Annotated in this window: 49 protein-coding genes and 2 pseudogenes; 16 read left to right on the forward strand and 35 right to left on the reverse strand. The window is 71.7% G+C overall.

From position 1 onward, the window contains the following. From KME75_RS13350 to KME75_RS13360, 3 genes are all read right to left on the reverse strand, one after another. Nucleotides 1-585: helix-turn-helix domain-containing protein (locus tag KME75_RS13350; RefSeq protein WP_246632021.1), on the reverse strand; the 585-nt coding region annotated here is incomplete at its 3' end. A gap of 257 nt (nucleotides 586-842) precedes the next feature. Then, nucleotides 843-1,091: a helix-turn-helix domain-containing protein gene (locus tag KME75_RS13355; RefSeq protein ID WP_219414948.1), complete on the reverse strand. Its 249-nt coding sequence runs from the start codon at nucleotides 1,089-1,091 to the stop codon at nucleotides 843-845. Then, nucleotides 1,091-1,555, reverse strand: coding sequence for a DUF2975 domain-containing protein (locus KME75_RS13360; protein ID WP_219414949.1), 465 nt, complete (start codon nucleotides 1,553-1,555; stop codon nucleotides 1,091-1,093). The genes KME75_RS13355 and KME75_RS13360 overlap by 1 nt, the downstream gene beginning before the upstream one ends. A 537-nt stretch (nucleotides 1,556-2,092) precedes the next feature. On the opposite strand from KME75_RS13360, the gene KME75_RS45845 reads away from it, so the two are divergent. Next, the gene (locus KME75_RS45845) at nucleotides 2,093-2,377 is read left to right on the forward strand and encodes a dihydrofolate reductase family protein (RefSeq protein WP_308282743.1); all 285 of its coding nucleotides are present in this window, start codon (nucleotides 2,093-2,095) and stop codon (nucleotides 2,375-2,377) included. 138 nt (nucleotides 2,378-2,515) lie between these two features. Here the strand turns inward: KME75_RS45845 and KME75_RS13370 are convergent, their stop codons facing one another. From KME75_RS13370 to KME75_RS13425, 12 genes and pseudogenes are all read right to left on the reverse strand, one after another. After that, nucleotides 2,516-2,950, reverse strand: coding sequence for a DUF5313 family protein (locus KME75_RS13370; protein ID WP_308282744.1), 435 nt, complete (start codon nucleotides 2,948-2,950; stop codon nucleotides 2,516-2,518). A 145-nt stretch (nucleotides 2,951-3,095) separates the two neighbouring features. After that, nucleotides 3,096-4,133, reverse strand: a complete 1,038-nt coding sequence (locus tag KME75_RS13375) for a FecCD family ABC transporter permease (protein ID WP_219414950.1) — start codon at nucleotides 4,131-4,133, stop codon at nucleotides 3,096-3,098. Continuing rightward, entirely contained in the window at nucleotides 4,130-5,161 is a 1,032-nt protein-coding gene (locus tag KME75_RS13380) for a FecCD family ABC transporter permease (RefSeq protein ID WP_219414951.1), read from the reverse strand. The genes KME75_RS13375 and KME75_RS13380 overlap by 4 nt, the downstream gene beginning before the upstream one ends. Next, complete coding sequence (locus KME75_RS13385; protein ID WP_219414952.1) at nucleotides 5,158-6,183, reverse strand: ABC transporter substrate-binding protein; 1,026 nt, start codon at nucleotides 6,181-6,183, stop codon at nucleotides 5,158-5,160. The genes KME75_RS13380 and KME75_RS13385 overlap by 4 nt, the downstream gene beginning before the upstream one ends. A 171-nt stretch (nucleotides 6,184-6,354) precedes the next feature. After that, on the reverse strand, nucleotides 6,355-7,374 hold the full coding sequence (locus KME75_RS13390) for a LacI family DNA-binding transcriptional regulator (RefSeq protein WP_219414953.1): 1,020 nt from the start codon (nucleotides 7,372-7,374) through the stop codon (nucleotides 6,355-6,357). A gap of 61 nt (nucleotides 7,375-7,435) precedes the next feature. Then, nucleotides 7,436-8,191, reverse strand: a complete 756-nt coding sequence (locus KME75_RS13395) for a cupin domain-containing protein (protein ID WP_219414954.1) — start codon at nucleotides 8,189-8,191, stop codon at nucleotides 7,436-7,438. Nucleotides 8,192-8,273: 82 nt separating this feature from the next. Next, nucleotides 8,274-9,020 (reverse strand): DUF6807 domain-containing protein, encoded by a 747-nt coding sequence (locus KME75_RS13400; protein WP_308282745.1) that lies wholly within the window; start codon nucleotides 9,018-9,020, stop codon nucleotides 8,274-8,276. Then, nucleotides 8,963-9,619 (reverse strand): ATP-binding cassette domain-containing protein, encoded by a 657-nt coding sequence (locus KME75_RS13405; protein ID WP_219414956.1) that lies wholly within the window; start codon nucleotides 9,617-9,619, stop codon nucleotides 8,963-8,965. Before KME75_RS13405 ends, KME75_RS13400 begins: the two co-directional genes overlap by 58 nt. Nucleotides 9,620-9,631: 12 nt before the next feature. Beyond that, nucleotides 9,632-10,762: an ABC transporter permease gene (locus tag KME75_RS13410; protein ID WP_219414957.1), complete on the reverse strand. Its 1,131-nt coding sequence runs from the start codon at nucleotides 10,760-10,762 to the stop codon at nucleotides 9,632-9,634. A gap of 25 nt (nucleotides 10,763-10,787) precedes the next feature. Then, nucleotides 10,788-11,780 carry an ABC transporter permease gene (locus KME75_RS13415; protein ID WP_219414958.1) on the reverse strand — a complete coding sequence of 331 codons (993 nt, stop codon included), beginning with the start codon at nucleotides 11,778-11,780 and terminating at the stop codon, nucleotides 10,788-10,790. Between the two features lie 31 nt (nucleotides 11,781-11,811). Beyond that, the gene (locus tag KME75_RS13420) at nucleotides 11,812-12,993 is read right to left on the reverse strand and encodes a Gfo/Idh/MocA family protein (protein WP_219414959.1); all 1,182 of its coding nucleotides are present in this window, start codon (nucleotides 12,991-12,993) and stop codon (nucleotides 11,812-11,814) included. A 257-nt stretch (nucleotides 12,994-13,250) separates the two neighbouring features. Then, nucleotides 13,251-13,532: pseudogene (locus KME75_RS13425) on the reverse strand (DUF1707 SHOCT-like domain-containing protein); the annotation flags it as partial. Between the two features lie 202 nt (nucleotides 13,533-13,734). On the opposite strand from KME75_RS13425, the gene KME75_RS13430 reads away from it, so the two are divergent. Next, nucleotides 13,735-14,664 carry a cation diffusion facilitator family transporter gene (locus KME75_RS13430; protein ID WP_219414960.1) on the forward strand — a complete coding sequence of 310 codons (930 nt, stop codon included), beginning with the start codon at nucleotides 13,735-13,737 and terminating at the stop codon, nucleotides 14,662-14,664. 22 nt (nucleotides 14,665-14,686) lie between these two features. Next, the gene (locus KME75_RS13435) at nucleotides 14,687-16,519 is read left to right on the forward strand and encodes a S9 family peptidase (protein ID WP_219414961.1); all 1,833 of its coding nucleotides are present in this window, start codon (nucleotides 14,687-14,689) and stop codon (nucleotides 16,517-16,519) included. Between the two features lie 100 nt (nucleotides 16,520-16,619). On the opposite strand, the gene KME75_RS13440 is transcribed toward KME75_RS13435, so the two are convergent. Beyond that, entirely contained in the window at nucleotides 16,620-17,702 is a 1,083-nt protein-coding gene (locus KME75_RS13440) for an ABC transporter ATP-binding protein (protein WP_219414962.1), read from the reverse strand. Between the two features lie 254 nt (nucleotides 17,703-17,956). On the opposite strand from KME75_RS13440, the gene KME75_RS13445 reads away from it, so the two are divergent. The 4 genes from KME75_RS13445 (at nucleotide 17,957) to KME75_RS13460 (ending at nucleotide 22,441) form a co-directional block, all read left to right on the forward strand. Then, nucleotides 17,957-19,348: an ABC transporter substrate-binding protein gene (locus KME75_RS13445; protein WP_219414963.1), complete on the forward strand. Its 1,392-nt coding sequence runs from the start codon at nucleotides 17,957-17,959 to the stop codon at nucleotides 19,346-19,348. Nucleotides 19,349-19,509: 161 nt separating this feature from the next. After that, nucleotides 19,510-20,478: a carbohydrate ABC transporter permease gene (locus KME75_RS13450; RefSeq protein WP_219414964.1), complete on the forward strand. Its 969-nt coding sequence runs from the start codon at nucleotides 19,510-19,512 to the stop codon at nucleotides 20,476-20,478. Nucleotides 20,479-20,509: 31 nt separating this feature from the next. Next, entirely contained in the window at nucleotides 20,510-21,424 is a 915-nt protein-coding gene (locus KME75_RS13455; RefSeq protein WP_219414965.1) for a carbohydrate ABC transporter permease, read from the forward strand. Between the two features lie 12 nt (nucleotides 21,425-21,436). Then, a complete protein-coding gene (locus KME75_RS13460; RefSeq protein ID WP_219414966.1) occupies nucleotides 21,437-22,441 on the forward strand; it encodes a LacI family DNA-binding transcriptional regulator in 1,005 nt (334 codons plus the stop codon). Between the two features lie 343 nt (nucleotides 22,442-22,784). Here the strand turns inward: KME75_RS13460 and KME75_RS13465 are convergent, their stop codons facing one another. Together KME75_RS13465 and KME75_RS13470 are read right to left on the reverse strand one after the other, a co-directional pair. After that, nucleotides 22,785-22,994: a DUF397 domain-containing protein gene (locus KME75_RS13465; protein ID WP_219414967.1), complete on the reverse strand. Its 210-nt coding sequence runs from the start codon at nucleotides 22,992-22,994 to the stop codon at nucleotides 22,785-22,787. Between the two features lie 18 nt (nucleotides 22,995-23,012). Continuing rightward, nucleotides 23,013-23,873 carry a helix-turn-helix domain-containing protein gene (locus tag KME75_RS13470; protein ID WP_219414968.1) on the reverse strand — a complete coding sequence of 287 codons (861 nt, stop codon included), beginning with the start codon at nucleotides 23,871-23,873 and terminating at the stop codon, nucleotides 23,013-23,015. Between the two features lie 189 nt (nucleotides 23,874-24,062). Between KME75_RS13470 and KME75_RS13475 the strand changes: the two genes are divergently transcribed. Further along, a complete protein-coding gene (locus KME75_RS13475) occupies nucleotides 24,063-24,320 on the forward strand; it encodes a galactokinase family protein (RefSeq protein ID WP_219414969.1) in 258 nt (85 codons plus the stop codon). Between the two features lie 379 nt (nucleotides 24,321-24,699). On the opposite strand, the gene arsC is transcribed toward KME75_RS13475, so the two are convergent. The 3 genes from arsC to KME75_RS13490 form a co-directional block, all read right to left on the reverse strand. Continuing rightward, nucleotides 24,700-25,059 (reverse strand): arsenate reductase (glutaredoxin), encoded by a 360-nt coding sequence (gene arsC / locus KME75_RS13480; protein WP_308282746.1) that lies wholly within the window; start codon nucleotides 25,057-25,059, stop codon nucleotides 24,700-24,702. Between the two features lie 97 nt (nucleotides 25,060-25,156). Further along, nucleotides 25,157-26,653, reverse strand: coding sequence for a catalase (locus tag KME75_RS13485; RefSeq protein WP_219414970.1), 1,497 nt, complete (start codon nucleotides 26,651-26,653; stop codon nucleotides 25,157-25,159). Beyond that, a complete protein-coding gene (locus KME75_RS13490; protein ID WP_219414971.1) occupies nucleotides 26,650-27,111 on the reverse strand; it encodes a Fur family transcriptional regulator in 462 nt (153 codons plus the stop codon). Before KME75_RS13490 ends, KME75_RS13485 begins: the two co-directional genes overlap by 4 nt. 90 nt (nucleotides 27,112-27,201) lie before the next feature. Here KME75_RS13490 and KME75_RS13495 point away from each other — a divergent pair, with 90 nt between their 5' ends. Next, nucleotides 27,202-28,410, forward strand: a complete 1,209-nt coding sequence (locus KME75_RS13495; RefSeq protein ID WP_219414972.1) for an MFS transporter — start codon at nucleotides 27,202-27,204, stop codon at nucleotides 28,408-28,410. A 125-nt stretch (nucleotides 28,411-28,535) separates the two neighbouring features. Beyond that, nucleotides 28,536-29,561: an endonuclease/exonuclease/phosphatase family protein gene (locus KME75_RS13500; RefSeq protein WP_219414973.1), complete on the forward strand. Its 1,026-nt coding sequence runs from the start codon at nucleotides 28,536-28,538 to the stop codon at nucleotides 29,559-29,561. On the opposite strand, the gene KME75_RS13505 is transcribed toward KME75_RS13500, so the two are convergent. From KME75_RS13505 to KME75_RS13520, 4 genes are all read right to left on the reverse strand, one after another. Beyond that, a complete protein-coding gene (locus KME75_RS13505; protein ID WP_219414974.1) occupies nucleotides 29,536-30,051 on the reverse strand; it encodes a beta-class carbonic anhydrase in 516 nt (171 codons plus the stop codon). The two genes, KME75_RS13500 and KME75_RS13505, sit on opposite strands and share 26 nt — an antisense overlap. 86 nt (nucleotides 30,052-30,137) lie before the next feature. Beyond that, on the reverse strand, nucleotides 30,138-31,217 hold the full coding sequence (locus tag KME75_RS13510) for an aspartate-semialdehyde dehydrogenase (protein ID WP_219414975.1): 1,080 nt from the start codon (nucleotides 31,215-31,217) through the stop codon (nucleotides 30,138-30,140). Further along, the gene (locus KME75_RS13515) at nucleotides 31,214-32,479 is read right to left on the reverse strand and encodes an aspartate kinase (protein ID WP_219414976.1); all 1,266 of its coding nucleotides are present in this window, start codon (nucleotides 32,477-32,479) and stop codon (nucleotides 31,214-31,216) included. The genes KME75_RS13510 and KME75_RS13515 overlap by 4 nt, the downstream gene beginning before the upstream one ends. Before the next feature lie 214 nt (nucleotides 32,480-32,693). Next, the gene (locus KME75_RS13520; protein ID WP_219414977.1) at nucleotides 32,694-32,996 is read right to left on the reverse strand and encodes a hypothetical protein; all 303 of its coding nucleotides are present in this window, start codon (nucleotides 32,994-32,996) and stop codon (nucleotides 32,694-32,696) included. A gap of 256 nt (nucleotides 32,997-33,252) precedes the next feature. Here KME75_RS13520 and leuA point away from each other — a divergent pair, with 256 nt between their 5' ends. The 4 genes from leuA (at nucleotide 33,253) to KME75_RS13540 (ending at nucleotide 36,539) form a co-directional block, all read left to right on the forward strand. After that, entirely contained in the window at nucleotides 33,253-35,049 is a 1,797-nt protein-coding gene (gene leuA / locus KME75_RS13525; protein ID WP_219414978.1) for a 2-isopropylmalate synthase, read from the forward strand. Between the two features lie 137 nt (nucleotides 35,050-35,186). After that, complete coding sequence (locus tag KME75_RS13530; RefSeq protein ID WP_219414979.1) at nucleotides 35,187-35,903, forward strand: DedA family protein; 717 nt, start codon at nucleotides 35,187-35,189, stop codon at nucleotides 35,901-35,903. Beyond that, nucleotides 35,869-36,147, forward strand: a complete 279-nt coding sequence (locus tag KME75_RS13535) for a type II toxin-antitoxin system Phd/YefM family antitoxin (RefSeq protein WP_219414980.1) — start codon at nucleotides 35,869-35,871, stop codon at nucleotides 36,145-36,147. The genes KME75_RS13530 and KME75_RS13535 overlap by 35 nt, the downstream gene beginning before the upstream one ends. Next, a complete protein-coding gene (locus KME75_RS13540; RefSeq protein WP_281424514.1) occupies nucleotides 36,060-36,539 on the forward strand; it encodes a type II toxin-antitoxin system VapC family toxin in 480 nt (159 codons plus the stop codon). Before KME75_RS13535 ends, KME75_RS13540 begins: the two co-directional genes overlap by 88 nt. Before the next feature lie 9 nt (nucleotides 36,540-36,548). On the opposite strand, the gene KME75_RS13545 is transcribed toward KME75_RS13540, so the two are convergent. The 7 genes from KME75_RS13545 to KME75_RS13575 form a co-directional block, all read right to left on the reverse strand. Beyond that, a complete protein-coding gene (locus KME75_RS13545; protein WP_219414982.1) occupies nucleotides 36,549-37,676 on the reverse strand; it encodes an ABC transporter ATP-binding protein in 1,128 nt (375 codons plus the stop codon). Between the two features lie 5 nt (nucleotides 37,677-37,681). Continuing rightward, nucleotides 37,682-38,671: an ABC transporter ATP-binding protein gene (locus KME75_RS13550; protein WP_219414983.1), complete on the reverse strand. Its 990-nt coding sequence runs from the start codon at nucleotides 38,669-38,671 to the stop codon at nucleotides 37,682-37,684. Beyond that, a complete protein-coding gene (locus KME75_RS13555) occupies nucleotides 38,668-39,594 on the reverse strand; it encodes an ABC transporter permease (protein ID WP_219414984.1) in 927 nt (308 codons plus the stop codon). Before KME75_RS13555 ends, KME75_RS13550 begins: the two co-directional genes overlap by 4 nt. A gap of 31 nt (nucleotides 39,595-39,625) precedes the next feature. After that, on the reverse strand, nucleotides 39,626-40,630 hold the full coding sequence (locus KME75_RS13560) for an ABC transporter permease (RefSeq protein ID WP_219414985.1): 1,005 nt from the start codon (nucleotides 40,628-40,630) through the stop codon (nucleotides 39,626-39,628). Between the two features lie 75 nt (nucleotides 40,631-40,705). After that, complete coding sequence (locus KME75_RS13565) at nucleotides 40,706-42,376, reverse strand: ABC transporter substrate-binding protein (protein ID WP_219414986.1); 1,671 nt, start codon at nucleotides 42,374-42,376, stop codon at nucleotides 40,706-40,708. Nucleotides 42,377-42,523: 147 nt separating this feature from the next. Continuing rightward, the gene (locus KME75_RS13570) at nucleotides 42,524-42,712 is read right to left on the reverse strand and encodes a DUF397 domain-containing protein (protein ID WP_219414987.1); all 189 of its coding nucleotides are present in this window, start codon (nucleotides 42,710-42,712) and stop codon (nucleotides 42,524-42,526) included. Next, the gene (locus KME75_RS13575) at nucleotides 42,709-43,725 is read right to left on the reverse strand and encodes a helix-turn-helix domain-containing protein (protein WP_308282747.1); all 1,017 of its coding nucleotides are present in this window, start codon (nucleotides 43,723-43,725) and stop codon (nucleotides 42,709-42,711) included. Before KME75_RS13575 ends, KME75_RS13570 begins: the two co-directional genes overlap by 4 nt. Nucleotides 43,726-44,022: 297 nt before the next feature. Here KME75_RS13575 and KME75_RS13580 point away from each other — a divergent pair, with 297 nt between their 5' ends. Continuing rightward, on the forward strand, nucleotides 44,023-44,211 hold the full coding sequence (locus KME75_RS13580; RefSeq protein ID WP_219414989.1) for a hypothetical protein: 189 nt from the start codon (nucleotides 44,023-44,025) through the stop codon (nucleotides 44,209-44,211). A 65-nt stretch (nucleotides 44,212-44,276) separates the two neighbouring features. Here KME75_RS13580 and recR read toward each other — a convergent pair whose 3' ends face one another. Both recR and KME75_RS13590 read right to left on the reverse strand, forming a co-directional pair. Beyond that, the gene (gene recR / locus KME75_RS13585) at nucleotides 44,277-44,894 is read right to left on the reverse strand and encodes a recombination mediator RecR (protein WP_219414990.1); all 618 of its coding nucleotides are present in this window, start codon (nucleotides 44,892-44,894) and stop codon (nucleotides 44,277-44,279) included. A 3-nt stretch (nucleotides 44,895-44,897) separates the two neighbouring features. Next, nucleotides 44,898-45,242: a YbaB/EbfC family nucleoid-associated protein gene (locus KME75_RS13590; protein ID WP_308282748.1), complete on the reverse strand. Its 345-nt coding sequence runs from the start codon at nucleotides 45,240-45,242 to the stop codon at nucleotides 44,898-44,900. Between the two features lie 136 nt (nucleotides 45,243-45,378). Here KME75_RS13590 and KME75_RS13595 point away from each other — a divergent pair, with 136 nt between their 5' ends. Further along, a complete protein-coding gene (locus KME75_RS13595) occupies nucleotides 45,379-46,149 on the forward strand; it encodes an N-acetylmuramoyl-L-alanine amidase (RefSeq protein ID WP_308282749.1) in 771 nt (256 codons plus the stop codon). 3 nt (nucleotides 46,150-46,152) lie between these two features. Here the strand turns inward: KME75_RS13595 and KME75_RS13600 are convergent. Then, nucleotides 46,153-46,441 (reverse strand): annotated as a pseudogene (locus KME75_RS13600) (hypothetical protein); the annotation flags it as partial.

Genomic DNA, 46,441 nt, shown 5'->3' on the forward strand with positions numbered 1-46,441 from the left:
GTTCGCGGAGGAGGTCGCCGGTGGCGGCGTTGATGACGCGGACGTGGAGGTCGGAGTCCAGGAGGAGGACGTGGGTTCCGGCGTGGGGTCGGCCGATGCCGATGTGGCGGAGTTTCCCGGCGACGCGGGGGGTGACGCACCCGGTTTTGTCGATCTTGTCGTGCGGACGCGGTCGTGGCTGGCTTCGAACCGGATGTAGGAGCTCTTGGGGCGTTTCGCGGGCTCGGGGGTGACCGCGCCGTGCCGGGCCAGGACCCGGTTGATCGTCGCCTGGGACAGAGTGGCGTCGTGGTGATGGGTCAGGTACCAGGCGATGGTGTCCGCGCCCGCGTCCAGGCCCTGCTCGGCCAGTTGCTTGCGCAGCCGCAGCACCGCCTCCACCGTCTCCGGCGCGGTGGCCCGCGGTGAGGTCTTGGGCCGGCGCGAGCGTGGTGTGAGCGCCGCTTCGCCCTCGGCCTCGTCACGGGCCTTGAGCCGGTACACCCACGAGCGGTGAACCCCGTACCGGCGTGCGACCGCAGCGGGAGACTGCTCTCGACCACCAGCGCTGTGATGACCAGGCGAGCCTTCGACATTGCTGATCATCACGGGCCCACCCGGCTTTCGACCATGACCTGAGACAGCGTGTCGCCGATGTCGTGAGACACCTGTCGCCGATGTGTTGAGTCAGGACACTGTCACCCCGACACTGTCACCCCGACAGCAGTCAGAGGCCCTGTCCGAGACGATCGGACAGGGCCTCTGGCGTTGGTACAGCTGCCAGACCATCCTGGCTCCCGCTGTCGGGCCGACTGTTCGAGCTCGAGCCGCGCACGTCTATCCGCGTGCGAGCCGGGTGACCGTCAGGCCGAGCGAGGCACCCGTTCGTCCACCGGTTGCTGTTCGTCGTCGGGCACCCATCGGAGCACGTCGCCGGGCTGGCAGTCGAGTACACGGCACACGGCGTCGAGGGTCGTGAAGCGCACGGCCTTGGCGCGCCCGTTCTTGAGCACGGCGACGTTCGCGGGGGTGATGCCGACCGCCTCCGCGAACTCGGCGACCGACATCTTGCGGCGCGCGAGCATGACGTCGATGTCGACGATGATCGCCATCACACGACCTCGTCGAGCTCGCGCCGGAAAACCGTCGCGCTGCGCAGCAGGCCGCGCATGACGACCATCAGCAACGCGAACGCGGCCCCGCCGATGGCCACGCCTCCACCGATCAGGACGAGTCCGGGCGCGTCGTCGATCTCGCCCACGTGCGCACACAGGCCGGCAACGACGACCGCGGCGACGAGTCCGGCGACGGTGATGACATCGACCCACCGGAACGCGCGCTCATCGAAGATCGCGTCACGTCGCACCATGGAGAGCAGCACCCACAGGGCGACGAGCGCGACCTCCACGCAGGCGATGGCCGCGACGCCGAGCGCCGCGTAGGCCACGGCGCGGTCCGCCAGATCGGATTCCGGGTGCGTGGCGACCACGAAAACGATCACGGTCTGGGCGCCGAGGGCACCGAGCGCGATCAGGATGAGGAGCACCCGGAGGGCGCGAATGACGAGCTGACTCATCGCTCGATGATCGATGGATAGCTATCGAAAGTCAATAGCTCGGCCGTGCCGGGAAGAGCACCCGACCAGTCCCCTTGCGGAAGATCATGCGACGGGACCCGCGGTCACGCGCGTCGGCTTCGGTGCAGCGACGAGTTCCGGCGCAGGTGCCGGTCTGTACGCCGAGGCGTGGCCTCGCCCCACCGGAGGATCGGAGACCGACCGTGAAGCTGACGCTGACGCAGTTCCTGTCGCTGGACGGCGTGTCGCAGGGGCCGGGCGCCCCGGACGAGGACACGAGCGACGGGTTCACGCGCGCTGGCTGGCTGGTACCGCACATGGACGAGGAGTTCGTCCAGCTCGCCGCGACGTGGCTGCGCGAGGCCGACGCGTTCCTGTTCGGCGCCCGGACCTACGCCAACTTCTCGCGGGACTGGCCCAAGGTCACCGACCCCGACGATCCGTTCGCCGGGAGGCTGAACGGGCTCCCGAAGTACGTGGCGTCCCAGACCCTGCGCACGGCCGCCTGGGCGCCGACCACGAATCCTCTCGGGCGACGTGCCGGCGCGGGTTGCGGAGCTGAAGCGGCAACCCGGCCGGGAGCTGCAGATCCACGGCAGCGCGCAGCTGGCCCAGTCACTGCTGGCCGCGGGACTGATCGACACTATGCGGCTGCTGATCGCGCCCGTCGTGGTGGGCACCGGTAGGCGACTGTTTCCGGAGGGCGGGGCCCCGGTCGGGCTGCGGCTGGTGAGCAGCGGGGCGACCCCGGGCGGGATCGCGGTTCACGTCTACGAGTCGACCGGGCAGCCCGAGTACGGCACGTACCGGGCCGAGGGGTAGCCGGCGGCCAGGCGTGGGCCCTCAGGACAGCCCGTCGACCAGCCGCACCCCTCGCCCTCGCCCTCCCGCTCCTCGTCGCCCTCGTGCTGGTCGCGCCGGGCGCGCGGGCGCCGACGAGGAGCGCCCTCGTGGGCCCGCTCAGCCGGCGTCGGGCCCCGAGCGCCACCGCTCGGCGTAGCGCTGCTCCTGCGCGGCCCGCTCCCCCGCCGTCGCCCGGCCCCGGACCTCACCCGCGGTGCCCCGCGGGTAGCCGGCCTTCATCGCGCGGTGCTCGGTCGTCTCGTACATGTACGCCACCGAGTAGAAGTAGCCGAGCGACAGCCCGGCGAGAACGGCGCATCCGCGAACCCAGGCCGGCCCGGGGATCAGCACGTAGAGCAGCACCGCGATCGGGAGCAGCTGGACGGTCGTGCGCACCAGGTGGCGCAGGGCCCAGGTCCGTACCGTGACGTCGTAGAGCACCCACTCGTGGTAGCGGGACGGGAGGCTGTTGCCGAAGGCGTACAACACCCAGCGGACCGGCCCCGGCCTCCGCCTCGTGTCACCCACCACGCCCCCAACATTCGTGTCCACTGCGGTACCCACGGTACGTCGGCCGGTCGTGCTCCGGGTGTGGGAGCCATCCCCCGCTCGGTCGAGGACTCGAGCGCGGTGCTCGACCCGGGACCTTCACGCCGCTCACCCGGGTCATCCGCGTCTGCACAGTGACCGGCGGCGCTCACCCGGCCGCCCCGAGCCTGTTGGCCCGTACGAGCAGGTACAGCAGCACCGGGGCCCCCACCAGCGCCGTGACCACCCCGACCGGCACCTCCAGCGGGCTGAACAGCCGCCGGGCCAGCAGATCGGCGGCGACGACGACGAGCGCGCCCACTCCGGACGTCGCCGTCAGCGCGACCGACCGCATCGGCAGCAGCCTCCGCACGATCTGCGGCGCCACCAGCGCCACGAAGCCGACCGGGCCGGCCGACGCCGTCGCCAGCGCGGCGAGCGTCACCGCCGCGACGATCAAGACAGCACGGGCCTGCTCCACACGTGCCGCCAGGCCGCGGGCCACGTCGTCCCCCAGCTCGAGGAGGCGCAGCTGCCGCGCCGCCACGAGCACGACCGGCACGCACACGGTCAGGGCCGTCCCGACCATGGCGACGTGCGAGTGGTCGCGGCCCGCCACGCTGCCGACGAGCCAGATCGCCGCCTGCATCGCGACGTTGCGCTCCGAGCGGGTGAGCAGGAACGACGCCGCCGAGCTCAGCAGCGCCGTCACGCCGATCCCGACGAGCACCAGCCGGTACGGGCTGAAGCGGTGGCGCGAGGCGAGCCCGTACACGAGCGTGGCGGCGAACACGGCGCCGGCGAGCGCGCCGCCCACCACCGTGCCCGACCCCGCACCGGCGACCGTGATCGCCACGACCGCACCGGCCGACGCGCCGGCGTTGATCCCGATGACGTCCGGGCTCACCAGCGGGTTGCGCGCCAGCCGCTGGAAGATCGCGCCCGAGATCGCCAGGGCCGCCCCGACCAGGAGCGCGACGAGCACCCGCGGCAGCCGGTTGCGCACCACCACGTCGTAGGCGACGAGGGTGCCGTCGCCCGCCAGCGTGGCCAGCACCTGCGGCAGCGGCATCGGGTACTCGCCCAGCGTGAGCGACAGCGCGCCCACGGCGAGCGCGAGCACCCACGCCGCGCTGCCGAGCACCACGGCGGCCGCGTCGACGCGGAACGACACCGCACCCCGCCGGACGACCACCGCGCGGTTCACAGCTGCGGCAGCTTCCGCCGCCGCACGAGGTACAGGAAGACCGGAGCCCCGAGCACGGCGGCGGTCACCCCGATCTGGACCTCCTCGGGCCGCAGGACCACCCGCCCGGCGACGTCCGCGAGCAGCAGCACGGTCGGGGCGAGCACGGCCGACCACGGCAGCACCCAGCGGTGGTCCGCGCCGGCGATCGCGCGCGCGAGATGCGGAGCCGTCAGCCCGACGAACCCGATGGGGCCCGCGACCGCGGTGGCCGTGCCCGACAGCACGACCACAGCGGCCACGCCGAGCCCGCGGACGCGGTGCAGCCCGGCGCCCAGCGCGCTCGCGGTGTCGTCGCCGAGCGCGACCGCGTCGAGCGCCCGGCCCAGCGCGAGCGCGAGCACGGCCCCGGCCGCGACGAACGGCACGGCCTGCCCGACCGTCGCGAGGTCCGCCCTCGCCAGGGACCCGATCACCCAGAACCGGAAGCGCTCGAACGCGTCGACGTCGAGCAGCGTGAACGCCGAGGTCACCGAGCCGAGGAGGGCCGACAGCGCGGCGCCGGCGAGCGCGAGCTTCACCGGCGTCGCCCCGCCCCGGCCCGCCGAGGCCACCGCGTGGACGGCCACGGCCGCCGCGGCCGCCCCGGCGAACGCGAACCAGGCGTAGCCGGCGAGGGTCCCCACTCCGAGGACCGCGATGGCGACGACCACCCCCAGCGCCGCGCCGGCGTTGACCCCCAGCAGCCCGGGGTCGGCGAGCGGGTTGCGGGTGAGCCCCTGTGCCACAGCGCCGGCCAGCCCCAGCGCGACACCGGCCAGCAGGCCCGCGACCGTGCGCGGGATCCGCAGGTGCCACACGATCAGGTCGCTGTCCCGCCCGGCGAAGTCGGTCAGCGCGGCCAGCAGCTCGCCGAACCTGAGCGGCTGGTTGCCGACCAGCAGCGACAGCAGGGCCGCCCCGGCCAGCCCGGCCAGCGCCAGAGCGAGCGGTGCGGCCCTCCGTCGCACGCGCGGGCGCGGCGCGGGCGGCGCGAGGACGGACGTCACGCCCGGTCGGGGTGCACGATCGAGACGACCAGCTCGGCTGCGTGCGGCACCCGCACCCCGGCGGCCCGGTCGGCGAACAGGAACGGCTCGACGCGGTCAGCACGGACCGCGGCGACGTTGGCCAGCGCCGGGTCGGCCATGATCCGTTCGACGTCCGGCGCGGCGTCGGCGAGCGTGTAGGACGCGTCGCAGCAGGTGCTGGTGAGGATGACGTCGGGGTCCCGCGCGATGATCTCCTCGGCACCGACGCTCACGTTGCGCCGGTCGATGAGGTCGGCGAAGACGTTGTCGGCGCCGGCGATGTCGAGGATGCGCGTCACGAAGTCCAGTCCGCTCGCGATGCGGAACGTCCCGTCCCCCTGCGGCGCCACCACCGCCACGCTGGGCCGCGGCACGCCCTCCACCCGCTCGCGCACCGCGGCGATGCGGTCCTGCATGTCGGCGATCACCTGCTCCGCCCGCTCCTCGACGCCGAACAGGGTGCCGAGGCCGCGCAGGTCCGCGTAGACGGTGTCCATCGTGACCGATGCCGGGTCGATCGCCTCGTCGCTGCGCCCGTCCGCGCTCGGGCACAGCGGCCCGAACACCCAGGTGCGCACGCCGAGCTCGTGCAGGCTCGCCCGGGTGCCGACGCTCTCGCCGCCGCCGTCGGCGAACGTGTCGTTGAACCCCGAGAGCACGAAGTCCGGCGTGGCCGCGAGCAGGGCCTCGCGGCTGGGCATCTGCGGCAGGTACGGAGCCCGCGCCTGCGCCTGCGCGTACTCGGGCAGCACTGCGGCGTCGAGGAACGCCGTGCCGACGAGCCGGTCGCCCAGCCCGAGCGCGTGCGCCATCTCGATCGCCGGCTGGTAGGCGGCGTAGATGCGCTGCGGCGGCGCCGGGACGGTCACGTCGATCCCGCAGTTGCGCACCGTCGTGCCCTCCCCCGTGGCCGCGGCCGACGGTGGCGGGCCGCCACAGGCCGTGCCGAGGAGCAGCGCGGCGGCCGGCAGGACGGCCGCGAGGCGACGGGTGCGGGGCATCGGCGACGGCCTCTCGACGGGCGGGCGGATCACCGGAGCGTACGCAACACCTGAGCACCTCTTCAATCGGGACGGGGTCTCGGTGTCAGAAAGCCACGTTCCCGACGTTGAATGACAGGAACGTGGCTTTCCTGACAGTCGGAGAGGGGCCCTGTCCGCCGGTGCCCGCCCTCAGCCGCGCGGCGACGCGGTGCTGTGCCGGACGACCAGGTCCGTGGCGAGCTCCACGCGCGGGCTCTCGATCTCCTCGCCGTTCATCAGACGCAGCACCGTGCGGGCCGCGAGCAGGCCCATCTCCACGAGCGGCTGCCGGACCGTCGTCAGCGGTGGGGACGCCCAGCGGGCGCCCGGCAGGTCGTCGAAGCCGACGACGGACAGGTCGTCGGGCACCCGCAGGTGCCGCACCCGGGCGGCCTCGTACACGCCGAACGCCATCTCGTCGCTCGAGGCCACGATCGCGGTGGGCGGCTCGGCCAGGTCGAGCAGCGAGCACGCCGCGGAGTAGCCGGACTCGTGCTTGAAGTCCCCCTGCTCGATCAGGGCGTCGTCGACCGCGATCCCGGCCGACTGCAGCGCGGCGCGGTAGCCGTCGAGCCGCGCCCGGCTGCACAGCAGTCGCGGGTGTCCCGCCACGATCCCGATCCGGCGGTGGCCGAGTCCGAGCAGGTGCTCGGTGGCGCTCATGCCGCCGGACCAGTTCGTGGCCCCGATCGTGGGCACGTCCAGCGCGGGGATCCCCGCCGGGTCGACGACCACGGTGGGAACGTGCAGCCTGCGCAGCTCGGCGTGCAGCGTGGGCTCGAGGTCGGAGGTGACGAAGATGACCCCGTCGGACGCGCGGGCGCGCACGTTCTCCAGCCACTGGCGGGCAACGGTGGATCGGCGGTGGATGGCGGAGACGACGGTGCCCGCGCCCGCACCGTGGGCCACCTCCTCGACCCCGCGGATGATCTCCAGCGCCCACGGGCTGTCGATGTCGTTGAAGACGAGGTCGATGAGGTTGGCCCTGGTCTCCTGCCGCCGGGTCGGCCGCTGGTAGCCGTGCTGCTGCAGCAGCTCCTCGATCCGCTTGCGGGTCTCGGGCGCGACGTCGGCGCGACCGTTCACCACGCGGGAGACGGTGGGCAGCGAGACACCCGCCTCCTGCGCGATGGCGGTGATGGTGACGCGGCCTCCCGCGTGGTCGGCCACTGGCCCTCCTCGTGCTCCGGAACAACCCGAGTCTAGTTCCGGAAACCGTCCGGCCCCCGGATCAGGCCACTGTGTGCGCCCCGTCCAGATCCCACACCTGCAGCCGGCCGCACATCCCGTGCCCCTGCGGTCCCGGGGCCGGTGTCGCCACGTGGACGGAGGCGTCCGCAAGGTGTCGCCCGCGCCCGGCGGCGATGTCGTCGAGGTGCTGCCCTGTCGCGTCTGCCTGCGCCTTCGGCCCGCGTTCCCACGCGTGTCGCCAGCCGGCTGCCTTGCCTCCGACCAGCGCCACCGCCGCCGCGTGCAGTTCCGCCAGCGCCGCAGGGCCCTCGGACCCGACGCGCTCGCGCAGCGCGAGGTAGCCCTCGACGGCGAGATCGCGGCGCCGGCGGGCCGCCGTGCCCAGCACGACGTCGGCGGCGGTGGGGTCGGTCGGTCCGGCGGCCGACGACAGCTCGGTGGCCGTCCGGTACGCCCGCGGGTCGGCGAGCACGTCGGGCGGGTAGGTGAGCACGGCGTCGCCCGCCTCGGGCAGGCCGGCGTTCTGCATCACCACGACCAGCTCGAGGTCACCGCTGGTGTTGACGAGGCGGTGCACCGTGCCGGGGGTGAACCACAGCAGCGTGCCGGCCGACAGCGGGGTCTCGCGGAACCCGGCGCTGCTCAGCGTCTCGAGCACGCCGGCGCCTCGCAGCACCACGTATCCCTCGGCGGAGGCCGTGTGCAGGTGCGGCGACCCACCGGCGAGCCCGTCGGCCGCGGGCCAGTCGTACACCCGCAGGTGCGACACGCCCGTGCCACCGGGGAAGCCGGTCACGGGCGCTCCGCGCGCGCCAGCTCCGCCAGGCCGACATCGGCGAGCGCCGCCGACCCGTCCTGCTCCCGGTCACCGTCGGCGATCACCACCGCGTACCGAAACGACAGTGGTACGCCCGGGGCACCTCCTCGCGGAAGAAGGGCGCGGGGCAGACGCAGGCGTAGACGCCGGACCGCACGAACCACGTCGTGGGGAAGCCGCGGTTGGCCGGATCGTCGACGAACACGAGCGTGGACGCGCGGCCGGTGTCGTCGTGCCTGCCCGCGAACGCAAGCCACGGCTCGCGCACGCCCATGAGGTCGTCGCCGCCCACTGCGTCGGCGGTGTAGGCCCGCCCACCGGAGAACGACCGCGGGCCCCGCCAGAAGAGCCCTCCGTAACCGGCGTTCTCCCGGCCCTCCGTGGTGGGGCTGCCGAGCGTGACGGTGCTGTCGGTCCGGTTGGTGAACTCGGTGGTGAAGACCAGCGTCCAGGCGCCGCGATCGGGTTGGGCGGTGACCTGGAACGAGCGCTTCTCGGTGAACCACGTGTCGCCCTGCTGCGTGATCCAGTCCAGCCGCCCGCCGACGACGACGCCCTCGGGCCGCGCGTCGATCCGGTCGAAGGTCCGGTGCTGCGTCGTGCCGTCGTTGGGCAGCCACTGGTAGCCCCGGCCACGCACGTAGGTGGGGCCGCCCCAGAAGTTCGCCGAGCCCACGTCGGGCAGCGACACGTTGGCCAGGGACCACATGAGGCCCTTGTGCCACACGTGGTCGTGCGGGCGGTAGAGGCTCACGACATCGCCGCCGTGCGTCCGCAGCGGGTGGAAGTACGGCTTCGGGGACTCCACCTGCGCGTCCCACGGCCGGTACACGTACCGGACCAGCTCGGCGTCGGCATGACCGATGCGCAGCGAGCGGTCGTGCTCGTGGTGCGCCGGGTCGGGGCGCCGACGAGGCCGTCAGCGCGACGTCGGTTCCGGCCGGCTCGCCGGGCCTTCGCCTTGCTCACGTCGCGGTGCACCCGGATCGCCTCGACGATCTGGTCGCCGACGGTGTGGACCAGCGAGAGCGAGGTCATCGGCTCCTGGAAGATCATGGAGATGTCCTTGCCGCGGACGTCGCGGATCTCCCGGCCACGGGGGTCCAGCTCGGCGAGGTCGAGCACCTCGCCGCCGGAGCGGTGCAGCAGGATCTGCCCGTCCACCACCCGGCCGGGCGGGTCCACCAGCTGCAGGATCGACCGGGCGGTGATGCTCTTCCCGCACCCGCTCTCACCGACGACGCACAGCGTCCGGCCGCGGCGGACCTGCAGGTCCACGCCGTCGACCGCGCGGACGAGGCCCTCCTCGGTGAAGAAGTGGGTCCGGAGTCCGGCGAGCTCGACGAGGACGTCATCGCGCTGCGAACCGGGCGCGACCTGGACCGCGGCGACACTGGGTTCCTGCACGTCTCACCCGTCCTATCGGTAGGGGTCGGCGGAGTCGCGGACCCCGTCGCCGACGAAGTTGAGCGCCAGAACCGCCACCACCACGGCTACGCCGGGGAGCAGCAGCCACGGCGAGCCGGCGATCGTGTGGATGTTCTGCGCCTCCTGCAGCAGCACGCCCCAGCTGACGACGGGCGGCTGCAGGCCCAGGCCGAGGAAGGACAGCGCGGTCTCGGCGAGGATCATGTACGGGATCGCGAGCGTCAGGGACGCGATGATGTGACTGCTGAACGACGGCAGCATGTGCCGCAGGATGATCCGCGGCGTGCCGACCCCGTCCAGCCGCGCGGCCAGCACGAAGTCCTCCTCGCGCAGTGACAGGAACCGCCCGCGCACCACGCGCGCGAGGTCCGTCCAGCCGATCACCGAGAGGATCACGGTGATCGCGAAGTAGGTCTCCAGCGGTCCCCAGGTTCTCGGCACCGCGGCCGACAGCCCCAGCCACAACGGGATCGTCGGGATCGACATCAGGAACTCGATCACGCGTTGGATCGCGGTGTCGGCGCGGCCGCCGAGGTAGCCGGAGATCCCGCCGAGCACGATCCCGAGCACGAACGTCAGCGCCACCCCGACCAGCCCGATCGACAGCGAGATGCGGGTGCCGTAGATCAGCCGGGACAGCAGGTCGCGTCCGTTGCGGTCGGCGCCGAGCAGGTACATCGGCGCGTCGGGATCGCTCGGCCCGAGGAGGTGCAGGTCGGTGGGGAACAGCCCCCACAGCTCGTACGGCTCGCCCCGCACGAAGAATCCGACGGGGATCTTCTGCGACTCGTCGATCTCGTAGACGCGGGCGAGCGTCTCCGGGTCGCGTTCGGAGGTGTAGCCGTGGACGTAGAGCCCGAACTCCCAGCCGCCCCCCGAGGTGTCGATCACGTGCAGCTGCTGCGGCGGCGCGTAGGTGTGGTCGGCGTCGAACGAGTCGGGAGTGGACGGGGCGAGGAACTCCGCGAACACCGCGACGAACGCCATGAGCAGCACGACCACCCCGCTGGCCATGGCAAGGCGGTGCCTGCGGAACCGCCACCAGATCAGCTTGCGCTGCGAGGCGACCGCGAAGGCGGCCTCGTCCACGCGGTCGGCCTTGCGCCGGACTCTCGATGCCATGCTTCTCAGCGCCATGTTGCTGCCCTCACCCTTGCGCATGCCTGATGCGTGGGTCCCACCACGCGAGCAGGAGGTCCGACACGAGCGTGCCGATCACGGTCAGCGTGGCCAGGATCAGGATGAAGCTGCCGGCCAGATACATGTCCTGGCTGATCAGGGCGTCGAGCAGCAGCGGGCCGGTGGTGTCCAGCCCGATCACCACCGACACCAGCACCTCGCCGCCGACGAGGCTCGGCAGCAGCCAGCCCACAGTACTGATGAACGGCCCCACCGCCGTGCGCACCGGGTACTTCAGGATGATCCGCCACTCCGGGAGCCCCTTGGCCCGCGCCGTGGTGACGTACGGCTTGCGCAGCTCGTCCAGCAGGTTGGCGCGCAGCACCCGGATCAGCGCCGCCGTGCCCGCCGTGCCGATGATCAGCACCGGGATCCACAGGTGCGCGACCAGGTCGATGACCTTGCCCAGGTTCCAGGCCGCGTCCACGTACTCGGGCGAGAACAGCCCCCCGACGCTCTGACCGAAGTAGCGGAACGAGATCCACACGAAGATGAGCGCGAGCAGGAAGTTCGGCGTGGCGAGGCCGAGGAACCCGATGAACGTGAAGGCGTAGTCGCCGAACGAGTGCTGGCGCACCGCGGAGTACACGCCGATCGGGAACGCGATCGCCCAGCTGACCAGCAGCGTGGCGATCGCCAGCGCGATCGTGAGGCCGAGCCTGCCCCAGATCAGGTCCGACACCGGCCTGCGGTACTGGAAGGAGTCGCCGAAGTCGCCGTGCAGCACGATGTTGGAGATCCACTGCCAGTACTGCACGTAGATCGGCTGGTCGAGCCCGTAGCGTTCGCGCAGCGCGTCGACCAGCCGGGTGTCCACGGCGTCGCCGCGGGACGCCAGCTCCGCGATGTAGGTGGACAGGAAGTCGCCGGGCGGCAGCTGGATGATCAGGAACGTCACCACCGAGATGGCGAACATCGTGGGGATCATGTAGAGCAGGCGCCGGACCACGAGCTTGGTCATCGGGTCCCCCCGGCGCCGCCCGGCCCGGCCGTCACCACCGCGGGCCCGTGCCGCTCATGCCCGCGTGGAACGGCGACGGCGCCGCCAGGTCGGCGGGCGTCACCGGGGTGCGCTCGAACGCCGACGCGTAGACCCCCGCCACCAGCTGCATCGTGCGCCGCGCGTCGGCCGAGGTGACCGGCGGCGGGCGGTGCTCGCGCAGGCACCGGAGCACGTGGGCGAGCTGTGCGCGGTGCCCGCTGCTGACGCCGGCGTCGCCCGCGGCCCACGCCGCCGTCACGACCTCCTTGTGGCCCGGCGCGGGCGTGATCCGCCAGTCGTCGTCGCCGTAGCCGTAGAGGTGGGTCAGCTCGACGGTCGCGCGCTCGAAGTCGATGCGGATGTAGCTCTCCTCGCGCGGCGACAGCACGCTGTTGACCACGGTGGCGACGGCGCCGTTCGCGAACGTCACGTGGGCGACCGACAGGTCCTCGGTGTCCACCGCGCGGGCCTGCCTGCGAGCGATCGCCGACACCTCGGTCCAGTCGCCGAGCAGCGCGACCAGGAGATCCATCTGGTGGATCCCGTGCCCCATGGTCGGGCCGCCGCCCTCGGTGTCCCAGCGGCCGCGCCACGGCACGTCGAAGTAGGACTGCTCGCGCAACCACGTGGTGTGGCAGACCGCGAGCAGCGGACGGCCCAGCGCTCCGGAGGCCATCACGTCCTGCAGGCGCCGGGCCCCGGAACCGAAGCGGTGCTGGAACACCGTGGCCACCCACGGGCCGTCGGCGCCTTCGGCGGCCGCGAGCTCGTCGAGCTCGGCGAGGCTCAGCGTCGGGGGCTTCTCGACCAGCGCCGTGGCACCCGCGCCGAGGCACGCCAGCACCTGCGCGTGGTGCAGACCCGGCGGGGTGCAGATGTGCACCAGGTCGGGCTCGACCGAGGCCAGCATCTTCCCGAGGTCGGTGTATCGGAGGGCGACGTCGTGCCGGTCGCCGAACGCGGCGAGCCGCTCCGCATCGACGTCGACCCCCGCGACGAGCTCGACCTCGTCCGACAGGGACCGCAGGGCCTCGGCGTGGATCCGCGCGATGCCGCCGGTACCGACGATCGCTGCCCGGAGCGGGCTCACGCCGACGTTCCGGTCGTGGTGGGCGAGCACATGGTCGTCTGCCTCCTCGTCGAGGTGTACCGGTGCGACCGCAACGCCTTCCGGAAACTTCCCGGTTGGCATTGGTCACGAACCGTAAGTACGCGAGCGGGGGACGTCAAGGGCTTCCGGAAAGCGCTATCACCTCGTGACGTCAGCAGCGCGTGGGCAGTCCGGGCGGGCGACTGGCGGCACGAAATTGCAGCAAAGCCACTTTCATGCCATCTGCTTGCGTGAAAGTGGCTTTGCTGCAACCGGGGCTGCGGACCAGGACCGGGTGGTCCCTGGGAGACGGAGGGCTACCGGCCCGGCTTGCGCGGCGGCCTGTCGATGCCCGCGACTTAGAGCACGAGCAGCACCGCCCCGGCCGGCCCGGCGACCCAGACCCACCACGGGTACAGGGCGCCGGCGCTGAGCGAGATGATCCCCCAGATCACCAGGTTGACGGCGGTGAGCCCGGCCCAGACGATCGTCAGCACCCGCATCGCCGTGCCGCCGTCGGTGTCGGAGAAGACCGGCCGGCGGCCGGGCTCGGGCGGCAGCGCGGGCAGGTCGGCCGTCGCGCGCTCGAGCTCGCCGCGGGTGCGCGCCGCCCAGACCGACCGCACGCGCTCGTCGAACTCGCCGAGGTCGAGCTACCCGCTGTCGTGGGCCCGCCGGAGCCGGTCCTGCACACGGCCGCGGTCAACGTCGGAGACGCGCATGTCCTCGGGGCGCACCGGCTCGCTCACGCGGGTGATCCTTGCATGATCTGCGTCACCGGCCGTCCACCGTCCGACCGACCCGGATTGCACTCATGCGTACTTTCGCATATGTTCCGCGGATATGGGAGCGGGCCACGGACACGGGCACGGCATCGATGCGGCCGACGCCGGCAGCGCGTCGGGCCGGCACGTGCGCCGGCTCGCGATCTCGCTCGGCGTGCTCGCCGCGTTCCTCGTGCTGGAGGTCGTCGTCGGGCTGGCGACGTCGTCGCTGGCCCTGCTCTCCGACGCCGGGCACATGTTCACCGACGTGCTCGGCGTCGGCATGGCGCTGGCCGCGATCACGGCCGCACGCGCGTCGCGGCGCAACGACCGGCGCACGTTCGGGCTGTACCGGGCCGAGGTCCTCGCGGCGCTCGCCAACGCGGTGCTGCTGTTCGCCGTGGCCGGCTGGGTGATCGTGGAGGCCGTCCGGCGCTTCACCGAGCCGCCGGAGGTCCCCGGGCTCCCGTTGCTGATCACGGCGGCGGCCGGGCTCGGCGCCAACCTCGTCGTGTTCGCGATGCTGCGCCAGGGGGCCAAGGAGAGCCTGAACGTCCGCGGCGCCTACCTCGAAGTGCTCGCCGACACCCTCGGGTCGGTCGGGGTGATGGTCGCGGGTGCGGTGACGCTGCTGTTCGGCTGGCGCTACGCCGACCCGATCGTCGCGATCGGCATCGGGCTGTTCGTGCTGCCGCGCACCTGGTCGCTGGGCCGGCAGGCGGTGCGGATCCTCGTGCAGGCCGCGCCCGCCCACGTCGACGTGACCGCGGTCCGGGACGGGCTCGGCGCGCTCGACGGCGTCCAGGACGTCCACGACGTCCACGTCTGGACGCTGACCTCCGGGATGGAGGTGGGCTCGGCACACCTCACGGTCGACGCGGCGTGCAACCCGGGGGCCGTGCTGACCGCCGCCCAGAAGTACCTCACCGAGCACCACGATCTCGATCACTTCACCGTGCAGGTCGAGCCGCCGGGCACCCACACCGGCTGTGCCGAGCTCACCTGGTGACGGTTGGGGCAGGATCGGCGGGGTGACCGCACATCCCGTCGCCCCCGTGCCCGAACACCTCTTCGACGACGAGCGTGAGCAGCGGTGGCGCGCCCGGTTCACCGCGCCCCGCATGTCCCGCCCCACCTGGGCGAAGGACGCGCCGGACCGCTCGGTCTACACGTCCAACGCCAGCGGGACGACCGAGGTCTACGTCTGGGACCGCGCGACCGGGGCGCACCGGCAGGTGACCGACCGGCGCAGCGGCACGCACTCGGCCACGCTGCCGCCGGACGGCGAGACGGTGTGGTGGTTCGCCGACACCGACGGCGACGAGTTCGGGCACTGGGTGACCGAGCCGTTCGCCGGCCGGCCGGACGCCGCCGCGGCCGAGCCCGCGATCCCCGGCGTCGAGGACGGCTACCCGGCCGGGCTCGAGATCGGCCGCTCCGTCGCCGCCGCGGGCACGTCCACCGACCACGGCACCGCGATCTGGGTGCGGCGCGGCGACGGGCCGGCGGAGGTCGTCTACCGGCACGCCGAGGACGCGGGAGTCGGGGCGCTGTCGGAGGACGAGACGCTGCTCGCGATCAGCCATTCCGAGCACGGCGACTCCCGGCACCCGGCGGTCCGGGTGCTGCGCGTCTCCGACGGCGGCACGGTCGCCGAGAAGTCCGACGGCGAGGGCAAGGGCCTCACGCCGCTCGTGTTCGCCCCGGTGCCGGGCGACGGGCGGCTACTCCTGCTGCACGAGCGGCACGGCCGCGAGGAGCTGCTGCTCTGGGACGTCCTCGCCGACACCGAGACCGAGCTCGCCCTCGACCTGCCGGGCGAGCTGATCGCCGACTTCGCCCCGGACGGGAAGTCCCTCCTGGTCTGGCACACGTTCGCCGCGCGCACCCGCCTGCACCGCTACGACCTGAGCACGGGCGAGCTGACCGAGCTGCCGGTCGCACCGGGCTGCGTCGGCTCTGCCGAGGTGCGTCCCGACGGCACCGTCGAGTACACGTGCTCCTCGGCCGCGGAACCGTCGACCGTCCGCGCCCTGCACCCCGACGGCACCGACCGCGTGCTCGTCACCCCGCCCGGCGAGCGCGCGCCCGGCTCGGTGCCCGTCGAGGACCTGTGGGTCGACGGCCCCGGCGGGCGGGTGCATGCGCTGGTCGCCCGGCCCGACGGCCAGGACGGGCCGGCACCCACGGTGTTCAGCCTGCACGGCGGACCACACGCGGCCGACGAGGACCGGTTCAGCGCCGCCCGCGCGGCCTGGGTGGAAGCCGGCTTCGTCGTCGTGGAGGTGAACTACCGCGGCTCGACGGGCTACGGCTCGCCGTGGCGCGACGCTATCGAGGGCCGGCCAGGGCTCACCGAGCTGGAGGACGTGGCCGCCGCGCTCGACCACTGCGTCGCCGCCGGGATCAGCGACCCGGCCCGCTGCGTGGCGGAGGGCTGGTCGTGGGGCGGGTACCTCGCGCTGCTGGCGATCGGGACCCAGCCGCAGCGGTGGGCGGCCGCGCTCGCCGGCGTGCCCGTCGCCGACTACCTCACCGCGTACGCCGACGAGATGGAGCAGCTGCGAGCCTTCGACCGGGCGCTGTTCGGCGGCTCGCCCGAGGAGCGGCCGGACGCGTACCGGACGGCGTCGCCGCTCACCTACGTCGACCAGGTCCGTGCACCGGTGCTCGTCCTGGCGGGCGAGAACGACCCGCGCTGCCCGATCCGCCAGGTGGACAACTACCTCGACGCGGTCGCCGCCCGCGGTGACGTGCGGTACGAGGTGAGCCGGTTCGACGCGGGCCACGGCTCGCTCGTCGTGGAGGAGACCCTGCGCCACATGGCCACCGAGATCAACTTCGCCCGCCGCGCCGTCGGCTGACCGTCCACCCCCGACCGGTCATCAGCGCCCCGCAGCCTGAACGCCGATCGGCCCCGGAACCGCAGGGGTTCCGGGGCCGATCAGCACAGTGCTCGCGAGGTCAGACCTCGATGCGCTCACCGGACTCGCCGGCGAACAGGTGCACGTGGTTGGGCTTCGGGGCGAAGTGCAGCACCGCACCCCGGCTCGGCGGCGTGCGGCCGTCGACGCGCGCGATGACGGTGTGGCGCTCGCCCGCGACCTCCGCGGTGCCGTACACGTAGGCGTCGGCGCCGAGCTCCTCGACGACGTCGACCTCCGTGGCCAGGCCGGCCCCGGGCTCGGCGACCTCCAGGTCCTCGGGGCGGACACCCACCGTGAACGACCGGCTCGTCGACTCGGCGACCGCAGTGCGCGGCAGCCGGATGTCGGCGCCGCCGAAGTGCAGCACGTCGCCCTCGACGTCGACCGGGAGCAGGTTCATCGCCGGCGAACCGATGAAGCCTGCGACGAACACGTTGGCCGGCCGGTCGTACATCGCCCGCGGCGTGTCGACCTGCTGGAGGAGGCCGTCCTTGAGCACCGCCACCCGGTCGCCCATCGTCAGGGCCTCGACCTGGTCGTGGGTGACGTAGACGGTGGTGATCCCGAGCCGCCGCTGCAGCGACGCGATCTGGGTACGGGTGGAGACGCGCAGCTTGGCGTCCAGGTTGGACAGCGGCTCGTCCATGCAGAACACCTGCGGCTGGCGCACGATGGCGCGGCCCATGGCCACGCGCTGGCGCTGGCCACCGGACAGCGCCTTCGGGCGGCGGTCGAGGTACCCCTCGAGGTCGAGGATCTTGGCGGCTTCCTTCACCCGCTCCTGGATCTCGGACTTCGGCTTGCCGGCGATCTTGAGCGCGAAGCCCATGTTCTCGGCGACCGTCATGTGCGGGTACAGCGCGTAGTTCTGGAACACCATCGCGATGTCGCGATCCTTCGGGGGAACCCGCGTGACGTCGCGCCCGCCGATGTGGATCGAGCCCTTGTCGATGTCCTCCAGGCCCGCGAGCATCCGCAGCGAGGTGGACTTGCCGCATCCGGAGGGCCCCACGAGGACGAGGAACTCGCCGTCGGCGACCTCCAGGTTCAGGGAGTCGACCGCGGGCTTGGTGGTCCCCGGGTAGATCCTGCTCGCGCTGTCATAGGTCACAGCAGCCATGCTGTGGCTCCTTCCACCGGCAGGTACGTGCCGGACGATCCGAGTGTGAGGGAGTCGAGCACCCGCAGCCTGCCATGGCGGAATGCGTTTGCACCAGACCCACTACGCAGTGTCAGCACATCGCCACACCCGTGTGAGTTACGCGATCGTTACGGCCAGAGGTTGCTGTGAGTGGTGCGTAAACGCTTCCATACCCCCGATTCGCACGACTCGGGCACAACGTCCGGGTCGCACCGACGAAAGCGGAGGCTGTGATGTCTGCACTGACGCTGCGCAGGCCTTCGCGCACGACGAGCCTGCTGGGCGCCGCACTCGGAGTGAGCCTCGTGCTCGCCGGCTGCGGCGGCAGCAACGTGGGAGGCGGCGGCTCCGGCCAGGCCCCCACGGGCGAGGACTGCGCGGCCTACACGCAGTACGGCGACCTGACCGGCAAGCAGATCGAGGTCTACACCTCGATCACAGCCCCGGAGGACCAGCCGCACATCGACTCGTACCAGAAGTTCCAGGAGTGCACGGGGGCGCAGGTCGTCTACAACGGCTCCAAGGAGTTCGAGGCCCAGCTCAACGTGCGCGTGCAGAGCGGCAACGCGCCGGACATCGCCTACATCCCGCAGCCCGGCCTGCTCGCCACGCTGGTGCGCGACACCGGCGCCGTGAAGCCCGCGCCGCAGGCCGTGGCCACCAACGTCGACCAGTACTTCTCGGAGACGTTCAAGTCCGCGGGCAGCGTCGACGGCACGCTCTACGCCGCCCCGCTGGGCTCGAACGTGAAGTCCTACGTGTGGTACTCGCCGCAGGCGTTCGCCGCCAAGGGCTACGAGGTCCCGCAGACGTGGGACGAGATGGTGGCGCTGTCGGACCGCATCGTCGCCGAGGGCGGCGTGCCGTGGTGCGCGGGCATCGCCTCCGGTGAGGCCACCGGCTGGCCGCTCACCGATTGGCTCGAGGACGTGATGCTCCGGGAGAACGGCCCGGACGTCTACGACCAGTGGGTCACGCACGCGATCCCGTTCAACTCCCCGCAGGTCGTCGCGGCGCTCGACCGGGTCGGCAGCATCCTGAAGAACCCGGAGTACGTCAACGGCGGCCTCGGCGACATCCAGTCGATCGCCACCACCACGTTCCAGGACGCGGGCCTGCCGATCCTGGAAGAGACCTGCTACATGCACCGCCAGGCGAACTTCTACGCCGCGAACTTCCCCGAGGGCACCGACATCTCGGAGAACGGCGAGGTCTTCGCGTTCGAGCTGCCGCCGATCGACCCGAACGCGCCGCAGACGATCCTCGTCGGCGCCGAGTTCGTGGCCGCGTTCTCCGACCGGCCCGAGGTGCAGGCCTTCCAGGCGTTCCTCTCCTCGCCGGAGTGGGCCAACGAGAAGGCCAAGGCGGGCACCGCGCTCGGCCAGAGCGGCTGGATCAGCGCCAACACCGGCCTCGACCCGAACAACCTGTCGAACCCGATCGACAAGCTCTCCGTCGAGATCCTGCAGGACCCGGAGAACACCTTCCGGTTCGACGGCTCGGACCTCATGCCGGCCGCGGTGGGTTCCGCGTCGTTCTGGTCGGGCATGACCGAGTGGATCCTCGGGCAGAGCAGCGCGGACGCGCTCACGGCCATCGAGCAGTCCTGGCCGACCACCCCGTGACCGCCCGCTCGGCCCTGATCGGACCGGTGACGCGCGACGCCGCCGCACCGGAGCACCGCCAGGGCTGAGCGCCGCACAGCAGGACCCGGCGCCGGGGGCGGGTGGATCACCATCCGCCCCCGGCGTTCTTCATCATCGGCGCGCTCCGGAGGTGAGCCGGCATGACCTTGCTCGACAAACTCTTCCAACTGCTGGTCGCGGTGGTTCTCTTCGCCGCCGTGATGGGCGGGGTGCTGTTCCTCGCCAACCGGGCCCGCGGCCGCTGGTCCAATCTGCTGCAGAGCCTCGCGTTCGTGGCCCCGGCCCTGCTGCTGCTCGCGGTCGGCCTCGTCTACCCGGCCGTCCGCACCGCGATCCAGTCGGTCTTCGACCGCACCAGCGCCAACTTCGTGGGGCTGAGCAACTACATCACGATCTTCACCCAGCCCGACCTGCTGGTCGTGCTGCGCAACACCGCGATCTGGGTGATCGTCACCCCGCTTCTGGCCACCGCGATCGGCCTGATCTACGCGGTGCTCGTGGACCGCACCCGCTTCGAGGCCCTCGCCAAGGCCCTGATCTTCCTGCCGATGGCGATCTCGTTCGTCGGCGCGTCGATCATCTGGAAGTTCATCTACGAGTTCCGGCCGAACCAGCAGAACATCCAGCAGATCGGGCTGGTGAACCAGTTCCTGGTCTGGCTCGGCTTCGAGCCGGTCAACCTGATCCTGCTGCAACCGTGGAACAACCTGCTCCTGATCGTCGTGATGATCTGGATCCAGGCGGGGTTCGCGATGACGATCCTGTCGGCGGCGATCAAGGCGATCCCCGACGACGTGGTGGAGGCGGCCCGCCTCGACGGCGTCGGCGGCCTGCGCATGTTCTGGTTCATCACGCTGCCGAGCATCCGGCCCGCAGTGGTCGTGGTGCTCACCACGATCAGCATCGCGGTGCTCAAGGTCTTCGACATCGTGCGCACGATGACCGGCGGCCAGTACGGCACCGGCGTGGTCGCCAACGAGTTCTACACGCAGAGCTTCCGGCTCTTCGACCTGGGCGTCGGCTCGTCGCTGGCAATGCTCCTGTTCGTCCTGGTGGTGCCGATCGTGATCTACAACGTGCGGCAGATGCGGAAGGTGGACGCGCGATGACCGCCGACGTACTTCTTCCCGCGGAGGCGAAATGATGGCAGTCCTCGACAGCGCTCCGAGCACCACGACCCCCGGGCTCGCCGCCACGACGGCGAGCCGGTCCGCGAAGAAGCGGCTCAGCTCGCCGTGGGCGTCGCTGGCGGCACTGGTCATCGCCGTGCTGTGGACGATCCCGACCTTCGGGCTGCTCCTGTCCTCGTTCCGGCCGGAGCGGGAGGTCAAGACCTCCGGGTGGTGGACGTTCTTCGCCGACCCCGCCGTCACGTTCGACAACTACACCGAAGTGCTCTTCGGCGGCAGCCGGCCGCTGTCGGGGTACTTCCTGAACTCGATCCTGATCACGATCCCGTCGGTGCTCATCCCGATCGTGCTGGCCACGCTGGCCGCGTACGCATTCGCCTGGATGCGGTTCCCGCTGCGCGACACGCTCTTCGTGGCCGTGTTCGCGCTCCAGATCGTCCCGCTGCAGGTGGCGCTCATCCCACTGCTGGAGCTGTACGTCGGCACGGGACTGAACGGCACGTTCTGGACGGTGTGGATCTCGCACTCGATCTTCGCGCTGCCGCTGGCGATCTTCCTGCTGCACAACTCGATGCGGGACATCCCGGGTGAGCTCGTCGAGGCCGCACGGGTGGACGGCGCGGGCCACGTGCGGATCTTCCTGACGATCATGCTGCCGCTCATGAAGCCGGCCATCGCGGCGTTCGCGGTGTTCCAGTTCCTGTGGGTGTGGAACGACCTGCTGGTGGCGCTCGTGTTCGCGGGCGGCACCCCGGACGTCGCGCCGCTGACGGTGCGGGTCGCCGACCTCGTGGGCTCCCGTGGCTCCGACTGGCACCTGCTCTCCGCCGGAGCATTCGTCTCGATCATCATTCCGCTGATCGTGTTCCTCAGCCTGCAGCGCTTCTTCGTCCGCGGCCTGCTCGCGGGCAGCGTCAAGGGCTAGGCCGGATCCGGCATGACCACGATCAGGGACGTCGCGGACGCGGCGGGCGTCTCCATCGCGACGGTGTCGCGCGCGCTGCACGGGTTGCCCCGGGTCTCCGAGGCCACCCGGCAGCGGGTGCTCGCCGTCGCGGCGGACCTGCGCTACGTCGCCTCACCGAGCGCGGCGAGCCTCGCCAGCGGGCAGACGATGGCGATCGGGGTGGTCGCCCCGTTCGTCAACCGGTGGTTCTTCGCCGCCGTCGTGCACAGCGCCGAGGAGCGGCTGCGCCCGGCGGGCTACGACCTGCTGCTCTACAGCCTCGGTACCAACGCGGTGGAACGGCAGCGCGCGTTCTCGGGCACGCTGCTGCACAAGCGGGTGGACGCGGTGCTGGTGCTCGGGCTGCAACCCACCGCCGAGGAGGTCGCCACGCTCTCGGCGGCGGGCGGTCCGGTCGGCGTGGTGGGGTTCGCCGTGCCGGGGTGGTGCAGCGTGCGGATCGACGAGGAGGGTGCCGCGCGGTGCGCTGTGCGGCACCTGATCGACCTGGGCCACCGCCGGATCGCGTTCATCGGCGGGGAGCCGGAGGACCCCCTGCTGTCGGCACTCCCGGCCGACCGGCTCGTGGGCTACCGGGGGGAGCTGGCCGCGGCGGGCATCCCGGCCGACCGCGCACTGGAGACGGTCGGCGGGTTCACGGTGCCCGGCGCGATGGCCGCGATGGAGCGGCTGCTGCGGCTGCCCGACCCCCCGACGGCCGTGTTCGCCGCGTCCGACGAGATGGCGATGGGCGCGATCCACGTCGCCCGCCACGCCGGGCTCCGGGTGCCCGGCGACCTCTCGGTCGTGGGCATCGACGACCACGAGATGTCGGAGATGTTCGACCTGACCACCGTCGCCCAACCCGTCGAGGCGCAGGGGGTGCTGGCCGCGGAGATGCTCCTCGCCGCGCTGGCCGAACCGGACCGGCCCCGTCCGTCCGTCACGGTGCCGACGCGGCTCGTGGTGCGCGGAACCACCGGCCGAGCCGGCTGACCGGCGGCACAGGGACCCGGCGGGGGAGATCGACCTGAGGGGGCTCTCGCGCCGGGCGCAACCCCTCTCACGTCGATCTCGCCCGCCCTTCCGGACGCACAGCGACGGGCCCGAGGGGTGAGCCGCTGGACTACTCGGACCGCCTGGCGGAGATCTTGCGGCGGTACGAGCCCGAGTCGGCGGTTGCGCGGGCGATGCACCGCGCGGAGTCCGCGATCCGCGGCGCCATCGAGCGCACCGAACGCCGGCTCGCGGAGGCTCACACGATTTGAGGCGTGTCCCGGTCGGCGAGGGCGTCGTTCACGCGTCGCATGGACGGGCGGGGTTGGGGTCGGGCCGGCGATCAGGTCAGGTCGTCGAACTCGCCTGCTCGGACCCCCTTGACCCAGGCGTCGACCTCAGCCCGGGTGAAGATCAGCACACCGCCGTCCGGGTGCTTGCTGTCCCGAATCGCCACAGTCCCATCGGCGAGAGGCGCCAATTCAACACAGTTGCCGTTGTCTCCGCTGTAGCTGCTCTTTCGCCATGCCAGGGCGCTGAGGTCGGTGGCCACGGAAAACAACTCCTGCTGTCACTGCGCAAGCATCGCCTCGATCAGAGCGACGGACTGCTCCGGACCGAGGGCGACCTGCTGGAGGTCACTGGCGACCATCCTATAGGTGGACACCTGGTCGGATTCCTGCAGGTAGACCGCGCCGTCCTTGAGCTCGACGTAGCAGATCGGCCGCGCCGACTCGAAGTCGAGCAGCACGAATGGTCCGGCAAGTGCGGTGTGCGGCCCATCCTCGGGGCGGACCACCTGCAGGGTCACCGTCGGGAGCTTCGCCAGCTCCAGCAGGTGCTCGAGCTGGGCGCGCCGAAGGTCGGCGTCGCCAACAGCAAGCCGCAGCGCACCTTCGGTGACAACGGCGTGGAGAGCAAGCGGGCGGTCAGCAGCCGTGAGTCGGCGAGTCCGTGCCATCCGGAAGCTGACGAACCGCTCGCCGTGGTCGCCTCGAACACGCGGCGACTTCGCTGTGATCGCCGCTGCATACTCCTGAGTTTGGAGCAGTCCAGGGATGATCGTCGGCTCGAACGTGAACTCGGATCCTGCCAGGCCCTCCAGCCCGACGAACGTCTTCAACCAGTCCGGCACGACGGCCGCCCATGGCGCCCACCACGTGGCGTCGTCCGCGCGACCGGTCAGCGACGTCAGCCGGTCGATGTCACGCTGCTCCGCGCCGTAGGCCTTGAGTAGCACAGCGATGTCGTCGGGGTCCTGCTGCTGCCGCCCGTTCTCCAGGTGGTTCAGCTTGGCCTTGCTGATTCCGGTTCGCGTGCTGGCTTCCGACAGCGACAGTCGCGCCGAGGTGCGGTAGCGGGCCAGTTCGGTACCGATGAGCCAGCGCAGCGGCGCTGCATGCGAAGCGAGCAATGTCCCACCTTCCGTCATGAGACGTCTCACGCTATCGTCACGAACCATTGAATGACAAGATTGCCTGGCGCCTCATGGAGCTTCAGTGACTACTCATCGTCCCATGCGTCACGCCCCCCATCGCGCCGCTTCCCCAGCTCCGGCCGAGGCGGGGTCCGGTCTCTCACACCACCCCGCCTCGGCCGGTTCCACCGCACCCGAGTCGGCGTGGCCACGATGATCGACCACCCGCTCGTCGAGTTCATCGTCCGCAACCCCGGGCTGGCAGAGACCCTGATCGGCGAGCATGTCGACGACGGCCAGGGGTACTGCCGCGCCTGCGCTCTCGACGCCCAACGGGGCTACCACTCCTACCCATGTTCGGTCCGGCGGATGGCGGAGCTGGCGCATCGTGTCGAGCAGTCCTCAGCTCTCCCGGACCGCCACGAGGTGGCGGAACGCGCTGATAGGAGGAGCTCGATCTGAGGGCGTTTCCTGCCGGAGCCAGCCCTTTCACGGGCCCCGCCTGGCAGGCGTGGCCACCCCACCCACCACCGCTCGCGCACCCCGAACCGGCTCACCCACCCCGTCGCCAGGTGCGGCGAACGAAAAGCGGTGCTTCGCCGACGCAAGGCCGCCAGAAGCGAAGGCCCGTCGATCAAGGCGCTGAGGTCGCTCCTGACTCGATCCAGTACGACATCAGCGCCTTGATCACCGCAGGTTCACCTCACGCGCCGAGCCGAACAGCCCCGGCGGTGGGTGAGCGTGCCGGTCGGGCCGCCCCCCTCACCCGGCCCGACCAGCACTGGAAAAGACCCCGCAACCCCGTCCAGCGTTGCCTGCCGCCGCGTAGAAGTGGCGCACGTCACACGATCAGGTCGCGCACCCGTTCCGGAGGGCGGGCGACGACGGCACGATCGCCCCTCAGCACGATCGGCCGCTCGATCAGGGCCGGGTGCTCGGCCAGTGCGTCGAGCAGGGCGTCGCGGTCGGCGTCGGCCAGCCCGAGCTCCCGGTACAGCCGCTCTCCCGTGCGCGTGATCGTGCGCGGGTCGTCGGTGCCGAGCCTGCGCAGGACGTCCTCGAGCTGGGCCCTGCTGGGAGCGGCCTCCAGGTAGCGCACCACGGCCGGTTCGACGCCGAGCTCGCCCAGCAGCTCGAGCGCGCCCCGGCTCTTCGAGCACCGCGGGTTGTGCCAGATCGTCACGTCGCTCGGATCGCCCACGTCGCCGACCCTATCCCGCCCGGCCCCGGTGTCCGGGCTCCGGAAACGGGACGGCCCCCGGACGTGCACCCGGGGGCCGTCGACGTGTGGAGGTCCGTCAGTCGAACCGGGCCCCGCCCTTGTCGGACTCGCCCTCGGCCAGCTTGGCCTTGATCGCGGCCTCGATCTTGTCGCCGATGACCTTGTCGATGTTCTTCCAGTACTGGTAGACGCGCTCGCGGATGTCCTCGGACTTCACACCGGAGGCCGCACCCGCGACGGTCTCGACCAGCTGCTCGCGCTGGGCCTCGGAGAACACCTTGTTGAGCAGGGTGTTGGCCTGGCCGTAGTCGTCGTCCTCGGCGTGCAGCGTGTAGGCGGCACGCGTCATCTCGCCGTCGAGTGCCTGCAGGCCGGCGTAGGTGGCGCGCAGCGGGTCAGCCTTCGGGCCCCCCATCGAGTTCGGCGCGTACACCGGGTCGGTCACGTTGTCGATCCGCATCGCGCCGTCCTTGGAGTAGCTGTTGACGGCGACGCGCGGACGGTTGACCGGGATCTGCTGGTAGTTCACCCCGAGGCGGGCGCGGTGCGCGTCGGCGTAGGAGAACCCGCGGGCCAGCAGCATCTTGTCCGGGGACAGCCCGGTGCCGGGCACCAGGTTGTTCGGCTGGAACGCCGCCTGCTCCATCTCGGCGTGGAAGTCGGTGACGTTGCGGTTCAGCGTCAGCTTGCCGACCTCGATGAGCGGGTAGTCGGCGTGCGGCCACACCTTGGTGAGGTCGAACGAGTTGAACCGGTAGTCCTTGGCGTCCTCGAACGGCATGATCTGCATCTTGAGCGTCCAGCTCGGGAGCTCCCCGCGCTCGATCGCCTCGTACAGGTCGCGCTGGTGGAAGTCACCGTCCTCGCCGGCGATCCGGTCGGCGTCGGCCTGCGTGAGGTTCTCGATCGGCTGGTCGCACTTGAAGTGGTACTTCACCCAGAACTGCTCGCCCGCGGCGTTGATCCACGAGTAGGTGTGGCTGGAGTAGCCGTTCATGTTGCGCCACGTCTTCGGGATGCCCCGGTCACCCATCAGCCAGGTGACCTGGTGCGCCGACTCCGGCGACAGCGTCCAGAAGTCCCACTGCATGTCGGCGTCGCGCAGGTTGTTGCGCTGCAGGCGCTTCTGCGACCGGATGAAGTGCTGGAACTTCATTGGGTCGCGCAGGAAGAAGACCGGCGTGTTGTTGCCGACGATGTCGAGGTTGCCCTCGGACGTGTAGAACTTCACGGCGAAACCGCGCGGGTCGCGCCAGGTGTCGGGGCTGCCCCGCTCCCCCGCCACGCTGGAGAACCGGGCGACGACCTCGGTCTCCGCGCCCTGCTGGAACACCTCGGCCTTGGTGTAGGCGCTCACGTCGTTGGTGACGACGAAGGTGCCGAACGCGCCGCCACCCTTGGCGTGCGGCTGGCGCTCCGGGATGCGCTCCCGGTTGAAGCTCGCCATCTGCTCGATCAGGTAGTGGTCCTGGAGCAGGATCGGACCGTCGGGCCCGACGGTGAGCGAGTGCTCGTCACTCGCGACCGGCGCACCGGCGTCCGTCGTCGTGGGCCGCGGCTCTGTTGCCGTCACGGAATCTCCTTCGTCATCTCTCGGTGGTGGGACGGGCGGTCGTGCTGGCACGCCGGGCAGAGACCCCAGAACACGACCTCCGCCTCGTCCACGACGTAGCCCGCCGCGTCGCTCGGGGTGAGGCAGGCGCGTTCCCCGACGGCGCAGTCGACGTCGGTGGTGCGCCCGCAGGCGCGGCAGACCAGGTGGTGGTGGTTGTCCCCGGTGCGCGTCTCGAACCGGGCGGCCGAGCCCGCGGGCTCGATGCGCCGGACGAGACCGGCCTCGCTGCAGGCGGCGAGGACGTCGTAGACGGCCTGGGTCGAGATGCTGCGGTGCGCGGTGCGGACCAGGCGGGCGACCGTGTCGGCCGTGGCGTGCGGATGCTCGGCCAGCACGTCGAGCACCGCGAGCCGGGGCCCGGTGACGCGCAGGCCGGCGTCCCGGAGGCGCTGGGCGTCGTCTGCTAGGGGTGCCATCGCCGCAGAGTTGACCAGCTTTTCTGGAACCAGTCAAGTTAATCGGGATCTCGCTCAGGTTCTGTCGGTGCCGCGCGGCACCATGTCGACGTGGACGTTGCAGCAGATGTGGCCGCCGGCCGGGGGATGGCGGCCTACCGCGAGGTCCTGCGCCTGCCCGGGGTGGCACCGCTCACGGCCGTGGCGTTCCTCGCCCGCATCCCGGCCTCCGCCGCGGCGATCACGCTCACGCTCCACGTGGTGCTCACCCTCGGCCACGGGTACGGCGCGGCGGGGCTCGTCGGTGCGTCCGCCACCGTCGGGATGGCGATCGGGGCCCCACTGCTGGGCAGGTTGGTCGACCGGCGCGGCCTGCGCACCATGCTCGTTCTCACGCTCTGCGCCGAGGCCGTGTTCTGGACGGTCGCGCCCTGGCTGCCCTACCCCGCGCTGCTCGTGGGCGCCCTGCTCGGCGGCCTGCTCGGGATGCCGGTGTACTCGGTGATCCGGCAGTCGCTGGCCGCCCTGGTGCCTCCCCCGCGCCGGCGGCCCGCGTTCGCGCTCGACTCGATGTCGGTCGAGCTGTCCTACATCATCGGGCCGGCGGTCGGCACGCTGCTCGCACTGCAGCTCACCACCACCGTCGGCATGTGGGTCGTCGGCGCGGGATGGGTACTGTCCGGGTTCGCGCTCTGGGCGTTGAACCCGCCCACACGGGCGCCCGAGCCGCCCATCGCGGGTGCCATCCCGCGGGTGCGGCAATGGCTCGACGCGCGGCTGGTCGCGGCGCTGCTGGCCACGAGCGCCGCGGTCGCCCTGGTCTTCGGCACCGAGCTGTCGATGATCGCCGGTCTGCAGACCAGTGGGCAGGCGGCATGGATCCCCGTCGTCAACGCGGCGTGGTGCCTGGCGTCGCTCGCCGGCGGGTTCGTCTACGGGGCGGCCAGCCGCTCACGCTCCCTCTTCGCCCTCGTCGCCGGGCTCGGGGTGGCCACCCTGCCGGTGGCGTTCGGCGGCCCATGGTGGTCGTACGCGCTGCTGCTCGTGCCCGCCGGGCTGCTCTGCGCCCCGTCGCTCGCGGCCAGCGCCGAGGCCGTGAGCGCGCTCGCGCCCGAGCACGCGCGCGGCCTGGTCACGGGCCTGCACGGCTCCGCCATCACGCTGGGCGCCGCGGTGGGCACGCCGCTCGCCGGCCTCCTGATCGACCTCGCCTCCCCTGCCGCAGCCGTGGTGGTCGTCGGCTCGGCGGGCGTCCTCGTCGCGGTGATCGCCGCCCTCCTCGCGCGCAGCAACGGGCGCGGCATGCCCGTGCCGTCGTGATCGTCACCTCAGCCGGGCCGTCACTCGGCGCCGATGTTCGTTCCGCAACCTCCACTCAGCGCCGATGATCGTTCCGCAAGGTCCACTCAGCGCCCTCTCAACCGGGCTGCGGCAGACTCGATCGCGTGACCGCACCGCCGGGCCACCTCACTCCCGTGACCCCACCACCTCCACCCCCGCGGCGACGCAGCCGCCCGATCATTCGATTCACCGCCGCGGCGCTGCTCACCCTCCTGGTGGCGGTGGCGGCCGTGCCCGACCTGCTCGGACTCGACCGGCTGAGCCCGTTCGCACAGCTGGTGCCGTTCCGGCCGTGGATCCTCGTTGCGGTACTGGGCCTGCTGGTGCTGCTGCTGGTCGTGCTGTGGTTCCGGCGGGGGGCGTGGCCCTTCGTCGCCGGTGTCCTCGCGGTGCTCCTCGCGGGCACCGCGATGGTGCTGCCACGCACGATCGCCGACCCGCTGCCCACCGCGGGCGCCCCGCTCACCGTGCTGGCGTTCAACACCTACGAGGGCAGCGCAGATCCCGCCCAGCTGGCCGAGCTGATCGCCGCCACCCGGCCCGACGTCGTGTCGCTCAGCGAGTCGGGGCAGGCCTACCGGTCCCGGATCGCGCCCCTCGTCGAGCCGTTGGGGTACCGGCTGCACACCTCCACTCCCCCCGGGCGCGACGACGTCGCTGGGGTGACCGCTGTGGTCTCCGAGGAGCTGGGCGACGTGCAGGTGCAGTACGGGGCGGAGGCACCGTTCCCCTACGTCGTGGTCACCGGCGGCGGGCTGGGCCCGCTCCGGTTCGTGGCGTTCCACTCGGTCGCCCCCGTGCCCGGTTCGGTCCCCCAGTGGCTCACCGACCTGGCCCGGCTCGAGCAGTGGTGCGGGGGCCCCGAGCCGGTGGTCGTGGCGGGCGACTTCAACGCGACGCTGGACCACTCCGCACTGCGCAGCAGCATGGCGGGCTGCCGCGACGCCGCGGCGCAGCGCGGGGCCGGACTCGTCCCGACCTGGGGACCCACCCCTCGCACGCGCGCGATCGGTCCCCAGATCGACCACGTGATCGCCACCGAGGGCATCGCACCCGAGACGTTCTCGGTGCACGACATCGCCGGCAGCGATCACCGCGCGGTGGTCACCCGGCTTCGACTGCCGGGCTGATCTCCTCGAGCGCGAACGTCGTGATGTCCACGACGAAGCCGCGGATCGGGGTGCCGTCGCGCAGGAACGGCTCCCCGCGCAAGCGCGCCACGCCGCGCCGCACGTCGTCGGCCGCATCCCGGAACGCCCCCGGCCGCCACGGCGGTCGCGTCCCGGTCTCCGCCGCGAGCTCGTCGGAGAACTCCTCGTCGGTGAACGTCGCCATCCCGCACCCGGAGTGGTGCACCAGGAGGACGTCGGTGGTGCCGAGCTTGCGCTGGCTGATCGCGATCGAGCGCACGACGTCGTCGGTGACGATGCCGCCCGCGTTGCGCAGCACGTGCGCCTCACCGGGCGCGAGACCGAACAGCGTGTAGACGTCGATCCGGGCGTCCATGCACGTGACGACGACCGTCCGCAGGGTCGGCCTGCCCGGTGCGCCCGCCGCCGACCGGGCCGCGCGCCCGCCGGCACCCGCCGCGTGCCGCCGCAGGAGATCCTCGTTCCCCATCCCGCTCCTCCGAGTGAGTTCCGTCCGGTGATAGGACGGCGCGCCCACCCCGGGGATCCCCGGGAAGGGCGCGCTGATGCGACGGGCTACAGGCCTGCGGCGACCGTCTCCGCGATCTCGTAGGTGTTGAGCGCGGCCCCCTTGCGGAGGTTGTCACCGCACACGAACAGCTCGAGCGTGTTGGGGAAGTCCAGCGCCTGCCGGACCCGCCCGACCCACGTCGGGTCGCCGCCCACCGCATCGGCGGGCGTGGGCCACTCCCCTGCCGCCGGGTCGTCGCGCAGCACGATGGACGGCTGCTCGGCGAGCACCTTGCGCGCGGCCTCGACGGGCACCTCGCGGGAGAACGTGGCGTGCACGGCCAGCGAGTGCGTGGTGACGACGGGGACTCGCACGCACGTGGCGGACACCTTCAGGTCCGGGATGCCCAGGATCTTGCGGGCCTCGTTGCGGACCTTCAGCTCCTCTGAGCTCCAGCCGTCGTCCTTGAGCGAACCCGCCCACGGCACGACGTTGAGCGCGAGCGGTGCCGGGAACGGCGACGCGGACGCGTCGAGCCCGGCCGCGTTCAGTGCCTCCGCGACGTCGCCGCCGCGCACCCCGACCTCGCGGCCGGCGACCGCGTTGAGCTCGGCGTAGAGCCGGTCGATGCCGCCCTGACCCGCACCCGACGCGGCCTGGTAGGACGCCACGACCAGCGCCTCCAGCCCGAACTCGCGGTGCAGCGCACCCATCGCGGCCATCATCGACAGCGTGGTGCAGTTCGGGTTCGAGATGATCCCCTTGGGCCGCTCGGCGGCCTTGTCCGCGTTGACCTCGGGCACCACCAGCGGCACCTCGGGGTCCATCCGGAACGCGCCGGAGTTGTCGACGGCCACTGCGCCGCGCTCCGCCGCGATCGGCGCCCACTCCGCGCTGACCTCGTCGGGAACGTCGAACAGCGCCACGTCCACGCCGTCGAACACCTCGGGGGCGAGCGCCTGCACGGTGACGTCCTGCCCGCGCACACGCAGCACCTTGCCCGCGGAGCGAGCGGAGGCCACGAGGCGAATCTCCGACCACGGGACGCTCTCGCGCCCGTTGATGATCTCGATCATGGTGGTGCCGACCGCCCCGGTGGCACCAACGATCGCGACGACGGGTCCCCGCTGGTTCGGCATGTTCATCGCCCCGTCCCCGCGTGGACGACGGCCTGCTCGTCGCCGCCGAGCTCGAACGCGGCGTGCAGCGCGCTCACCGCGGTGTCGAGCTGGTCGGGACGGCACAGCACCGAGATCCGGATCTCGGAGGTGTTCATGGTCTCGATGTTGATGCCGGCGTTCGACAGCGCCTCGCAGAACGTGGCGGTGACGCCGGGGTGCGAGCGCATCCCGGCCCCGACCAGCGAGACCTTGCCGACCTCGGCGTCGTGCAGCACCTCGGCGAACCCGATCTCGGCCTGGGCGGCGGAGAGGGCCGCGACGGCGCGCGGGCCGTCGGTGCGCGGGAGGGTGAAGGTGATGTCGGTGCGCTGGGCGGAGGTGCGGCTGACGTTCTGCAGCACCATGTCGATGTTGATCTCCGCGTCCGCGACGGTGCGGAAGATCCGCGCGGCCATGCCGGGGGTGTCCGGCACGTCCGTCACGGTGATCTTCGCTTCGGACCGGTCGTGCGCGACCCCGGTGAGAATCGCCTTTTCCACGGGAATCTCCTCGATCGAGCCGGTCACGAGCGATCCCGGCTTGTCGTTGTACGAGCTGCGCACCCGCAGCGGGACGTTGTAGCGCCGGGCGTACTCCACGGCGCGCAGATGGAGAATCTTGGCGCCGCACGCCGCCATCTCGAGCATCTCCTCGTAGGTGATGGTCTCGCGGCGCTGGGCGTCGGGCACGATCCGCGGATCGGCCGTGTAGATGCCGTCCACGTCGGAGTAGATCTCGCAGACGTCGGCCCCGAGCGCGGCGGCCAGCGCGACGGCGGTGGTGTCCGACCCGCCGCGGCCGAGCGTGGTGACGTCCTTCGAGTCCTGGCTCACGCCCTGGAACCCGGCGACGAGCACGATCGAGCCCTCGTCGAGGGCGTCGCGCAGCCGCTGCGGGTTGACCTGGACGATCCGGGCGTCACCGTGCTTCGAGGTGGTGATCATTCCGGCCTGCGAGCCGGTGAACGACCTGGCCTGCGCACCGAGGGAGTGGATCGCCATCGCGACGAGCGCGTTGGAGATCCGCTCGCCGGCGGTGAGCAGCATGTCCATCTCCCGCGGCGGCGGGGCGGGCGACACCTGGTCGGCGAGATCGAGCAGTTCGTCCGTGGTGTCGCCCATCGCGGAGACGACCACGACGACGTCGTTGCCCTCTTTGTGCGTACGGACGATCCGTTCGGCGACCTTCTTGATACGGTCCGCGTCCTGGACGGATGATCCGCCGTACTTCTGCACGACGAGGGCCACTGCCGACCTCCTGTCCTGGCCGCGCGGATCGAGCGCGCGGCCGTGGGGGTTCTCGTCCCGGACGGGTCCGCACGCGAGCGCGGCGCTCCTCCGGGCGCTGGTCGGGAATCCACCCTACCGGGTCCGACACATTCCGCCTGCCGAAATGACCCAGGCCACAGGATGGCGGACGGCCCGCGCACAGGGCTCGGACCGTCGGGGGAACCCGGGTGACTCAGGGGATCCGGCGCACCAACCGCACGACCACCGTGGTGATGGCGAACCAGATCAGCGCCGCGGTGCCGTAGTTCAGCACGACCCGGAGTTTCGGGTCCTCCGGCAGGAACAGGTTGGACAGCCCGAGGTTGAACGTGTCGGCCAGGTCCCGGATGAGCGTGGTCAGCCCGTTCTCCGGGTTCGCGTCGAGCAGCGTGAGCACGATGTGCACCACGAGCACGGTGACGATGAGCATGCCGACGATCCGCAGGACGTTGCCGAGGGCATCGATACCCCGCCGCGCCGTGCTCCCTGCTGCCACTTGCGACCTCCCCGCAGGCGAAGAGCCACATGCTCCCACGGTCCGCACGATGATTCCTACTGGCGGGTATCACCCGTTCGAGTGACGCCGCCGGGAGGGCCGGTTGCGCGACCCCCGGGTCGTCGGGCTAACCTCGGTCACGTGGCGCGCCTGCTCCTTCGGTGCCGCGGCGGGGTCTGACCGACCGGCCCCTCGTCGCGGGTTGTCGGCGTGCGCCGGTCTCCATCGGATCGGCCCACCCAGGAGCACACCCGCAATGAGCATCTCCCCCGACGCCTACACCGCGTCGACGTCCAGCCGGCTGCGCACCCCGTCCCGCCCGGCGCCCGACGGCCAGCCCGCCTGGAACCGTCAGCTCGGCTCGGATCTGCCCGTACACCGCTACCGGCCGTTCCACGAGATGGTGGAGTCGGTATCGCTGCCCGACCGCACCTGGCCGGACAAGCGGATCACGAAGGCCCCGCTGTGGTGCGCCGTGGACCTGCGTGACGGCAACCAGGCCCTGATCGACCCGATGAGCCCGGCCCGCAAGCGCCGCATGTTCGAGCTGCTGGTGCGCATGGGCTACAAGGAGATCGAGGTCGGTTTCCCCGCCGCCAGCCAGACCGACTTCGACTTCGTGCGCGAGATCATCGAGGGTGACCTGATCCCGGACGACGTCACCATCCAGGTGCTGACGCAGGCCCGGCCGGAGCTGATCGAGCGCACGTACGCGGCTTGTGAGGGCGCTCCCCGGGCGATCGTGCACCTCTACAACTCCACGTCGGTCCTGCAGCGGCGCGTCGTCTTCCGCTCCGACCGCGCCGGGATCACGAAGATCGCCACCGACGGCGCCGAGGAAGTGCTGCGCTGGGCCGAGAAGTACGCGGCCACCGACTGGCGCTTCGAGTACTCGCCCGAGTCGTACACGGGCACCGAACTGCAGTACGCCGTCGACATCTGCAACGCCGTCACCGCCGTCTGGCAGCCCGCCCCCGACTCGCCCATGATCGTCAACCTGCCGGCGACCGTGGAGATGGCCACCCCGAACGTCTACGCCGACTCGATCGAGTGGATGCACCGGCACCTCGACCGCCGTGACGCACTGGTGCTGAGCCTGCACCCGCACAACGACCGCGGCACCGGCGTGGCGGCGGCCGAGCTGGGCTTCCAGGCGGGCGCCGACCGCATCGAGGGATGCCTGTTCGGCAACGGCGAGCGCACCGGCAACGTCGACCTGGTGACGCTGGGGATGAACCTGTTCACCCAGGGGATCGACCCGCAGATCGACTTCTCCGACATCGACGAGATCCGCCGCACGGTCGAGTACTGCAACCAGCTGCCGGTGCACGAGCGCCACCCGTGGGGCGGCGACCTGGTCTACACCGCGTTCTCCGGCAGCCACCAGGACGCCATCAACAAGGGCTTCGACGCCATGCGCGCCGACGCCGCCGAGGCGGGCGCCGACGTCGACCAGTTCCGCTGGGAGGTCCCGTACCTGCCGGTGGACCCGAAGGACATCGGCCGCACCTACGAGGCCGTGATCCGGGTGAACTCGCAGTCCGGCAAGGGCGGCGTCGCCTACATCATGAAGACGGAGCACCAGCTGGACCTGCCGCGGCGGCTCCAGATGGAGTTCTCCAAGGTCGTGCAGGAGGTCACCGACAGCGAGGGCGGCGAGATCTCCCCGAAGGAGATGCGCGACGTCTTCGAGACCGAGTACCTCGACCGCGTCACGCCGCTCAAGCTGATCCGCCACCGGCTGACCAGCGACGGCGAGGGCAACGACGAGATCGTCGCCACGGTACGGGTGGAGAACGACCTCCACGAGATCACCGGTAGTGGTAACGGCCCCATCGCGGCGTTCGTCGACGCGCTGGCGGGCATCGGGTTCGACGTGCGCGTGCTCGACTACCACGAGCACGCCATGTCGGCCGGGGACGACGCCCGCGCCGCCGCCTACGTCGAGTGCGCCGTGGAGGACACCGTGTTCTGGGGTGTCGGCGTGGACAGCTCGATCGTGAACGCGAGCCTCAAGGCCGTCGTGTCGGCCGTGAACCGCGCGATGCGCTGACCCCGCCGCGGCGCCACCCGACCACCGTCAGGAAAGCCACGTTCCCGTCGTTCAACGCCAGGAACGTGGCTTTCCTGACACGTGCCAAGGACCCGCGGGCGATGCGGCGCCACCCGGGGCCGGTACGGTCGCTCGCCGTGTCCCTGCCGGTGAGCCCTGTCGCTGCCTACCTGGTCGTCCTCGTGTGGGCGAGCCTGCCGTTCGTCCCGGCCGAGCCGATGCTCGTGGCCGCCGGGTCCTGGTCGGCGACGGGCGGGCTGTCGGTGCTCGCGGTCGTCGCGGCGGCCGCGGCCGGTTCGCTGGTGAGCGATCTGGTCAAGTACGCCATCGGCCGGCTCGCCGGCCCCGCCCTGCTCCAGCGGTTGCGCAACAGGCCCGCGGGGGCCCGGGCCGTCACCTGGATCGAGCACCGCGTGCGGCGCATCGGCCCGGCCGTGATCATCCCGTCGTACTTCGTCCCGGTGGGCGTGGTGGTGTCCACCCTCCTCTGCGGCGCCCTGCGGCTGCCGCTGCGGGCGGTCGTGGTGGCCTCGGCGGCCGGCGCCGCCCTCTGGGCCGCGGTCTTCGTGCTGCTCGGGTACGCGGGCGGGGTGGTCTCCGGTCATCCGCTGGCGGGGATCGCGATCGGGCTGCCCGCGGCGTTCCTCCTGGGAGCGCTCATCGCCCGGCGCACCACGGCACGCGCCGACGCCGGCCGCGTCGAGGACGCAGGATCCTTCTGCCGACGCGATCGCTCGACTGCGCCGAGTAGCGCGGTGTGCTCGGACCAACTGCTCGACGCGGATGACGACCGACGCCGGCAGGTGTACCTTTGCGTACATGGCCGATCAGGTAGGTGTACGCGAGCTGCGTGAGCGCCTGAGCAGCTTCCTCGACCGCGTACAGCGAGGCGAGCAGATCGAGGTGACCGAGCGCGGACGGCCTGTCGCCATGCTCGTGCCGCTCCCGGAGTCCCGCGCCGTGCTCGCCGAGCTCGTAGCCACCGGCAAGGTCACGCCTGCCGACCGTCGATGGGCTCCCCAGCGCCGACGCCCGGTCCCGCCGGGGCAACCGCTCGCCAGCGAGATCCTGCGCGCCGACCGCGCGGCCGAACGGTGATCTACTGCGACTCGTCCGCCTTGGTCAAGCTCGTTGTCGACGAGCCGGAGAGCGATGCCCTGGAAGCCTGGCTCGCCACTCAGCCCGACGACACGCCTCTCGTGTCGAGCGTGCTCGCCCGGACGGAGGTGGTCCGGGCGGTCTCGCGATACGGGCACGAGTGGACCGACGCGGCGAAGGAGCTCCTGAAGTCCGTGGCCGTGGTCGAACTCGACGCGGTACTCGCCGATGACGCCGCACAGTTCGAACCACCCGAGCTCCGATCACTCGACGCGCTGCACCTCGCATCGGCTCTTCGCCTCGGCCAGGCCCTCACGGCGTTCGTCGCCTACGACCTCCGCCTCACGGACGCGGCCCGAGCACACGGTCTGCCGGTGAACTCGCCGGAGTAGGACCGGATCTCAGCGGCCGAGGATCTCCGTGACCGAGCCGGGTGCGTCCGGCACCGCGCCCGGACCGAGCACGTCGTCGTTCCCCGCCTCGGGGTCGACGTGATGCGGCCGGAGCCTTCCACTGCGGATGTCCTCCGCCCAGTGGCAGGACACGCGGTGGCCGGGCGTGCCGCCCTCGATCACCCGCAGCTGCGGCCGCTCGTCGTCGCACCGGGTGGGCTGGCGCCAGGGGCAGCGCGTGTGGAACCGGCAGCCCGGCGGCGGTGCCGCCGGTGAGGGCAGGTCCCCGGTGAGCAGGATCCGCTCCCGGCGGTCCTCCAGCTCCGGGTCCGGCACCGGGATCGCCGAGAGGAGGGACCGGGTGTACGGGTGCTGCGGGTCGTCGTACAGCTCCTGCGACGGGGCCTCCTCCACCAGCCCACCGAGGTACATGACGCCCACGCGGTCGCTCACGTGCCGCACCACCGCGAGGTCGTGGGCGATCACCAGGTAGGTGAGCCCGAGCTCGGCCTGGAGTGCGGCGAGGAGGTTGAGCACCTGCGCCTGCACCGACACGTCCAGGGCCGAGACCGGCTCGTCGGCGACGATCAGGTCGGGCTCCACGCAGAGCGCCCGCGCGATCCCGATGCGCTGGCGCTGCCCTCCGGAGAACTCGTGCGGGTAGCGGCGCAGCGCGGCCGCCGGGAGCCCGACCGCGTCGACGAGCTCCCGCAACCGAGCTGCGTCGCCCTCCGCCCCGCGGGAGAGCCCGTGCGCCTTGATGCCCTCCATGAGCAGCGACTCGACCGACTGCCGCGGGTTCAGGCTGGACATCGGGTCCTGGAACACCATCTGGAAGCGCCTGCGCATCGTGCGCAGGTCCTCGCCCTTCAGGTGGGCGATGTCCCGGCCGTCGAACACCACGTGGCCCGCGGTCGGCGTGACCAGGCGCAGGATCGCCCGGCCGAGCGTGGACTTGCCGCAGCCCGACTCCCCCACCAGCCCGTAGGTCTCACCGGTGGCGATCATCAGGGAGACCCCGTCCACGGCGTAGACGTGGCCGACGGTGCGGTCGAGGATCAGCCCGCGCCGGATCGGGAAGTGGACGGCGAGGTCGCGCACGTCCAGCAGCGGCTGCTCACTCGCAGACTCGGTCATGCCCTTCACTCCGCGTTCGCCGGGACGGGGTTGTGGCACCGCAGCAGCCGCCCACCGGACGACTCCCCCGTGGGACTGACCTCCACGCACGTCTCGAGCGAGCGCGGGCACCGCGGCGCGAACGCGCAGGCGTGCGTCCACGGCACGTTGTCCACGACCGAGCCGCGGATGGCGGCCAGCGGCTCACCTGCGGGCGCATCCAGCCGGGGGATGGACTGCAGCAGGCCGTGGGTGTATGGGTGGCGCGGAGTGCTGAACAGCCGGTGCCGCTGCGCCCGCTCCACGATCCGTCCCGCGTAGAGCACGTTCACCGTCTCGCACAGCCCGGCGACCACCCCGAGGTCGTGCGTGATCATGATCAGCGCGGTGCCGGTCTCGCGCACCAGCTCCCGCAGCAGCTCGAGGATCTGGGCCTGGATGGTGACGTCGAGTGCGGTGGTGGGCTCGTCGGCGATGAGCAGCCGTGGCCGGCAGGCGAGCGCGATCGCGATGAGCGCGCGCTGGCGCATCCCGCCCGACAGCTCGTGGGGGTAGGAGTCGAGCCTGCGGCGCGGGTCGGGGATCCCCACGCGCTCGAGGAGGTCCGCCGCGGCCTTGCGGGCGGACTCCTTGCCCATCCCGCGGTGCCTGCGTAGCACCTCGGTGACCTGCAGCCCGACCGAGATCACCGGGTTCAGCGAGGTCAGCGGGTCCTGGAACACCATCGACAGGTCGCGGCCCCGGCGCTCCCGCATCTGCGCGTCGGAGAGCGTGAGCAGGTCCTCACCGTCCATCCGGACGCTGCCGCTGATCTTCACGCCACGTTCGGGGAGCAACCGCATGATTGCCATCGAGGTGACGGACTTGCCGCAGCCCGACTCGCCGACCAGCCCGACCACCTGGCCGGCCGCCACGTCGAAGCTGACGCCGTCGACGGCGACGCTGTCGGGCTCGCCCCGGCGGGTGAAGGCGACCCGCAGGTCGCGCACCTGGAGCAGGGGTTCGGGAGACGTCATCGGCGGCCCTTCGGGTCGAGCGCCTCACGCAGCGACTCACCGAGCAGCGTGAAGCCCAGCGCCACGACGATGATCGCGATCGCCGGGTAGAACGCCAGCGCGGGCCGGACGTCCAGGTAGGTCTGCGCCTGCGCCAGCATGAGCCCCCATTCGGCGCGGCCCGGGTCGGCGTCGCCGAGCCCGAGGAACGACAGCGCTGCGGCGTCCAGGATGGCCGTGGCCAGCGTGAGCGTGGCCTGCACGATCACCGGCCCGATGGCGTTGGGCAGCATGTGCCGCAGCACCACCGCGCGCCGCTTCACCCCGAGCGCGGTGGCGGCGACGACGTGGTCGCTCTCCCGCTGCGCGAGCATCGAGCCGCGCAGCAGCCGGGCGAAGATCGGTACGCCGACGATGGACACCGCGATGATCACCGTGGTCTGGGACGGGCTCGCCGCCAGCGCCGCCACGGAGATCGCGAGCAGCAGGCTCGGGATCGACAGCAGCACGTCGGTGAGCCGCATGAGCAGCGTGTCCACCCACCCGCCGAACGCGCCGGCGAGCGTGCCGATGACGATGCCGACCGACAGCCCGATGAGCGTGGCCAGCACGCCGACCAGCAGGGTCTGCTGCGCTGCCAGGATCATCCGGGACAGGAAGTCGCGCCCGAGCTGGTCGCTGCCGAGCGGAAAGCCCTCCTGCGGGCCGGGGATCTGCCCGGGCCGCAGGTCGGCCTGCAGCTGCGGGAACGTCTCGGTCGCGCTGTGCGGTGCGATCAGCGGCGCGAACGCCGCGATCACCACGAACGTCCCGATGATCACGGCGCCGGTGATCGCCACCGGGTCCCGCCGCAGCCGCCGGAACGCCTCCGACCCGAGGCTGCGACCCCCGGTCGCGATGTCGTCGATGCGGTTGCGCCGCCGCTCCAGCCATGTCGTCGCCATCAGCAGGTCCTTGCTCCGGCCGGGAAGCGCCTCACGAGAGCCGCACCCGCGGGTCGATGATCGCGTAGGACAGGTCGACGAGCAGGTTGACCAGCACGTAGACCAGCGCGCCGAGCAGCAGCAGCGCTTGCAGCCGCGGGTAGTCGCGCAAGGTGATGGCGTCGGCGAGCAACGTGCCGAGACCGCCCCAGACGAACACCCGCTCGGTCAGCACGGCACCGGCGAGCAGCAGCCCGACCTGCAGGCCGATCGTCGTCGAGACCGGCAGCAGCGCGTTGCGCAGCACGTGCCGCCCGCGGATCGTGCTGGGCGCGAGGCCCTTCGAGTTGGCCGTGCGGACGAAGTCCGAGCCGAGCACGTCGAGCACCGAGGCCCGCGTGATCCGGGTGATCACGGCGAGCGGGATCGTCGCCAGCGCGACGGCCGGCAACACGAGGTGCTCCAGCGCGTCCAGGCTCGCGTCCCACTCCCGCGTGAGGAACCCGTCGAGCACCGCGAAGCCGGTGACGTCCGTGGCGTCGATACCGACGGTCTGCCGGCCCGACGGCGGGAACCAGCCCAGGTCCACCGCGAACACGTCCTTGAGGACGTAACCCAGGAAGAACACCGGGACGGCGACACCGACCAGCGTGCCGATCACGGTGCCGACGTCGAGCGGCCTCCCCCGGTGCTGCGCGGCGAGGTACCCGAGCGGGATCCCGAGCGTCACCGCGATGAGCAGGGCCGCGACCGACAGCTCGATCGTCGCCGGCAGCGCCCGGGCGATCTCGTCGAGCACCGGTTGTCCGGTGATCGTCGAGGTACCGAAGTCACCGGTGGCCACCCGGCCCATGAACTTGGCGTACTGCACCCAGATCGGCTCGTCCAGGCCCATGACGTCGCGGAGCTCCGCCACCCGCTCCGGCGTGGCGCGGTCCCCGAGGAACGCCGTGGCCGGCCCGCCCGGCAGGCTTCGCAGCCACGCGAACACCAGCAGCGACAGCACCAGCAGCGTCGGGATCACCTGCAGCAGGCGACGCAGCACGAAGCGCAGCATCGTCCCCCCTCCAGCATTTCCGCGGACGACGAGGGTGGCACCGCCTCGTGAGCGGTGCCACCCCCGGTCGGTCCGTCAGTCCACCGTGACCGTGCGGAACCGCTCGTCGGTCAGCGGGGACGGGATCAGCCCCTCGACGCCCTCGCGCACGACGAGCGCCGGTGGCGAGCTGCTCAGCGGGACGGCGGGGAGGTACTCCATGATGCTGGCGTTGGCCTGCTCGTAGGCCGCGGCGTGCGCTTCCGCGTCGACGGTGGCGTCGGCGGCGGTGAGCTCGTCGAACAGCGCCTGGTTGGTGAACCCGAACTCCGGCTTGGTGCGGCCGAAGAACGTGCCGACGAAGTTCCCTGCGTCGTTGTAGTCGCCGGTCCAGCCGAGCAGGTGCAGGTCGTGGACGCCGTTCACCGTGGTGGAGTCGATGTAGCCGCCGTTCCACGGCTGCGCCACCGGGTTCACCGTGATGCCGACCTGGCGGAGGTTCTCCGCCATCGCGGTGAAGATGTTGGTCGGGTTCGGCATGTAGGGCCGCGTGACCTCGGTCGGGTAGTAGAAGTCCAGCGTCAGGTTCTCCTGGCCCGCCTCGGCCAGCAGCGCCCGCGCCCGCTCCGGGTCGTACGGGATCGGCTGCAGGTCCGGGTTGTACCCGTCGACCGCCTCGGGCACGAACTGCGTGGCGACCACTGCGCCCTCGGGCAGCTGGTTGCGCACCATGGACTCGCGGTCCAGGGCGTGCGCGAGGGCCTGGCGGACCCGGACGTCCTGCAATGCCGGGTTGTCGGCCTGGTTCATGCCGAGGTAGAGGATGTTGAACGGCTCGCGGATGAGGACGTTGTGGCCCTCGTCGCGCAGCGCCTGCCAGTCGGCGGGGTTCGGCAGGTCGTAGCCGTCGATCGTGCCGGCGGCGAGCTCCTGCCGGCGCGCGTTCTCGTCGGGGATCACCCGGAAGATGAGCCGGTCGATCTTCGCGGGCTCACCCCAGTAGTCGTCGTTGCGCACCAGGGTCACGGTGTTCGCGGCGCGGTCGAAGCTCTCGAACTTGAACGGGCCGGTACCGGTCGGGTGCTCGGTGGCGTACGGGCTGTAGGTGAACGCCTCGCCGCTCTGCTCGATCTGGTCGGCGTTGTACTGCTGCAGCGCCGTCGGGCTCGAGATGGACAGCGACGTCAGGCCGAACGCGGCGGGGAACGCACCCTTCGCCCGGTTCAGCTTGATGATCGCGGTGGTCGGGTTCGGCGCCTCGCAGGAGTTGTAGACGGGGTCACCGCCACCGGCGAGGTTGTTGGCGTAGCCCTCGAACGTGTCCGTGTAGTACGTCGCCTGGCTCTGCGCGGCCGCACTCGGCAGGTTGTGCCAGCGGTCGAAGTTGAAGCAGACCGCCTCGGCGTTGAACTCCGTGCCGTCGTGGAACTGCACGCCCTCGCGCAGCGTGAACGTCCACTCGGTGCCGTCCTCGTTGGGCGTCCACTCGGTGGCGAGAGCGGGGGTCAGCTCGGAGGTGCCCAGCTCGTAGGTGATCAGCGTGTCGTACATCTGACGGGACGGGCGGAACGTCTCGCCGTCCGTCGCGAAGATCGGGTCGAACATCTCCGGCGCCCCGGGCGCACCGAACACCATCGTGCCCCCGGACGCGCCGGCGCCCCCCTGACCTGCATCGGGCTCGCGTTCCGACTCGGCGCACGCGGCGAGGGTGACGGCGAGCGCTCCCGCCGCGCAGGCAGCGGACAGTCGTCTGGCAGCTGATCTCATGCAGGACCCACCTCTTCGTAGGAGACGGGCAGACCGTAATGCGCCGCGCAACTCACCGGTAGGTCCGGGTGTCACGGTTGCACTACGGCTCGGTCGCGCCCGGGCTCGATCAGCGGCGGCTGCGGCCGCCCTCGCCGTCCGGCGAGGTCAGGCGAGGTCGAACTCGCCGCTCTTGACGCCCGACACGAACGCCGCCCACTCCTCCGGGGTGAACTCCAGAGCCGTGCTGCGCTCGGGGTCCTTGCTGTCCCGCACCGCGACGGAGCCGCCGGGCAGGAGCCCGACCTCCACACAGCTACCGCCGGTGCAGAAGCTGCTGATCCTGAAGTCGGTCACGGCCGTGCCTTTCGTGCTCGGGCAGTGTGTTCGTGCTGGTAACGACGGATCAGCTCGCGCGTTGCTACGACATCCAGTGCACGCGCCGACACGTCGGTGTGGACGTCTTTATACCGGTCTACATCGGACTTGACCTCAAGGTAGGTGTCCCCGGCGTGCCCCTCGATGTGTACGACGTCCGAATCCATGTCCTCGAGGAACTCGAGGATCACGAAGGAACCGAGGTGAGCACGGTGAAGCCCCGCTTCGAGCGGCAGCACCTGAACCGTGACATTCGGCAGCTCGGTGCGCTCCAGCACGACATCGAGCTGCTCGGCCATCACCGCATGCGTGCCGACCACCCGTTGCAGGATGCCCTCGTCGAAGACCACGGCGAGCTCGAGAGGCTGCTCGGGGTCGGACAAGGCCTGCTGGCGGCGACGCCGCAGCTCGACCAGCCGCTCGATCTCCTGTGACCCACGGGCAGATCCCAGGAGCGCCGTCAGCACGGCCCGGGTGTAGTCCGTCGTCTGAAGGAGACCGTTGAGCAATGTGAGCTCGAACGATCGCACCTTGACGGCTTCTGTCTCCAGCGCCGCGTATCTGCTGGGGCTGTCCAACACGAACCGCTCGGGTTGGACGCCCTCGGTGTAGGACTCCCACCAGCCGTGCTCGCGGCCGTCGCGCACGAGCCGCAGCAGCATGTCCCGCTCGGTGTCCGACACGACTCCATAGATGCGCATCAGCTCGCGGACGTCGGGGACCTTCGGGATGCCCTTCCCCGTCTCCAGCCGGGAGATCTTAGACGTGGAGCAGGTCATCCGCTCGGCGACCTCGTCGAGCGTCATCGCGGCCTTGACCCGGAGGCGGCGGAGCTCGGCGCCCAGCCTCCGGCGGGAACCGATCGGGCTCTGCAGTGCGGCCATGGCCCCCTTCCCGACGCGCTGCGTGGACGCACAGTCCGGGCTGTGCGCGGCGGGGAAATGCCGGATCATGACCCGCCTGCAATTGCACACCGCACTGTCGTCGGGCATTCTATACGCCAGTGGATCTTGTGGGGGTAGTCACTCCACCCGACCGACTGGCATCCCGAGAGAGGAGGCCCGCCGTGAATCCGAACCGGCCGTGCCTCCCGGTCCTGCGTCCAGTGCGGCGGTCGCTGCGCACCCCGGAGCGACCGCATCCCGTCCCGGCCTCGTCCCGGGACCTCCCAGCCCGACCGGCGATCGCCGGCGGAAGTTGCACAGGGAAAGGGGCTCGATGATGGTGTCGATCGGAAAGTTCAGCAACAGCGCGGCCGCGGTGACCGATCTCCCCGGCAGGTGGTCGCCATGATCGCCATGATCGCCGCGGGCATCGGCTTCCTGGTCGTTGTCGCGATCGTCGTGGGCATCGTCGACGCCGCGCAGGCGTCCACGTGGCGCGAGGTCGCGGCGGAACGGCGCCGGAGGTGGGAGGCCCGGCAGCCCGAGTTCCACGGCGTCGACGGCTCGGACACCGAGTCGTGGGACGACGACTGAGGCGCGTTCCCGGGGGATGACCGCGCCACGCGCAGCGCCGCGAGCGCTGCGCTCCGGCCGCCCGCCTACAACGCGCGGCGGCCGGAGAGGGCGCGGCCCAGCGTCAGTTCGTCGGCGAACTCGAGGTCGCCGCCCATCGGCAGGCCCGACGCGAGCCGCGTGACCGACAGCCCAGGGAAGTCGCGCAACAGCCGCACCAGATAGGTCGCCGTGGCCTCCCCCTCGGTGTTGGGGTCGGTCGCGATGATCACTTCGGCGATCTCGGTCTCGTCCGACGCCGGGCCGGTGCCGCCCAGCCGGGCCAGCAGCTCCCGGATCCGCAGCGTGTCCGGTCCGATGCCGGCCAACGGATCGAGTGCCCCGCCCAGCACGTGGTAGCGACCCTTGAACTCACGGGTGCGCTCCACTGCGAGCACGTCCTTCGGTTCCTCGACCACGCAGACGACGGTCGGGTCGCGGCGGGCGTCGGAGCAGAACCGGCAGCGCTCCCGCTCCGAGACGTTTCCGCAGACCTCACAGAACCGCACTCCCTGCTTGACCTTCTGCAGCACGTCCTGCAGGCGCGACACGTCGGCCGGGTCGGCCGCCAGCAGGTGGAACGCGATCCGCTGGGCGCTCTTGGGCCCCACCCCCGGCAGGCGGCCCAGCTCGTCGATCAGGTCCTGGACCGGTCCCTCGAACACCGGCTAGCCGAGCCCCGGCAGCCCGAGACCGCCCGCGGCGTCGCCCAGACCGCCCGCCAGCGGACCCATCTTCTGGGCCTGCATCTCCTGCGCGGCCCGCGCGGCGTCCTGCAGCGCGCCGACGAGGAGGTCCTGCAGCGTCTCGACGTCGTCGGGGTCGACCACCTTCGGGTCGATCCGGACGGCGCGCACCTCGCCCGCGGCCGTGGTGGTGACCTGCACGAGCCCGTTGCCGGCCTGGCCGATGACCTCGGCCGACGCCAGCTCGGCCTGTGCGGCCATCAGCTGCTCCTGCATCTTCTGCGCCTGCTGCAGGATCATCTGCATGTCGGGCTGACCCGGTTGCACCAGCGGTCTCCTCGCACGTCGTGACCCGGCGGGCGCGTCAGCGCGCCGCTCCCGGCCTCAGACTACGCAAACCGGAACGGGTGGCGCCGCCAAGGCGGCGCCCTCGCGTCGGGCCGGGTCGTGTCAGGCTGCGCACGTGCGTTCGCCGATGCGGGTCCTGCTCTGCGCCACCGCGCTGGCCACGGCGGCAGCTGGTTGCACGGGCACGCCGGAACGGGTCCGGCCGACCGCCGCGGTCACCGTGCCCGCATCCGTCGATCCCCCGGTCGTGGTGCTCGACCCCGGGCACAACGGGCGCAACGCCGAGAACCGCGCGGCGATCGAGCGGCAGGTACCGGACGGGCGCGGCGGCATGAAGGCCTGCAACACCACCGGGACGGCGACGGACGCCGGCTACCCGGAGCACGCCTTCACCTTCGACGTCGCGACGCGGGTGGCGCAGCGGCTCGCGGCGGCCGGGATCCGCGCCGTCCTGACTCGGGCCGACGACGACGGCGTCGGGCCGTGCGTCGACGAGCGCGGCAACGCAGGTGCCGCGGCCGACGCCGACGCCGTGGTCTCCATCCACGCGGACGGCGCGGCGCCCGAGGCGAGCGGCTTCCACGTCGCCCTGTCCGACCCGCCGCTGCACCCCGCACAGGAAGCTCCCGCCAGGGCGCTCGGCGTGGCCGTGCGGGACGCGATGCGCGCCGCCGGGTTCCCCGACGCCGACTACATCGGCCGGGACGGACTGGACCTGCGCGCCGATCTCGCCGGGCTCAACCACGCCACCCGCCCCACCGTGCTCGTGGAGTGCGCGAACATGCGCCACCCCGAAGAGGCCGCGCTGGTGTCCTCGCCCGAGGGCCGGGACCGGTACGCCGCCGCGATCGCCGCCGGCATCCACGCGTTCCTCGCCGCGCGCTGAGCGTCAGCGCTGGTCGATCGCCCGCGCCCCGAGCTGCGCGGTGAGCAGCTCGATGGCGGCCTCCTCGGGGTCGCGCCGCTCCACGGGCGCCGCGGACGCCGCGGCTTCGGCGAGCATCGACTCCTCGTCGTCGGGCGGGGCGTCCTCGTCCGGCGGCTCCGGTGGCAACGGCACCCCGTCGTCGGGCGCGGTCGACCGGCGGACGGGCGGCGGGCGCGACGGCCGCCGCTGCGCCGGCGGCGGCGGCGCAGCGGGCGGGGTGCCCCCGCGGGACGGCGCGGCCGGCGGCGGG

This window comes from Pseudonocardia nigra, assembly GCF_019396355.1.
Taxonomy (GTDB): domain Bacteria; phylum Actinomycetota; class Actinomycetes; order Mycobacteriales; family Pseudonocardiaceae; genus Pseudonocardia; species Pseudonocardia nigra.

Bases quoted from the DNA above. Each gene is read 5' to 3' on its own strand.
- KME75_RS13355 (WP_219414948.1), bottom strand. From the start codon at position 1,091: ATGGCGATCATCGTCGACATCGACGTCATGCTCGCGCGCCGCAAGATG.
- KME75_RS13360 (WP_219414949.1), bottom strand. From the start codon at position 1,555: ATGAGTCAGCTCGTCATTCGCGCCCTCCGGGTGCTCCTCATCCTGATC.
- KME75_RS13385 (WP_219414952.1), bottom strand. From the start codon at position 6,183: ATGCCCCGCACCCGTCGCCTCGCGGCCGTCCTGCCGGCCGCCGCGCTG.
- KME75_RS13410 (WP_219414957.1), bottom strand. From the start codon at position 10,762: ATGGCATCGAGAGTCCGGCGCAAGGCCGACCGCGTGGACGAGGCCGCC.
- KME75_RS13415 (WP_219414958.1), bottom strand. From the start codon at position 11,780: ATGACCAAGCTCGTGGTCCGGCGCCTGCTCTACATGATCCCCACGATG.
- KME75_RS13420 (WP_219414959.1), bottom strand. From the start codon at position 12,993: ATGCCAACCGGGAAGTTTCCGGAAGGCGTTGCGGTCGCACCGGTACAC.
- KME75_RS13430 (WP_219414960.1), top strand. From the start codon at position 13,735: ATGGGAGCGGGCCACGGACACGGGCACGGCATCGATGCGGCCGACGCC.
- KME75_RS13440 (WP_219414962.1), bottom strand. From the start codon at position 17,702: ATGGCTGCTGTGACCTATGACAGCGCGAGCAGGATCTACCCGGGGACC.
- KME75_RS13445 (WP_219414963.1), top strand. From the start codon at position 17,957: ATGTCTGCACTGACGCTGCGCAGGCCTTCGCGCACGACGAGCCTGCTG.
- KME75_RS13450 (WP_219414964.1), top strand. From the start codon at position 19,510: ATGACCTTGCTCGACAAACTCTTCCAACTGCTGGTCGCGGTGGTTCTC.
- KME75_RS13455 (WP_219414965.1), top strand. From the start codon at position 20,510: ATGATGGCAGTCCTCGACAGCGCTCCGAGCACCACGACCCCCGGGCTC.
- KME75_RS13460 (WP_219414966.1), top strand. From the start codon at position 21,437: ATGACCACGATCAGGGACGTCGCGGACGCGGCGGGCGTCTCCATCGCG.
- KME75_RS13470 (WP_219414968.1), bottom strand. From the start codon at position 23,873: ATGACGGAAGGTGGGACATTGCTCGCTTCGCATGCAGCGCCGCTGCGC.
- KME75_RS13490 (WP_219414971.1), bottom strand. From the start codon at position 27,111: ATGGCACCCCTAGCAGACGACGCCCAGCGCCTCCGGGACGCCGGCCTG.
- KME75_RS13505 (WP_219414974.1), bottom strand. From the start codon at position 30,051: ATGGGGAACGAGGATCTCCTGCGGCGGCACGCGGCGGGTGCCGGCGGG.
- KME75_RS13510 (WP_219414975.1), bottom strand. From the start codon at position 31,217: ATGAACATGCCGAACCAGCGGGGACCCGTCGTCGCGATCGTTGGTGCC.
- leuA (WP_219414978.1), top strand. From the start codon at position 33,253: ATGAGCATCTCCCCCGACGCCTACACCGCGTCGACGTCCAGCCGGCTG.
- KME75_RS13535 (WP_219414980.1), top strand. From the start codon at position 35,869: ATGGCCGATCAGGTAGGTGTACGCGAGCTGCGTGAGCGCCTGAGCAGC.
- KME75_RS13540 (WP_281424514.1), top strand. From the start codon at position 36,060: ATGGGCTCCCCAGCGCCGACGCCCGGTCCCGCCGGGGCAACCGCTCGC.
- KME75_RS13545 (WP_219414982.1), bottom strand. From the start codon at position 37,676: ATGACCGAGTCTGCGAGTGAGCAGCCGCTGCTGGACGTGCGCGACCTC.
- KME75_RS13550 (WP_219414983.1), bottom strand. From the start codon at position 38,671: ATGACGTCTCCCGAACCCCTGCTCCAGGTGCGCGACCTGCGGGTCGCC.
- KME75_RS13555 (WP_219414984.1), bottom strand. From the start codon at position 39,594: ATGGCGACGACATGGCTGGAGCGGCGGCGCAACCGCATCGACGACATC.
- KME75_RS13560 (WP_219414985.1), bottom strand. From the start codon at position 40,630: ATGCTGCGCTTCGTGCTGCGTCGCCTGCTGCAGGTGATCCCGACGCTG.
- KME75_RS13565 (WP_219414986.1), bottom strand. From the start codon at position 42,376: ATGAGATCAGCTGCCAGACGACTGTCCGCTGCCTGCGCGGCGGGAGCG.
- KME75_RS13575 (WP_308282747.1), bottom strand. From the start codon at position 43,725: ATGCCCGACGACAGTGCGGTGTGCAATTGCAGGCGGGTCATGATCCGG.
- KME75_RS13580 (WP_219414989.1), top strand. From the start codon at position 44,023: ATGATCGCCATGATCGCCGCGGGCATCGGCTTCCTGGTCGTTGTCGCG.